Raw genomic sequence first — 57230 nt, forward strand, 5'->3', positions numbered from 1 at the left:
CTATATCGGGAGGGCCTGTTGAAGGCTGGTTTTTAACAATAGCTGAGGGGCATACCATGGCGAAAGCTGTCATTATAGGAATACCGGGCGAGGAAGGTCTTTGGCTAGCCGATCTCGACGCAGGCACCGTCAAGCCGCTCAATCCGACGGGGGAATTGGCGACTGCGAGCAGCCTGCGCAAAGCCGGCGGCATATTCGTGAAGGGCGTCGATTTAGCCGTCGCCGTTTCGTCGGCGCAGGTCGCGCTTTCCGGTCACGTCGACGGCTGAGCCGGCATTCTGACGGACCGGTCCATGTATTCCGACAGGATCCTATCGCCGCGGGAAACCCTTTCCCGCGTCGAGCCTTTTTTGGCTCGGTTCGGCATAACGAGGGTTGCGCGACATACCGGGCTTGATGACGTCGGAATTCCCGTCTGGTGCGCCTATACTCCGAATTCGCGATCAATCGTGATTGCTCAAGGAAAGGGCCTGACCGATCTCGATGCCAAGGTGTCCACTGTCATGGAGGCCATTGAACGGGCAGTTGCCGGCGAACCTTTCGTCGATCTTGTCCGCAGCACCTCGTTCGGTCTGCAGGCGATGGGGCACAAGATCGATACGCTGAACTGCCTGATCGCCATGCATAAACCCGATCTCGGGCCGGACGAGGAGACGGAATGGGTGGCCGGCATCAACATCCTCACCGGCGAAACGATTTATATCCCTTTTGAAGCAGTGCTGCTCGACCGCACGCGTGATGCGCGATACTGGATGTCATCTGACGGCCTGGCATCGGGAAACAATATCGAGGAGGCCGTTTTCCACGGGGTGCTCGAACGGATCGAGCGGGATGCGCATGTGCTGTGGCAGGTTGGCGCGGAAAGGGATCGTTATGCCGGCTGCGTCGACCCCCGCGGCTTCCGGGACGATGCACTGACCGGGTTGATCGACAAGATCGAAAAACCAGGATTGGCGCTCAGGCTCTTCGATATCACAAGCGACATCGCCATTCCCTGCTTCACCGCCATTCTGGGTCCCGGCGATTCCGCTCCAGGCCAGCGGGATTGCCGCGGCGGCAGCGACATTCGCCTTGTCGAGGTGACCGGTGGTACGGGAGCCCATCCGTCTCCCGTGCGCGCGGCCATCCGGGCGGTAACGGAAGCCGCGCAATCCAGACTTACTTATATCAGCGGAGCCAGGGACGATATTTCTCCCGCCACGTTCTCGAGATCCTTGCCGCCGCTGATGCGGCGAGCCTTCGACGCAGTTCCGGTCTCGCCGGCTGCCGGTCCTTTCCGCCACCGAACGCCGGAACAACGGGATCTGACGCATTTGCTGCAGCATGTGTTGGAGACATTGCGAAACAAGGGGATCAGTTCGGTCATTGCCGTACGCCTGAGCGACAACACGCTTCCCTTTGGCGTCGTCAAGGTCGTTATCCCCGAACTCGAAAATCCGGAGGGGCCGCGTGCTCGCCAGTTTGGAACAAGGGCGCTCGCTAGAGCGATAGGTTTTTGAAGGTCATTTTCGCGGGTCCCAGTCTTCCCGACGCAGCCTCACTTGCCGGCGAGGGGATACGCGTCCTGCCGCCCGCCACGCAGGGCGATGTTCTGGCTGTGGTGGAACAGGGTGCCAATGTCATCGGCCTGATCGATGGCGGTTTCGAATACGCCGCGCCGGTCTGGCACAAGGAAATTCTCCGTGCTCTTTCGCTTGGCGTGACGGTCTTTGGGGCGGCAAGCATGGGCGCGCTGCGCGCTGCGGAATGTCATTCATTCGGGATGATCGGGATCGGCCGCATTTTCGAAGACTACCGGACGGGTCGGCTGGTCGATGATGCCGCCGTCGCGCTCGTGCATGCGCCGAGCGCACTGGGCGGCAAGCCGCTGACGATACCGCTCGTAAATGTCAGCGCCACGCTCGATGCCATGGAAAGGAATGAGTTGCTCCCAGATCCGCGGCGCCAAGTCATCGAGGACGCCGCGAGCGCAATATTCTTCAAGAGACGGACGTGGCGGGCAATCGTCGAGCAATGCGCTGGCGTAGCTGAGCCGGATCGCCCGCAGCTTCTGACTGCCCTCGTGTCGCATTCCGTTGATCAAAAGCGCGTCGATGCACTGGAATTGCTAGAGGTGGTGCAGTCGACTGCCGATATTCGCGTGCATGCCGATTTGTCCTGGAAACTGCGCGAAACCTCGTTCTCCACACGGCCTGTATTGTGAAGTGAAGCCGACGACCGTCACCGAGAGTTGTGTCACGCTTTTTTCACGGGCCCGACCACGTCAGCCCGCGTATCATCCCTTCCATTCGTTGGAGAAATGGGCATGGGCGTGACATCGACTGTTAAAATAGATGGAGATTTAGGGGCGAAAGACGGTCTGGACGAACTGGTCGCACTGGCACGGATGATCGCCTATGCACGCCAGGTTGCTCAGGATGTCAAACTGCAATTCGCGGCGAATTGCCTCGACCTTGCTCTTGAGGCGGTGAAGCAGGAAGTCGGGGAGGGGCTGACCAGAGAGTTGGCCGAATTGAGCTCTCCGGTTCCCCTCGTGAGCATAAAAAGTCATTAGAGCCCCGTGCGTCCTATCGGACGCACAAAGGACGCTTTTAACACCCTGATCCAGGCATCGCGCTTTCCGAAAATCGATTGCGGTTCCCGGCGATGTGCCGGTCGGTGCCTTGCTGCTTCAGAACTTTGGATAAACCGTGAAAAATAGCGTGGGCTCCGAGGTCATGGGCGCCCGTGTACCGGTGATGGTCGCGAACAGCAGGGTCTCGATCGTTTCAAGAGACGGGTGCTGCCGGCTGAAATGCCAGCTGCTCTGCAGGCCCAGTGTATCGGCAATCCATCTGAATTATTAGCTTCGGAGAGGCCCGGCGCCTCGTGGGCTGTCGGATGATTGCCGCTTGGTCAGAATTTGTTCGATGCCCGGCAGAAAGATAGGTTCAAATGAATGGTAAGCGGTTTCTTTGACGTTGTCTCCGGGCAAGGAGACGGCGGCGATGCTCGTTTCAGGGGCGTCTGGCGCCGGCCGGCCTGGCCGATCCCTGATTTCAATGGGTCAAATTGCGCTTCTGTGCCAGCAGTAAAATGTAATCGTCGGCAATGTCGGCGATAGCCATTGCGACTTCCGCCGGATCGCACCCCTCGACCTTCGTGTTTGCAATGAACTGATAAACCGCCTTCTCAATCTGTTTCCGGCAGATCATCACGCGTTCATCATAACCAAATTCCGGAATCTGCGATGCCATATCACTCATCAGATCGGCTCCTCACTACTTGCAGTGACCATGACACAAATTACAAGTTGAGCAAGTAAATGCTTTATGAACGGTTAATTCGATGACGAGGTGCGACCATTTCGACACAGGTTTGGTCGTGAGCGGACATTCGGGGCTTGTTGCCTGCGGCGAGGCGTTGGGTGCTCCGGAGCCATCGTTCCATGCGGGGGCGCTTGAACAAGGGTGGACGTCTCTTAGGCTGCGGCTTGTCGTACCGAGGGTCTCGGCTCATCACGCGAATTGTCATGACCAGTCGAAAGCTGCTTCATGCCATCTGGTCGGTGGCGTGATGAACGGCGATAATTCCTTGATTCACCGCTGTTTCAAAGCGTCATTCGCCTCAAGATCATCATTCTTTGATATCGAATTGCGCCGCCACGTCTTCGGTGCCGGTCGATCCGAAGACTGCCGGGTCGCCGGTCGTTGTGCCCCTTCAAAAGTATTATTTGGTTGCTGCGCAGCCGACACGGCGATGGGCAAAATAACCGGAGCGGTTTTATGTTTTCTAACAAGAATTCATATCGGTTATCTACCGGTCAGAAATTAATAAGCCCCAAGGAGAGCATAATACAAATCAAATTATATCAAACCATGAAAACATTCATTTCAGACAAAAGTTGCATTTATATTTCTACCGAAAGATGAATGAGATTTTGCTGATGATATGTATAAGATGTGGTGACCAAATATAACCCACAGCAGGATGATCTTTGATCGACAATAATATCACCTGCGTAACTGCCCCGTCATTGCACCGGAGCTTCGGTCCTTGCTTGTGTTGTCGCTGATTTCGTCTTGTCCGACCCCGGAACCATCGCCGTTGGCTCAAACGGAGTCGGCCGGCGATCAGTCCGGCATCTCCAGCCGAAGGCGATCGGCTCGCACCTACCAGGGGTATGCCCGTCGCCAATCGCCTTTGCCCTGACGAAAACCTGGCCCGGCGGAATGCTTCAAGCTAACCCTGAAAGACTCTGGTCAGCAAAGCTGAGGACCCGCCGGGGTGGTGACGGGTCCTCGGGCAAGATTGCCTGCGCAGTACGAAGCTATGATTGCCATTAAATTCGATATTGTCACGGATTATTATTGTGGATTATGCTTTTCCCACAATTTATCGCCTTTTCAGTGTGCCTAATATTTGTGGTTTTCTCAATTGTACTTAAAAGGAGGGGTCTTGCTGATAGAGTGGAAGCGCCGGCGTTCCGAAGCATTTCGTTTTCTCTCGATTGGCGGAGATGCTCCATCTTCGAGGCGTCGCAACGGACTTTCCGCCGCACCGGCCGATCTTCGATAGGTGCCGGAACAAGGCCTTCGTCCTGAAGCGTCACCATCCGCCGACCAGCGGGATAGGGGGTCCAATTCCTCTGAGCGGCCGCACTTTGGCCAAAGCCCTGCGCGTCATCGATCTCGACGGGTGTGGGTTCCTTGTCGGGCTAAAGTTCGTTGTTGGGCATGAATGTCGGCATCGGCGAGTTTGAGCTCGGCATCCTGCGAACGCGCATGATTGGCGCGGCCCGCGCCAAAGCGCAGCGGGACCGGCAATCTATCGAATACCAACAGCTGCTGGCTAGAAATACCTTTGTCGAGTAACCACTATTCCATCTATTGACACTCAAGCCTGCATCTTGGTGTATCTTAATTGCGATCGTGGAGACTTCGGAGTTGAGAGCTTGAAGAAATCGGCAAGAAGTGATGTAACTGTTGCTGTTGTAATCCCGGCCTATAACGCGGAACGAACTCTGGCTGAAACAATCAGCAGCGTTCGTAATCAAACACATCAAGCGCTCGATATCGTCGTGGTGGACGACGGTTCTAAGGACCATACCCTGGCTATTGCGCAAGCAATCGCTGACATAGATCCGCGCGTGCGAGTATTAGAGCAAAGAAATTCCGGCGTCGCGGCTGCTCGAAATGCGGGTTGGCGCTCTACGTCTGCCGACCTAGTGGCATTCCTTGATGCGGATGACCTTTGGTCACCTGATAAAATTGAGCGACAATTGGCGGCATTGGAGAGAGGCGGTCCTAAAGTCGGGCTGGTCTACACTTGGTATGCGATGATTGACCACAAGAATTACATCATTTACCGCAGCAATGAAGTTTCCATCGAGGGAGATGTGCTCGACGAGGTACTTGCGGATAACTTCATTGGAAATGCAAGCTCGCCACTCGTACGGCGGAATATTCTTGACGCGACGGGAGGATTTGACGCCTCACTCCAACAGCGTGACGCGCAGGGATGTGAAGATCTCCTCTTCTACTGCTTGGCCGCTGAATTCTCATCTTTTGTGGTGGTGCCGGATCATCTTGTCGGCTATCGCCAAACCCCCGACAACATGTCATCCAACCTGACGCGAATGCTAAGGTCCTGGATTCTGGTCGCGGAGGAAATGCTCAAGAGACACCCGGAAAAGGATTTTGTAATCCGTGTCGGCCTACGCCGCTGTGGCCGGTGGCTCGTCCAGAAGGCGGTTGAACAGGGCCGATACCGCGCGCTCATCGAACTTGTGGCAACAATGTCGCGACATGACAAGCCAATTGCCGCCAAGATGCTTGCGGTCGACACGGGATCAAAGGCAATGAGGAGCCTCAAAAGAAAGGCCCGATCATGGCTGAAACGGGAATCTTGTTTCTCTCCAAACGCCAATCATCGCTTTGCTCTAGGAACAAAGTACGATGCGGGTTGGACGGTGGAACCCTCCGTTCTTGTCTCAGCCAAATAGCAGATTTGCGAACTCTGACTGGGTGATCCCGCGAAAAACCTCCTGTCTTTTCAATGCGAGCTTATCTGCATCCGCCCGCACCGTGCCACCGACGCAGCTTAGCCCGATCCGGTAGCCACACTGTTCGGCTATGTCCCGGATAGCGGGGTCGAAGTCGCCGTACGGATATGCGACCGCCAGCACTTCGCGACCTAGGCATTTCTCAAGCATAGCTTTGGAGCCAGCAAGCTCTCGCAACAGGCTCTCCGGTGCCAGGGCAGATAAACGCACGTGCCGGGCACCGTGGGCGCCCAGCGTCACGTCGCTGTTCGCGACCGCCGCAAGTTCCTCCCAAGTTAGCAGTGGAGCTGGCGGTCCATAGGCCGAATCCCATATTGCAGAGCCGCCGACCCTCTCGGTTGGGACAAAGAGTGAGGATGGGAAGCCGTATTGATGCAGCAGCGGAAGGGCATGCGTCATAAAATCGCGTGTAGCGTCGTCGAAGGTTAGAACTAATGTCTTTTCGGGCGGTTTGGCACCTTCGTCGAAACAGGCAAGCAGCCGATCCAATGTTATTCCGCGCCATCCGGCGTCGCGCAGGAAGGCCAGTTGAGATTCAAAAGCCTCCGGAGACTGGCGGTATCGAGAAAGCTGTTCCGGGCCGTCGTCGGAAACCTGATGATACATCAAGATCGGGACATCGTTCCAGTCGGCGGCCGCTTCCACAACCTGCCCGCCTCTCCAGCGCACTTGGCTGGCGACCTGAAGAGGCAAAGGCTGCGCCGTGTTTACTTCCACGCGTGTCGGCTCAAGGAAGCCCCCGTGCTCTACCTTCTCGAACCTTTGGATTCTATAAAGCGGACTCTTGGCTTCAACCGAGAGAGTTAAGTCCGGATGCTGGTCAAACATCTCACCTATGCCAATCGCGCCGAATTCATGCGGCCACCCAAATCCTGTCTCATTCGGCCTATCAACCAGGAGGTTGGCGTGGGCGGTAACGAACCAACCACCAGTGCGAAGACTGCCCGCAATCTTATCGACTATCTGCCGGAGCTTTTCTCTGTTCTCGAAATAGTACAGAACTTCACTGCAGACGATGAGATCGTAAGGCCCTTCCAGGTCGTCGCGCAAAAGATCCAACTGGCGATAGGCTACCGTGGAATCATGGTCCTGAAGCGAGGCCGCTCGAGCGACCGCCGACGCCGAAATGTCGGTTGCCAGCAGGTTGTCGACGCGGGCGGCCAACATCCGTGTAAAGGTTCCTTCCGCGCAGGCCAGCTCAAGGCCGTTTGAAAAGCGCCGATCGTCCAACAATGACAGTGTTTGGAAATATTTCACAGTCTCATAGTTGTTTCGGTAGTCCCAAGGATCGACCTGGGAAAAAAGCTCCTCCCAGTACGCTTCCGTATCGTACCTTGGCACCTCATCGCCCACCGGTCCGGTTTTTTTCGACGGCGTCTCCTTTAACATCCGGGTCGAGGCTGCAACCGCCCGCTGACGTTCCTCTTCGACGATTCGATCGAATTCAACGCGCCCAGCATGCGCGATGCCCGATATCGACTCGACGCGTGTCGGTGTCGGCTCCTCTCTGCTCCACCGACGCGCGACTCTCTTAGCTTTGGCCCAATATGATATTTTCGCCATGAGCTTCAGCACCCGTCGAGCTACTCCGCGGTGGCTTGGCGCTGCCCTGTTGGCGGAGGAGGCGCGCCGGTCATCCTGATCGAACTCCGGGCCGAACACCATCCTGAGTCGATTTCGTATCGTATCGGCTTCGATTGCTCCAAAGACAACAAACTCCACTTGCCCTAGCGGGGTCGGACCTCGCCAGATGCAACAGCGCAACCGCTCAATGCCGGGCAAGATGAGGTCGACGATAGGGCGATCCAAGTCAATTGGCTGTATCCTTGTTGTTCCGATCGTGGTGAGCACGTTGGTGGGTAGTTGGTCAGCGACCTTTCGCTCCATTGAACGAACCAACAGGGAACCAAAAGCTTCTTGGGGACCATGCCGATTAAACCAAGCCTCCAGTTCGGGAAGCTTGTCCTGGATCTTCGCCCAAAGTCCGGGCCAAATCGGCTCGTCCGCGAAGGCGCCGACCACAATGCCGTCTATCATTACCGCAATGAGCGCGTAGACATCGGCGTCAGGTGGAATAGGCTCTGCCACTCGGTCGAGCAGTTCGCCAGGATTGTCGCCTTGGCCTATTGAGGCGCCGACGAGCCAGATTGCGAGATACCAGCACGCTGTTCCCAACGCGGCCTGCGTTATTCCCTGGGCGAGCGCCGGCACCGGATCGGTGACGCGGGGATCGGAATGGTGGCCGCGCCGGATCACCTTAAGACCAAAATCGAGATGTTTGACCCTGTTTGACGACAGCGAGCCGGCCGTTACGCTAACATCAGCCATCAGGCCTTCGACAGGCGCAAACTCGGCGCCAGTCCGGGCGAGGCGCTGCCACAGGTCCCAGTCCTCGCACATTTTCATCTCTGGATCGAAGCCGCCGATTTCTGCAAGCCGGGACCGGCGAAGCAAGGCGGCGTGAATCGCGAAGGGGCAATAGCGCGCTGTTTCGGCAAACGGATTGTCCATTTTCACCGCGGGGTGAGGCTGCCACCAGGGAGCCCCATGTCTCAGGCGGCGCCAACCACAATGCAGAATGTCGGCCTGCGGCAAAGTTCGTGTGTGATGCAGCATGATCTCGAGATGGGACGGTGCCAACGCGTCGTCTGAGTCGAGAAAGACGACCCACTCGCCTTTCGCCTCTGCCAGCCCCGCATTGCGAGCAGCTGACACGCCGCTCTGCTCCTGCCGCAGCACGCGGAAGCGCGTATCCCGAGCTGCGAAACGGTCCGCGATCTCGGCGGTCTGATCGGTTGAGCCATCATCAATGATGATGCATTCCCAGTCAGAATGACTTTGCGCTATCAGGCTCTCCAACGTCGAGGAAAGTGTTGTTTCCGCTCCATGCGCCGGTGTAATGATGGAAACTATGGGCATAATTGTTGCTTCCTGCGATAAAGATCACGCTGGAGTTACCGTGTCAGTTCGCGAGTATGATGATCTTTACTACTTTGAGGCAAGGTGTATTTAACCGATGGCAAAAGTGAGCCGAAATGCCTGAGCATCTCAAGGATCATGCGCTGGATCGCGCGAAGCGAGGGGACCAATACTGGCGTCGTGATCGGTGGAAGGCGTTGATTCACATCTGTCTGCAATGGAACGATCTGCTGTTAGCACTTCTGGCACGCGATCTGAAGATGAGATATCAACGGTCTGCAATTGGCCTCGGCTGGTCCTTGATGCGGCCATTGAGCCAGCTGCTGATTTTTTCCCTGATCTTTCGTCACGTCCTTCCCCTAAATATTCCCCATTACACCACCTTCGTCTTTTCCGGTGTGTTGGCCTGGGGTTGGTTCAGCACTGCTGTACCCGCAGCGGCGACTTCCATAACCGGCAGCAGCGAATTGGTGCGCCGGCCAGGCTTTCCGATCGGGATACTCCCTGTTGTCGCAGTCATCACACAGGCAGTGCACCTTCTGCTCGCTCTGCCACTCCTCTTCATCATCTCGTTTATCGAGACCGGGGGCCTTACTTTAAGCATCGCGGCACTTCCACTCGTTTTCATTGCGCAGGCGCTGTTCACGATGGGTCTGTCCTATCTTGTTGCGATCGCGCATGTCCATTTCCGCGATACTCAACATTTGGTAGGTGTATTTTTGATGCTGGGTTTCTACCTGACGCCCGTGTTCTACAGCCCGCTTAAGGCGAGTGAGCCGATGGCGCTAATTCACACCTTGAACCCGATGGCCTGGATTCTCGAGGGCTACCGCGCCATTTTCGTCGAACACGCGTGGCCTCCCGTTGCTATCTATTGGAAGACTGCGCTGATTTCTTTGCCGATGCTCTTCGCCGGCATTTGGCTGGTCGAGCGTGGCAGCGCGCGCCTGGTGGACGAACTATGAGACAAGGCGCCATCACCGTCCACGACGTCGGCAAACGCTATCGTGCGCAAGGGGGGGGGCGCTCCACCACCTTGAAGGGTTACCTTCTGTCCAGGCGGTCCATGGTGCAGTCGAAAAGCTTTTGGGGCCTGCGCCATATCAGCTTTGCGGTTACGCCAGGGCAAGCTGTGGGCGTTGTCGGGCTGAACGGGGCCGGGAAGTCCACTTTGCTGCGTCTGATCGGCGGCGTTGGTCGTCCCGACGAAGGGCGGATCAAGGTGGTGGGTCGAATTGGCGCCTTGCTCGATATTGGGGCGGGGCTGACCGACGACTTGACGGGGCGCGAGAACATCTACTTGCTGGGCGTTATCGCGGGAATGCGGCGAACCGAGGTTGCCGAGCGGTTTGACGAGATTGTGGCCTTCGCCGAGTTGGAGGCGGCGGTTGAGAACCCGGTTCGCAGTTACAGCACCGGAATGCGCATGCGCCTAGCATTCGCCGTGGCAGTCCATGTGCGCCCGGACGTCTTGCTTATCGATGAGGCCCTCGCCGTGGGCGACCAAGCCTTCCAGCAGAAGTGCATTGCAAGGGTGAAGGAGATACTGAATGGCGGCGCCACTATTTTCTTCGTGTCACACGACGTCTCGCAGATAAGAGAAATCTGCGATCACGTGCTGTTCCTGAGAGCCGGCCGCGTCGTGGGCTACGGGCCAATCGACGAAATGCTGCCGCTATATACCTCGGCTGTCGAGGCGAAGGTCGCCAGCGTCCAGCACGAACAGTTCGCCGTTACAAAATTGCCCGTCGAACTGGTGCCGCAGGTCAGCCGGTTCGGCAATGGTGAACTCCAGATCACAGCCGTGGCGTTGCTGAATGAGCAAAGCACGCCGACAAGCACCATCGCTGCGGGCGACCGGCTGTCAATTTCATTGACCTATGTTGGTGCCACCAGAGATCGCAATGCCATTATCGTCATCGGCGTCTACGCTGCGGACGATACGTGCTGCTTCGAGATCGACAGCAAGTTGGCCGAATTCTCTCCTGTCGTAGACTCGGACACGGTGCGCATCGAAACAACACTCAATCGAATCGACCTGGCTCCGGGCGACTATCGCGTTACGGTGGGCCTTTTTTCGGCAGATTGGCAGCAGGTTTACGATTATCATGCCGAAGTCTATCCGCTCGCCGTGACCGGACCCGGCCCAAGAAAGGGTATGCTGAATCCTCCGACACTGTGGCAGCAGGTGCAGTCGCGCCCCGCCGCCTCGCCGGACCACGGCTCATTGGGTCAGCCCAGATTGGATCCGAACTCCTGATGCGCCTTGCGGTTCGAGACATCGACATTCTTGACCTTCCGCCGGATTTTGAACCGACGGGTGACTATCAGGGCGCGCTTGTGCTGATCCGGGTCGCCGGTCGTCCGTGCGGCCAAGCCGTGATCGCCTTCGACACCGAAGGCGGCAAGACGCCAATTAAGGAACGAATTCTGTCTGCGGCCGGTTCGTCGGTGTTCGAGGCCTGGTTGAGGCATCGGCTGGCCCTCCCTGACCCGTCACCGAGGCCAAGTCAGCTGCCGAAGGCTTCCGTCGTGATCTGCACGCGCGATCGTACCGAAGATCTGGAGCGCTGCCTCATCGGGCTATTGGCTATGCCCGATGAGGCCGATATCCTCGTCGTCGACAATGCCCCATCGAACGACGCCACGCGAGATTTAGTCAGCCGCTTCAACACTGTGAGATATCTGCGCGAACCGCGCCCTGGTCTCGACGTCGCGCGCAATACTGCCCTTCGCAACGCACGAGCAGACGTCGTTGCGTTCATCGACGACGATGCGGTCCCCGACCCGCTATGGCTTAGAACCTTGCTTCGCAATTTCGAGGACCCCCTGGTGCTGGCCGTAACCGGCCTCACCATGGCGGCAGAGCTGGAAACGGACTCGCAGATCGCCTTTCAACATTTTGGCGGTTTTTGCCGTGGCTTCAGGCGCCAGGTCTATGACGCCCACAACCTTGACCCGTTCACCGGATGGCATGCGGGTGCCGGCGTCAATATGGCATTGCGCCGAACCATCGTTGACGCGGTAGGATGGTTCGACGAGGCCCTCGACGCCGGAACGCTCAGCCTTGCGGGTGGCGACACGGACATGTTCCGGCGTGTGCTCGAAGCCGGTTATCGGATCATCTACGATCCCGAGGCTCTGAACTGGCACCGCCATCGTCGCTCAAGCAAGGAACTGCAGCAGCAGATGTATGGCTACGAGGCTGCATCGTTCGCCATCTTGACGAAGGCCCTCGTGTTCGAGGGAAACCCGCGTGCGCTACCTCGCATGGTTCGTTCCTACATCAGGCTTCTTCGGCGAGTTTTTCAACGTCGACAGACACACCAATTCAGCCTGCCTTACAACGACGCCTTAACCCAGTTCAGAGGGGCTGCGAGCGGCCCGGTCCGTTATCTGCGCGCGCGGGCGCGAGCAGCGAAGGCAGGGCATAAGGATGGTTGACATCAGCGTTATCATACCAACGCATAACCGTGCCGCCATGCTGAGGTCGCTTCTGGGCAAGCTCGACGCTCAGCGAGATGGGACCCCCGCATTCGAAATCCTGGTTGTGGCGGACGGCTGTGAGGACGACACGTCGACAATGCTCGCGTCGCTTCGTACCCGCGTTCCCCTTCGTACCCTGTCGTTGCCGGGCGTCGGTCCGGCACTCGCCCGTAATGCGGGGTCGCAGGTCGCGAGCGGCCGTTTATTGATCTTCCTTGACGACGACATTGAGCCCGGGGAAAACTTTGTTGGGGCGCATGTCGGTGAACATCAGCGCCACCCAGGGGGCGTAGTGATAGGCCCCTATCCGCCACTTCCGCACATTGCGACGGACCGCTTCCGCCTCAGCGCCCGCGAATGGTGGACGAGGCACTTCGAGCGCGTGTCCCTCCCTGGACATCGGTTCGCTTTTACCGATGTGCTGACAGGAAACCTGTCGCTGGATGCGGAACTATTTCAAGCTATGGGCGGGCTCGATCCTCAATTCGCCCGTGCACGAGAAGACTTCGAATTTGGTCTCCGTTTGATCAAAAAGGGAGTTCCAATTCGTTTTGCTCCTGACGCACTCGGCTATCATCTCGAACATCAGACGATGACACTCACCGGAAAGATGGTGCGCAGGCATCAGGAGGGACGCTCCGATGCCTTGATGGCTCGCAAGCACCCCGACATACAGCGGCTGCTCGAGATCCATCGGTTTGCCGGAAGAAAGGGGTGGAAGAAACGTTTGCGAAGGATCATCGCCACCCGAGCCGGTTTTGTCCTTGACCCCCTCGTCAAGGCTGGTCCACGCGTCCTCCAAATGTTGGAAAAGGCTGGCCTTCGCAGGCTCTATGAGAAGGTAGAGCGGCAGCTCAATGGATATCATTATCTTCGCGGCGCCGCCGAAGTGTTGGGTGAGGATTGGCGGCTTCCGCCGGATCCGACTGCTTCGGCCAACGAAATCGAGGTGCTCGAGATCAATCTGGACCAAGGCCTTGAGGCAGCCGAAGCCATGCTGGCGGAACGTCGCCCCCTCGCTGCTCGTATCGTGAATGGGACGGTACTCGTCGGCGACATGTGTCACCAGATCGGCGCCGAACCGTGGGACGCACGGCACCTCCGTCCGTGGCTGAACCGTCAGGCAATACGCGGATATCTTCCTGTGGCGCTTGCCGAATGGCAGGCTCTGCCGAACAACGTCCCTACGCGTTTGTCGGACTTCACATTGAACTTCCTCAATAACGCCAGTTTCCGCGCGCATGCATTCGAACAGCACCTCCAGTGGATGCAGGCGAAATTGCGTTCAGCACTCGATGAAAATACGAGTAAATCGTAGCGGCCGGACTGCTGCAGCCGAGGCTAGAGCTTTTCCGGGTTAGATTGAAGCATTCTGCCGGAGCAGGTTTTCGTCAGGGCAAAGGCGATTTGCGACGGGCATACCCAGGTACGTCCGAGCCGATCGCCTTTGATCCTGGCGGAAGCATGCCCGGCCCTTCGGGTTGGCTGAAACGGGCCGGCTGATCGACCGGCCGGCTTGGCCGTAGAGCTGGGCTACGGCGCGCGCCGGCCGGTCGACCATCCGACTCCGTTTGAGCCAACAGAATGATTCAATCTAACCCGGAAAAGCTCTAGATAGTAAAGGGGTACCGGAAAATTCATATCCTTGAGATCAGACGGGATTGGTACTCGCATCCATACACTCTCGATCGCACCCTTGAGCCGTGCGCATCGAGCCTGAATCGAGATCGATCTTCGGAAGGCACGATGCGTCAGTTCGGAAAATCGGAGTAGCCTTCGTGCGTCCGAAAGCTGCCCGATTAGCGCCGCGCCGTTCGCAATTGCGACGACTGTTGGTCCGTCTTCAGTTTTTCCCTGAACCAGTCGAGCGTCAGAGCCACACCCTGTTCATAAGTGATCTTGCACGACCACTCGGGCATGACGTAGTTCGCATTGCTGAGGTCCGGCCGCCGGTTGGTGGGATCCTGCGGGGGGGAGGGCTCGAAGACGATCGGCGCGCCGCCGACGAGGCGGGAAACATATTGCGCGACCTCCAGAACCGAGATCTCGCGATCGTTGCCGACATTCAGGGGCCCCTTATAGTCGGTTTGGTTTATCCAGAAATATCGGGCGAAACCGTCGACGATATCGTCGACATAACCCCAGCTGCGGGACTGCAGACCGTCGCCGAATACGGTGATCGGCCGGCCCAAGAGCGCCTGGGTGATGAAGTTGGAGACCGCGCGCCCATCGTCGGCGCGGGTGCGGGGGCCATAAATGTTGAAGGGGCGGACGACCTTGACGTCGAGCCCCTGGGTGCGCTGCATTTCGAACAGCAGCGATTCCGTGCAGCGCTTGCTCTCGTCGTAGGACGAGCGTGGCCCGGTACAGTCGACCTGGCCTTTGTAGGATTCCGGCTGCGGCGAGACCAGCGGATCGCCATAGACTTCGGAAGACGAAGTAAAGCCGAAGCGACCGCCCTTCTTCAGAAGATCGAGAAGCCGCATTGCCCCGAGAAGATTGGCGGAAATCGTCCGCTTCGGCTCCTTCATATACCAGGGCGGCGACGCGGGAGAGGCAAGGTGGTAGATTTCGTCGAATTTATCGGAGGTCTGCAGGGTTTCGACGTCCGATTTCACGAAGTGGAAACGCGGGTCCTTGATGTGCTCTATGTTTTCGAAAAGTCCGGTCCAAAGATTGTCGACAACGACGAGTTTCTGAACGTCAGTCCTGAGCAGAAGTCGGTCACACAGATGAGATCCGATGAAACCAGCTCCGCCCGAAATCAATACAGTTTTCATTTGCATTGCCCCTGATGACTTCAAAAAGGTAATTGTCTATTAGCATTCCCTATAAGAACTGGCAATTGCCTAGAGAAATTCTAAGAAATACTCGCGCGTTAATCTTAATTATTAATGTTCAGTACTTAAGGTAGCATCGACCTGTGTACTGCGGGGCGAAGTTGCGGACTGTTGGACATGCTATAGCCGGCTCGACTACAGCATGTCCGTCAGTCGCAAAGAGTTCTCTATCATAAGGGCGCAGTCGCGCATCGGGCTAAGGTCCGACTCGAGACGAGCACTTGATTCAGAGCATTGCCCTCGCTGTGCTTCGCGGACGACGCGTAAACAGTCCGCTCCGCGTCCGTCACGCAGACTGCACCCTTTGCGATCAGTCGGCCGCAAGCGCGGTCAATATCTGATAGGCGGCGGCCACCCGATCCTCATTGGGATAATTTTTATTGGCCAGGATGGCGATTCCGAGGCGTTCCTTGGGAATGAAGGCGACATAGGCGCCGAAGCCGTTAGTCGAGCCTGTCTTGTTGATCCAGACGTCGTCACGCGGTTTCATCGGTGGCCTGAACTCAGAGACCGGAATTGTCTTCAGCATCGCGGCCGAATTGCCCTCGAGCAGGCTCGCCAGGGTGGCGGGATAGGCATATTGCTCCCAGATCAGATCCTGGGTCATCGCCCCGACGCTGAAATATCCGGTATGGGTCCTGGCAATCGCCTGCTGCAGCGTTTGGTCGAGCTTGACCAGGCCCATATTGGCGCCGACGAAGCGGATCATGTCGCCGGCGGTCGATCTCACGCCATAGGCTTCGGAGGAGAGCAGGGCAGGGGTCAGCCGCGCCGGCTCGCCACTGCGCTTATAGCCTTGGGCATAATCGACCAGCCGCGACTTTGGCACCTTGATAAAGGTGTTCTTCAATCCGAGAGCGGCAAACAGTTTGCCCTCCATCAGGGCGGTGAAATCGCCGCCCATCGCCTTCGCCGTGATGTAGCCGAGCATGCCGATGCTTGGATTGGCGTAACTTCTCTGCGTCCCCGCCGCGTAAGAGGGCTCCCAGGCAGCGAAATAGGAAAGCAGCCGCTTTTCGGTGTTGACGTCGTCAGGCAGCTGCAGCGGAAATCCGCCAGCGGCATGGGTGGCGAGATTGATCAGCGCGACATCGCCGAACGGCTTGCCCTTCATCGCCGGCAGATATGTGCTCACCTTGCCGTCAAGCGAAAACCCGCCCTTCGCGTCAGCGTAAGATGCCAGCGTCGCAGTGAAAGTCTTGCTGATCGATCCGAGTTCGAACAGCGTCGTCGGCGCCACGGACCGGCCGGTCTCTTTCGACTCGACGCCATAGGTGAAGACATGCTGCTCTCCATCGATGGTGATGCCGACGGCAACGCCCGGGATGGCATTCTTCTCCATGACCGGCTTGATCGCGGCGTCGGCGATCGCCCTCACTTTCGCGGCATCGGCGGCAAAGCCGCTTGCGCAAGTGCATGTCGAGATCAAAGCGGCTGATAAAATTCTTACCCCAATAATATTCATATCGGTCATCCTCCAAAGGTCGGTCAACAGAGCGTGAAGCGCACTCAGGCCGCGTTTAAAGGCGCTGTTTTCCGATCACAAACGATGATATCTCGCGGGAGATAAAAGAAAATCTTGGGCTTACATGGTTCGTCCATTCCTTCCGCTGAACGGTCTCCGCGCCTTCGAAGCCTCCGCGCGACATCTGAGCTTCACCCGCGCCGCAATCGAGCTCTGCGTCACCCAGGCGGCCGTCAGCCAGCAGGTCAAGGGCCTGGAGAAGCGGTTGGGGGTGGCGCTGTTTCAGCGCCTTCCCCGCGGCTTGAAGATCACCGCGGAAGGCGAAGCGCTGCTGCCGACGGTCACCGCCTCCTTCGACCAGATGGCGACGACGCTCGGCAGGATCGAGGCAGGGCAGGTGCGCGAGCTGCTGTTCCTCGGCGTCGTCGGAACCTTCGCCGTCGGCTGGCTCCTGCCGCGGCTTGCGGATTTCCAGCGCCGGCATCCCTTCATCGATCTGCGCATTTCCACCAACAACAACCGCGTCGATCCGGCGGCGGAAGGGCTCGATTTCGCCATCCGCTTCGGCAGCGGCTCATGGCACGGCACGCAGGCTGAGCGCCTGTTCGAAGCGCCGTTTTCGCCTCTCTGCATCCCGAAACTGGCCGATGATCTCCAATCGCCGGCAGACCTTGCCGGAGTGACGCTGCTTCGCAGCTACCGCACGGATGAGTGGAGCACCTGGTTCCAGGCCGCGGGCGTGCCGCCGGCGGCCCAAGTCAATGCCGGCATCGTCTTCGATTCCTCCGTCGGCATGATGGAGGCGGCCCTGCAAGGGCTCGGCGTGGCGCTCGCCCCGCCCGCGATGTTTTCAAGGCACCTCTGCTCGGGCGCGATCGTTCAGCCTTTCGCCACCGCCATCTCGCTCGGAAACTATTGGCTGACGCGCCTGCAGTCGCGGCCGGTCACGCCGGCCATGCGCATTTTTTCCGACTGGATCTTTTCGGAAATCGAAGGGTAATGCAGGGGAGCGCCCACCGGAATGGGCGCTCCGATTAGGGCGTCATTTCTGGATGCAGGTGTCGACCGTATCCTTGGTGCACTCGTCAAGCCCGGTGAAGACCGGATCGTCGACCTTCTTGCCGGCGATGAGATCCATCATCACGGTCGGCGCCTTGTAGCCCATTTCGAAGGGCCGCTGGCCGACGAGCGCGGTCACGAGGCCCTCCTTGGCGATCGCCACTTCGTCGCCGATCGTGTCGGCGGCGCCGATGACGAATTCGTTCTTGCCGATCTTGTCGGCCATCGGCTTGAACAGGTCGCGATAGGGCTGCGGTGCGCCGAACAGCGGCCAACCGCCCATGATGCCGAAGGCATCGAGGTCGGGATTGGCGGCAAGGATGTCGGTCATCGCCTGCACGCCCTTGGCGCCGTCGTCATTGGTAAAGACCGGGCAGCCCGCCACCTCGGTCCAGCCGCCTTCGCCCTTCAGGGCGTCGAGCCCCTTCTTGCCGCTCAGCGTGTCACGCATGCCCTGGGCGCGGCGCAGGATGTTGTCGGCGCCGGGATTGCCCTCGATGGTGCAGATCTTGCCGCCCTTCGGCTTGGCCTTCTTGATATACTCGCCGATCTTGGCGCCCATCAGGTAGTTGTCGGTGCCGAGATAGGTCTTGCGCAGAGCCGAATCTTCGGCCGCCAGATCGGCGTCGAGCGTCATGACGGGCACGCTCGGATTGGCCGTCTTCAGCGTCTGGGCGATCAGCTTGGCGTTGGAGGGCGAGATGGCGATTGCCGCCGTATCGGCCTTGCCGAGCATATCCTGGACGATCTGCGCTTCGCCGGCCTCGTCCGAGGTCGATGCCGGGCCGGTATAGAAGCATTCATATTCGGCCGAGGCGTTTTCCTTGTTCCACTTCTGGCAACCCTGGTTGATCGCCTCGAAGAACGGATTGTCGAGGCCCTTGACGACGATGACCAGCTGCTTCTTGGCGGCCATGGCCTCACCGGCCGTGAACGCCAGGACTGCAGCAGCAGCCAGCAATAATGCCTTCCTCATAGCTTCCTCCCTTTTGAAATGGCGGACGCCTTCGCCCGCCCTGTTATCAACCGGGATACCAGACGATACGAGGCTCCTCCCTTGAACGCCGGTATTCCCAGGCTGAATCGATGAGCTTTTCCAGATCGTAGACGGGGCGCCAGTCCAAGAGGAACTTCGCCTTGCTGTTATCCATCCAGTTCGAGTGATATTCGCTCGGGATGTCGACCGAGCCGAGCCCGCGCGTGCGGGCGAGATAAGCGGCGACCTCGCCGTAATCGACCGGCCGGTCCATCGCGATGTTGAAAAGCTGCCCCACGGCGCGCGGATTGTCGATCGCCGCCAGGATCGCCGTGACAAGATCGTCGACATGGACGAAATTGCGCTTCAGCGGCCGCCCGTCGGCATCGCGCAGCAGCGGCACCGTGCCGGCGCGCGCATAACGTTCCGCATCGGCCGGCGGCACCAGGCTCTTCCAGTCCGGCCCGCCGAAGACATCGTCACCAAAAGAGAGGGTAAACTTGAAATCGTCCTTCTCCATGATCCAGGGAGCGCGCAGGCAGCAGCTGTTGATGCCGTATTGGATGGCGAACTGCTCGAGCATCACCTCTTCCAGCACCTTGGAGAGCGCGTAGCAGCCGGGATAGGCGCTATGCGGCGTCTTTTCGGTCACCGGTCCGTCATGGCGATAGAAGAAATGCCCGATGCCGGCATCGCCGCCGATCAGGATGAACTGCTTTGCCGTGGGGCTGGCGCGGAACGCCTCGAGCAGCCAGAACAGCCCCTTGACGGTGATGTCCATCACATCCGCGGGGATCTCCTTGCAGGTGGCGAGGTGCACGACATGGGTGACACCGTCCATCGCCGCTGCGACGACGTCGCTGTCGGCGATCGAACCCTTCACGACACTGACGCGGTCGGTTTCATCAAGCACGCGATTATGGCAAAGCGCGCGAATGCGTGCTTTGGAAAATCGCGGCTCGTCAAGCAGCCCAGTAATGAAGCGCCGCCCGACCTTGCCCGTAGCCCCGGTGACAAGGATCAGCATACCTCTCTCCCCAGCAACAGCTAATATGCGCGCGTTTCCCGCGTCAATCTGTATTTGTCGTACTAAATAGATTTTTGTGATGAGGGGCCGTTTTAGCGGACATTCGATTGACGATTCCTGGCGCTTTTGCATTAATGAACTCAATCGCTCTTCCGGGAGGAGATCGGCAAAAGCGATATCGCAGGCGTCTGACCGGCAACTGGCGGCGAAGGCAGACCTGCAGGTTCCGGGGAGGGTGGTCGGCTGGTTGCGGTTCTCGAACTCACCAATATTTCTAAGCACTTCGGCGCCATCCAGGCTGTCAATGACGTGTCGTTTACGCTCGAAGCCGGCCAGGTCGTCGGCCTGATGGGCGATAACGGCGCCGGAAAGAGCACGTTGGTCAAGATGATCGCCGGCAACTTCCGGCCGAGCGAGGGCACGATGCGCCTCGACGGCAAGGAGATCGTCATGCACCGGCCGGTCGAGGCGCGCCAGCACGGCATCGAGATCGTCCATCAGGATCTGGCGCTCTGCAACAATCTGACGGCCGCCGCCAACGTCTTCCTCGGCCGCGAGCTCAGCCGCGGCGTCGGCCCGTTCCGCATTCTCGATTACAAGACGATGTATCGGCGCGCCGGCGAGATCTTCAAGGAGCTGAAATCGGAAACCCGCCCGCGCGATCTCGTCAAACAGATGTCGGGCGGTCAGCGGCAGGCGGTGGCGATCGCCCGCACCATGCTGTCGGAGGCGAAGATCGTGCTGATGGACGAGCCGACGGCCGCCATCTCGGTTCGCCAGGTGGCCGAGGTCTTGAACCTGATCCGCGAGCTGCGCGATCGCGGCATTGCAGTCGTGCTGATCAGCCATCGCATGCCCGACGTGTTCACCGTCGCCGATCGGGTCATCGTCATGCGCCGCGGCCGGAAAGTCGCCGACAAACCGATTGCGGCGAGTTCGCCGGAGGAAGTGACGGGTCTCATAACAGGCGCCATCGAACAGGTTTGAGCGGCGCGGCACGGCAGAAAAGAAGGTCAGCAATGGCAGTTACCCTTGACCAGACGATTGCGCAGAGAGAGCGAAGCCGGCTTTCGGAGTTCGTCGGCAGCCAGACCTTCTGGGTGCTGATCGCCGTCATTCTCGCCTGCCTCTTCCTGTCCTTCGCCACCGATTCCTTCGCGACGGCGAAGAACCTCTACAACATCACCCGCAACGTCACCTTTGTCGCCATCATCGCGCTCGGCATGACGCTCGTCATCATCACCGGCGGCATCGACCTCTCCGTGGGCTCGGTGCTCTGCCTCTGCAGCATGGTGCTGGCGGTCACCATGCATGCCGGCTACGGCATCGAAATCGGCATCGCGGCCGCGATCGGCACGGCGCTTGTCGTCGGCGCCTTCAACGGCGTGATGATCGCCTATCTCGATTTCCCGCCCTTCGTGGTGACGCTCGGCATGCTGTCAGTGGCGCGCAGCCTCGCCATGGTCGCCTCCAACAACACCGTGGTTTTCCAGTTCGGTCCCGATCACGACAAGCTGCTGGCGCTCGGCGGCGGCGCCTGGTTCCTCGGCATTGCCAATCCCGTCCTTTACATGATCATCCTGGCGCTGCTCACCGGCTTCGTGCTGCGCTGGACGCGCTTCGGCCGCTATATCTTTGCCATTGGCGGCAATGAACACGCCGCAACGCTGACCGGGGTTCCCGTGCGCCGCATCAAGGTCGCCGTCTACATGATCTCGGCGCTGTCTGCCGGCATTGCCGGCATCGTCCAGACCGGCTGGCTCGGCGCCGTCACCACCAATATCGGCGCCGGCATGGAGCTGCAGGTCATCGCCGCCGCCGTCATCGGCGGCGCCAATCTCGCCGGCGGCGTCGGCACTGCCTTCGGCGCCCTGGTCGGCGCGGCGCTGATCGAAGTGATCCGCAACAGCCTCGGCCTGCTCGGCATCAACGCCTTCTGGCAGGGGACCTTTATCGGCGGCGCGATCGTGCTGGCGGTGCTGTTCGATCGCATCCGGAATTTCAGGCAGAGCGAGTAGGCTGCGATTCTTCGACAGCCGCCTGCGTAAACCATGAGCTGAAGCGCGAGCGGATCCGAAAGGTCTCGGCGCGCTTTGATGCTACCGCAACCTAGGCTGCCGGCGGGCGGTATCGGATCGACTTCGCTCTTTCCAGGGCCAGGATCGTATCCTCGACTTCGAGCAGCACGGTGGTCTCGATCGAGCTGAGCGCGCCGCCGGCGCCGATCGCAAGCGTGACGGCCGCCATCGATACGTTGTCAGGCGCCTCCCACAAATTCCATCCGTCATGCTCGCCAAAGGCGTACCAGAACCCATGGAGTTTGCCGCCCACGGATTCGATGTAGCTGCGTGCCGCCTCGCGGCGATCCTCAGGCTTTTCGATCATGCGCGCCCAGGTCTCGGGCGTGTAGCTGAAGCGTGTGAGATACATGGCCATGGTCTGCTTCCTCCGCCAGACCGACTGAGTAAACGCTTAAGCCAAGAGGAAGGCGAGTCACTCAATGTGCGTATCCAATGGAGGGTGCCGGGGGACGGCCCGGCGGCGAAGAGGGCGCCGCCGGGACCAGCTGTCAGGCCTCGATGATGTAGACAACCGTCAGAGCATTCGGATCGACGATAACGATCCGGCCATCCGCAAGGATGAAGAAGCGATAGCCTACATACTGCGGAACGATCTTGACGATGCGTGGGGGCAGTGGTTCAAGCCGGACTTTCTTCGGGATTTTCACCCCGACGGAGACCGTGAAGTCCACTTCCTTCACCGGCTTGACATGGACCTCCTTTACGACCGTTCGAATTTCGGTCTGCTGCTCGACCGAGATGTTGACGTTGGTTTTGGTGTTCGTCTGGTTGTTGGTCGTCGTGTTGTTGTTGACGTTGGTTTCGGACGAGCTCTTGTTTGTCATCGTCGCGTTCTGATCGCTCGGCTGCTTCGACGTATCGCCGCTCTGCGTGGTGGTGGTGCCGGATTTGGCGGCGGGCTTCTGTTCGGTCGTGGTGGCGCCGCTGGCGTCCGGCGATGCGGGCTTGGTTTCCGTCGAAGCCTTGCCCGAGGGGCTTCCACTCGTCGAACCGTTGTCGTTCGAAGGCTGTTCAGCGCTCTTTTTCATGTCGGAGCCCTGGCCGGATTTCTGTTGCGTCGTCTGGCCCTTGCCCTGCGGGCAGGCTCCGGAAGCATCGGGGGTGCAGTCGGTCTTGCCGGAGCCGGCCTGCGAACCGGAATCCGTGCTTTGAGAACCGGACTGGGTCTGGCCGCTGCTCTTGGTGGCGTCCTGCTGGGCCGCGGCCGGCAGTGTGGCAAGCGGCGACACGCTAAGCGACAGCACTGCCAGAAGCATGGTGAGATGGTTGCTTTTCATGATCAATCTCCGAAGTTCGAACGCGCGATGCCGCCTGCACCCTCATGTGTGACATGCGCGCCCTGATTGGAATGGCGGCTTTGCCGCCCAGGGGTCATTCGATGACCTGGATGACCGTCCGCGAGGAAGGTTCGACGATCACACGCTGATCGTTGACGATCGCGTATGCATATTTCGGATCATCGGGAATTGGCGTCACGACGACGGTCTCCGGCAGGGGTTGCCCGACGACAACCTTCTCCTTCGCCACGACGCGCTCAGCCGGGGCGGGAGCCTGCTCGACATAGGTCACCACCTTTGACGGCGGCGGATCGATGACGCTGCCTGCGACGCCGCCGACAATGCCCCCGACGGCGGCACCCACCGGGCCGCCGACGATGGCACCCGTCGCGGCGCCACCGACCGCACCTGTGACCGTCGACTGCTGCGCAAAGGCAGACGCCGATGCCAGCAGGATGCCAGCGGCAGTTGTTACTGCTTTGATATTCATTTATTGCTCCATTGATGCGGTTGGTTCCGCTGGAGTGCCAACCGGCTAATGGAGGAACGGTTCCGGAGTTAGGTCTTCAGGCCGGGGCTTTAGCCGACCTTGGTCCCAGCCGCCGACTCCTCGCTACTGCGTCGGGAAACGGCTCAGCATCCGGTCGTGGACATTCTCCTGGCCGACGATCATCGCCGCCAGCGAGATGGCTTTCTCGCGGTCGGCGGGCTTTGTAATATAGCCTTCCAGCAGCACGACGGGACCGAGCATCCTGACCTCGATAGCGCTGCTGTCGATGTCGGGATCAGCGGAAAGGGCTGCTTCGATTGTGGCGATGGTCGCTGCCGAACTGTGGCCTTGCGGACAGCGCTCTTCGTGGTTGTTGTTGTCAGGGCCGAACTTCATCTCCTCCTCCCGTTCCGCCCCTCCACGGACCTGCAGGTTACATGACTCTGTTATATGAACAGCAGGTGCCGCCCTTCCAGTCCGACTTAGGTCCGGCTTTTCCCCGGCATCACCTGCCTTAGATGCTTCCCGTCCGATTCAAGGGACATCTCAGGACGGTTTTGGTCTGTCGCGAAACACCGCCGAGACCTCCTGGCGAAGCGCCAACCTGCCGATCCAGGCCCCGCGTTTCAGGGGATAGGGAAGGCTTCTTGTGAGGGTAAAGCAACGAATGGCAATACAGACGGTCGGTATCGTGGACTGGCACACAAGCGAAGACTTCGCGCCTCTGATGCTTGTAATGGACGGTCAGGAAAAACACAGGCTGGTCCGGTCGCTCGGCGAGGTCGCCGGCGCGCTTATCGCCGCCTGGCCGACGGATGACGGCCGGGAATATATAGCGGCTGTAAAGACCTGCCTGGACGCGATCCAGGGCAATATTTCGCCCCATGTAGCGCGCGCCGCACTCATTCGCGCCGCGGAGGAAGCCGGAATACGGGTGATCGCGGTTGTTCACTGAGCCAGTGAGATGTTGCCTGAGGCGGCGGCATTTGTACGGCGGCATGAAATGGTGGGTCGGTGTCTTGAGGTATTGTGGATCGCACAGAGCATAGGGGTGCGCGCGGAGACAGGAGAGGCTCCCTCTGCGCGATCCGAAGCAAGAAACGCCCGCGGGCCGCAAGAGTTTCCGTACGGTGCCGTACGGAGCAAAGTACTTCTGCAAAATAAAGCCCCGCTGACTTGCGGGGCTGCAAAGAGTTGGAAAGGACAAATGCGAGGTCGACCGAGCGACGATCACATTCGCACTCCTAACGCACCGGTACTGAAGAAGTTCCTGCGACGCATGATCTATCAATACGGATCTTGAGCACTGGGCGATTGATGATATAGTTCAAACTTTGCGTTGAAACTTTTTGATCGCTCTGATCTGATCGCGAAGAGAGAGAAGAGCATCTCTGTTATTGCCGCGTCGCCATCAGCTCTCCGCCATTGTCCCTACAGCAACTGAGCAATTCTCTGACGCAAGCCTAGAAACGCCTTCTATCGTTTTCCAGTGGTCAACCCTCCGGGAGCGACGAAAACCGGCTGGCGTCGAACGGACCTGTGGCGGCGACCGGAACGGGATTCTCGTCTGAAGCCGCGACATGCGCTTCGCGATGAACCGTGCGGGGAGAAAGGCGAGGCGCGCTCAAGCCAAACGCCGCCCCGGGAGAATGCAGCGCCCATTGCATCAGCGCCGCTTCGGACGTCGATCCAAGGAAATCTGCTTCTTCCCAAGACGCGATCATCGGCAGGGAGGCGATCATGTCAGCGTCCTGCCTGGAGGTCTGCTGTGCGCCGACGACGGGATGGAAGCGCGCGTGAGCCGGCGATGCGGGCGGCCGTTTCTCCGGAAGGGCTGCAATCGGGCCGATCGAGGCAGTTTCCAGCCTGTCGTCCGCGCCCGCGTCCTGCGCAACGGCTGACGGGCGCATCGCCGGTATCGGAATCGGGAGAGATGAAAGATCCGAAGCAGAGCCTTTGTCATCCCGCTCGACCGCGCCGGTCTGCTGCGCGAGCGCATTCAAGGCCCGGCTCTTCGGCGCCGGCAGCAGCGCCGTCACCAGCTTGCCGTCCTTGGTGTCGCCGCTCGGCGTGCTCGACGCCGCCACGTCTTCGTCTTCTCCGGCGGTGCTGGCGATCTCGATCGCGGTGGCACTGACGCGCTTCCTGTAGTTTGCAACCGCCTGGTTATATCCCGGCAGCGGGCGGCCATCGGCCGGAAGATGCATCGTCTTCCCATTCGGGAATATGCGCGCGAGTTCCTGCCGGGACATGCGGGGCCAGGCCCGGACATTGCCGACGTCGAGATGCACGAAGGGCGATCCCGAGGTCGGATAATACCCGACACCGCCGACCTGCATCTGCATGGCAATGGCACGCAGCGTTGAAAGCTTCACGCCGGGAACGTAGAAATCCATCGCCTTGCCCAGCATGTGCTGGCTCTTCTTGGCGACTCCAGTGCTGCGCGAGCGATTGCGCAGCATGTTGTTGGTGGCAGGGGACCGATAGGCGGAGACGACGTGGATATAATCCTTGCCGCCGCTCTTCTTGTACACCTCCCAGACCAGGTCCAGCAGCCGCGGATCCATCCGCGTCGGCTCGTTCCTTCGCCAGTCGCGCAGAAACCGGTTGATCTGAGACAGGCCCTTGGGATCGAACTTTCCATCCCGCTTGTAGGTAATCGTGGCCCTTTCGCCCGTATGGGTAAAGAACAGCTTCAGCGCCCGATCTTCCGCTGAGGCGAGGGACGCAGAACCGATAAGTGCCGGCAGCGCAAATAGAGCCGGCAGAATGGTCTGCGATGCGAAGCGTTTGGCACGCGACAGGAGCGCGGCAATTCCGCCCAAGGCTTCACCCGATAAACCCTGTGAATACTTCAACACGAACAAACCCGTCCCACACCAAACACTCGGACGACGCGCGGGAACGCCGCATCCATCAGGCTCAGTAAAGCCAGTTTATGGTCAACAAATTCCTAACGATCAGTTGCGCAAGCTTGGCGTCTCACCGCTTAATTCGATGGAGAAGCGGAAGAGGTGGCGTTCGGCTGAGAACTTGCCGTTCGTTCGGCTTGGCTGGCGTGCGGCGGTACCAGGAAATCGAGCAGGCCGTCGCTGCGTAGATCGGCGGTTCTCTTTTCCAGAATGTCACCAATCAAGGTTGTCAGAAATTCTGCTGTCATATGGTTCCAGTCTGTGATGAACGGAACACCCTTGCTGCTGGTGAGGCATTTCTCCTTGTCGTAATCGCAGTGAAGCTTGACGATATCGACATAGGTGAACGCAAGATCGGAAGGGAACAACGGCAATTGCGCCAAAGGCTGGTTGGCCGGCGGATAGCTCGCTTCCCGCAGGCATATGGAGGCATCGGATTTTCTCTGAAACATCAGCCCCAGGCACGAGTGCGATTCGTCGAGCTGGAAATAGTTTCCGAAAACGAAAACGCGCGCGTTATCCGAGTGGCTTTTCATCCAGGAAATAAGCTCGAACCTGAACGCGTTGGCGGTGTACTCGAAAGGCCGAAGGCTCGTGAGGAAGATCGCTTTCGTTCGGCTGAGCAATGATTTGTCGTTGATATATTGTTCAAAGGGAATGCAGTATTTGTCGTAAATGCTGGCGCGAGAGGGGGCTTTGACATTATCGTTCTCGATCTCGACCATGCAGTTCAAATAGCTGAGGGCCACGACTTGATACCGGTCGGTATCGATGTAATTTTTCAGCGCAATCGACCAGTTTCTGGCGTGCGAGTCCCCAATGATGAAGATCACGGGTTTCTCAGCTTGAATGTTGTCGTTCAAGCTTAAAAACGTGCTTTCGAGCCGTGCTTCGTTCGCCTGCGCGAGAGGTGAATAGACGTCATCCAATCTGTGAGGAAAACCGGCCATCATGATTGCTGAAAGGACAGCAGCCGCGATGGTTGCAACGGATGAGCTTAAGGTGACCCAGAGAGCGCGGCTTCTCCTGCTGTGGCGAAGGGGCTTTTCGACGACGACAAAGCTGACGACTGAGACCAGGACCGTCACCGTGATGGCGAGAAACTTGTCGCTGTTGCCGAAATCCAAGCTCGTCAGCCGCCAGAAGGCGAAGACCGGATAATGCCACAAATATAAGGAGTAGGACACCAATCCGGTGAGCGCCGCAGGCCGAGAAGCCAACAGGCGCCCGATTGCGTTCTCGCGGCTGGCGAATGCGAGCACCAGACAGGTCCCGAGAACTGGAATCACAGTGACCCGGCCAGGATGAACCGTACCCTTTTCAAACAAGATGAGTGAACCAACAACGAGGATAAGCCCGGCCGCCGCGAGCAACGGCTGGGGGCGAGGCCGTCCACGCCGCACCTCGTAATAGGCGAGCAGTGTTCCGGCCAGCAGTTCCCAGGCCCGGGTGAGCGGCGAGTAGAAGGCCTGTTGCGGATCGTGCCGTACCGTGACGAAACAGAATACAAAGCTCAGGGCTGCCGCGACCAACACGCACGGCAAAAACCTGGATTTCAGGTATCGGCGCACGATCAGCAACAAGACCGGAAACCCAATATAAAATTGCTCTTCGACGCTCAACGACCAGGTGTGAAGAAAAGGCTTGAGAAGGGTATTGGGCTCCCCGTACTGCGCGGCGGTAAAATAAAAATAGATGTTCGATCCAAACAGGAGCGAAGAGCCTATGGAGTTCGCGTAGTCAGTGAGTTCCAACGGCAACAAAAAATAATAGGCGAAGGGCATCGTCGCGAAAATGACTGCGAACAATGCAGGCAGAATTCTTCGGGCACGCCGGGCATAGAATTTGAGGAAATCGATACGTCCCGTCGCTTCGATTTCTGTCAGCAAAATCCGGGAAATCAGGAAGCCGCTGATCACAAAAAACACATCGACGCCGATGTATCCACCCTGAAGCAACGTGTGGCCGGCAACCGTGAACTCGGCGTGATAGAGAATAACCGCTATCACCGATATGGCCCTTAGGCCGTCAATCTCTGGTCGGTAAACCTTCAAGCGTACTGCCTTCGATATCGAGAGGGTAACTCTGGTCGCGCGCATCAGTGGCGCTTTCGGGGCTGCCTAGCACAGAGATCTTGGCGGGAGAACAGTAGGGCCTGCTAAAAGGTTTGGGGGCGGGGTCGATTCCGACCTTAATTTTCTGCGCTGTTGTAGTTCAGCATTCCGGAACCCTCCTCAACGGACAATCAGAAGAAGCGACGCAACTGCTATCATCTTCGCACCAGACAGGATTGATTTCTGACGCGCCACTGAGGGCGCTCAGCCTTGCTGAGGAGGGTCGCGCGGAGCGTCGCTTGGGAGTGGACCGGAAAATTGCCTCCGCACGACCCAACTCTGGGTGGATCGCCGAGAGGAAGGCATTATGCGATCTGAAGTACTGGCTTTCTCCCGCGATCCGGTGAGTTAACCTGTATTGTCCAATGCGGTTCCGGTACGATGCTGGACAAACAGCGCCCCGCAGCTTAGCGGGGGTTGGCACAGTGGGGTTCTTTTGAAGGAATCGCGCACCTGGGCGCTGCAAATTACTTTGCACGAGCTCAGAAATTTTTCAAAAATATTACTTTTAACGGTTCTGCGTTCACAAATGAATTTTCAACCAGTGGGAATATTTTTCGATTTCGCACGAAAACACAAATTGACTTCTACTTGCAGTAATATCTCGTAACATTGAGGTGGGTGGGCTGCTCAGCGATCACTTTGCTATACCCCGAGCATTGTATCTCCTGTGCGTTGGGCGGCCATCCCCTATTCCACCTCAATCACACCAATCGTTGCGTCGCCTCGGGCTCCAGCTGCGAGCGAAGCCTTCCACAAGGAGCTTCTTCCCGATCTCTTCCCCATTCGTTCGATAGATGTTTACGAGGGAGCGGGGAGGGGATCATCGCCAAGGATCGGAACAGCACCTATCGGAGCGGCCGAGGCGGCGAGTGACTGAAGATCAAATGCATCCAGAGCGACAGCTTCGCGATCATTGGATATGAGAAGTCGACAGCCTCGTTCGGCGGCATCGGCAGGCTTCTGCTCGCCGCGCGCAAAGGAGGGCAGCTCGTCTATGTCCAGGCAATGAGAAATGGAACATGAACTGCCGCCACACATTATGTGCTTGCAGCTTGGCTCATTTCATCTTGAAGGAGATTTCACATGAATAACCTAATCTGGCTCGTCGGCGCCGTAGTCATCGTACTCGCTATCCTGAGCTTCTTCGGCTTCCGTTGAGAAAGAAGTGCGGCGGCTCAACTGCACCATCCATGAACGCAGGAGCACGCCGCTACGCCGGACGAAGAACCCGACCGGCGCAGCATCTTATATGGGGAGCATTAGCAGTGACTTAAATGCCTGCTGTCCGACTCTCTGTGGGATCGAGGCTGTTCCGTCGAACTCGGGAGCCTCAAATGTCCACGGTTGGCGGCGCGCTCAAACAGAAATGGCGCTAGAAGGCATGATGACTAAGCTCGCTAGGCCGCTCCCGTACGGCTCGATGAAGGTAGAGGTGTAAGTAGACTGCTTAGCTGTCATCATTTCGCACGTAGGTGCTCGCCATAATACGGTTTAGGCACTTCCATCAACATCGCATGATCGGCAAATCAGCTCGCGAACTATCTGCGATCCGGCTGGCGGCGTCTTCAGGGAGGGTGACGGTGTCGCGCGTGGTCATGGCCGGCCGTAACCGTTATTCCGACGGGTTGGAGAAGCCGCGGTAGAAGCGTGTCGGCTTCAGCAGCGAACTGGTGATGTTGGCGACGATCGCCCCATCCGCCTCGCTCTTCGCCTTCGCTTCCTGCCACTCACGATCAGCGATGAATTCGGCCCATTTCTGCTCGCGCTCCGCCAGCGACCGCCATTCGAGCAGATAGGTCAGATCGTTGCTGGAAGAACCGATCATCGTCGTCCAGAAGCCGAGTGAGCGGATGCCGAGGCGTTCCCAGATCGCCAGCGTCGCGGTCTCGAAACGCTGCTGTAGTGCCGGCAGCCTCTCCGGCAAACATGTATAGATGCGCAATTCGTGGATCATTGTATGCTCCTCATGCGGGATGCCCTTTGGAGCGTCCTCAAACCGCTCTCGGAAATGAAGGGTAGTTTACGAAATTCCGTAAGGCAATCAATGGTTCCGCGGTGCCCCTCAGATCCGCGATTTAAGAGATTTGGCTGAACCGCTCAGATCGTAAGTGTCGTCATCTTCCATGTCAGCGATGTCGTCAGCCAACACTTCAGCTGCTCGGATAGAATGGCAGCCAGATTGTCGAGAGGCATGGCAAGGTCAGGGTCGCTGCCATTGGCATCAAGGCAAATCCGCCGCAAGGAGCAGTTAAATGCACATAACTCGCATCGAAAGAACAACTGCCGGGCCGGACGATTTTGGCGGCGACGTTATCTTTTGTTTTCGTGTGACAACCTCGTGCCAGGTTGCGCCAAAGATCTCGCCCCGCCACAGCTAAACGGCGAAGTGAGGCATGAGAGATGTGGACAAGGCTATTGGAGCTTGATTCCTATATGCTTCCTGCAGCTTTTCGCCGCTGATGCAAATCCCGAAAATGCCTGAAAAAATTGGCGCACCCGACAGGATTCGAACCTGTGACCTTTGGAATCGGAATCCAACACTCTATCCAGCTGAGCTACGGGTGCATGCCGAAGGCGGTTTGAATCGCCTGTCCGATGGGTGGTTCTTAGCCTAGCTTGCGGCCGGCTTCAATCGCGAAATTCTCGGAAATACCGATGCTTGCAATTTGGCGGGCGTTTTTATCCGTCAGCCTGCGGAATGCCACATAAAAACTCCGCCGGCCTTGTGGGCGGCGGAGCTTGGTTGTCTAGGGCGGGGCGCCGGCGGTCAGATCTGCATGGCGCCGGGGCCGGGGATGGCTTTCGGCGGCACCTTGCCGAGGATGATCATGCCGAGCACCTCGTCCTTGGTCACGTCCTCGGTGCGGGCGTGGCCCACCACCTGGCCGTTCTTCATCACCGAAACGCGGTCGGCGAGGTCGAAGACATCGTGGATGTCGTGGCTGATGAGGAAGATGCCGATGCCTTCCTTCTTCAGCTGCTTGATCAGCTCGCCCACCTGCGCCGTCTCCTGCGGGCCGAGGGCCGCCGTCGGCTCGTCCATGATCAGGATGCGGGCGTTGAAGAGGATGGCGCGGGCGATCGCCACCGATTGCCGCTGGCCGCCCGAAAGCGCCTTCACCGGCTCCTTGAAGCGCTTGAAGTTGGGGTTCAAGCGCCCCATCACCTCGCGCGCCGAGGCTTCCATCGCCACGTCGTCGAGCGTGCCCCAGCGGGTCTTCAGTTCACGGCCGAGATAGAGGTTGGCGGCGGCGTCGACATTGTCTGCCACAGCAAGCGTCTGGTAGATCGTCTCGATGCCGTATTTCTTGGCATCGCGCGGGTTGCGGATCTCGGCCGGCTCGCCATTGATCAGAATCTCGCCGCCATCGCGCTTGTAGGCGCCGGAGAGGATCTTGATCAGCGTCGATTTGCCGGCGCCGTTATGGCCGAGCAGGGCCACCACTTCGCCGGGGTAGAGATCGACCGAGGCGTTGTCCACGGCGTGGATGCCGCCGAAGGAGATCGAGATGTTTTTCAGTTCCACGAGGGGAGTGCGTTGATCAGCCATATCTGGAGCTCCTCTCACTTGGCACGGGCGCGGTAGACGGTGTCGAGCCAGACCGCCACGACAAGGACGGTGCCGACGACGACGCTCTGCAGCGGTGTGTCGACATGCGCCAGCACCATGCCGGATTGCAGAGACTGCATGACGAGCGCGCCGAGCATGGCGCCGGCGATGGTGCCGGTGCCGCCTGCGAGCGACGTCCCGCCGATAACGGCGGCGGCGATGGTGTAGAGCTCGTCGAGCGTGCCCTGCGAGTTGGTCGCGGCGTTGAGGCGGGCGGTGGAAATCGCCGCCGCAATGGCTGCGAGTACGCCCATCAGCGCGAAGATGCGCACCGTTACCCAGCGGGTCTTGATGCCGGCAAGTTCGGCCGCCTCGGGGTTGCCGCCAATCGCGAAGACATAGCGCCCGAAGCGCAGGCGGGTGGCGATGAAGGTCATGATGATGCCGACGACGATGGCGATCAGCACCGGCACGGCGATGCCGTAGGGAATATCGAGGCCGGTTTCCGGCCAGGGGATATTGTTGGTCTCGGCATATTTCTTGGCGATATTGATCGGCCAGTAATAGCTGTTGGCGATCGAGACGGCGCCGAGGATCAGCACGCAGCTCAAGGTCGCGAGAAAATATTCCGCCCAGATCGGCCGGCGCGGAAAGCCGAAGCGGCGGCGCTGATGGCGCGAGCCGATGATGCTGGCGATGACGAAGAGGCAGGCGGCGATGCCGACGACCCAGCTCCAGGTCGCGCCGATCGAGCCCTCGGCGCCGCCGCCCATGATGCGGAAGGTCTGGTCCATGGGGGCAACCGTCTGGCCGCTGGTGACGAGCCAGGTCGCGCCGCGCCAGACGAGCAGGCCGCCGAGGGTGACGATGAAGGAGGGAACGTTGAGGAAGGCGATGATCATGCCCTGGAAGGTGCCGATCAGGCCGCCGGCAATGATGCCGATGAGCAGCGTGACCACCCAGGTGAAAGGGCTGTCGAAGCCAATATATTCGGGCAGGATCTTCGCCTGCGTCACACCCATGATCATGCCGCAGAGGCCGAGCACGGAGCCGACCGAAAGGTCGATGTTGCGGGTGACGATGATCAGCACCATGCCCGTCGTCATGATCGCGATGTCGGTCGTCTGGACCGAGAGGTTCCAGAGATTGCGCGGGGTCAGGAACAGGCCGCCGGTGATGATGTGGAAACCGATCCAGATGATCACGAGCGCGCCGATCATGCCGAGCAGGCGCGTGTCGATCTCGGTGGCGCGGAAGAAGCGGCTTACCGGATTGGCTTCCGCCGTTCGCGGCCCGCTTGAGGTCGTTGATTTTACCATTTCGGCCATGGGTTTGCCGTTCCCCCATTCTTGTTTGGACGGCTGCGCCAGCATGCGAGAGGCTGCGAAAGGCGTCATTCGTCTGTCTTCAACTGACCATCGCGATGCTTCCGGAAGCCGGTCGCGTGGCGTCGCGACGCTCTTCCGCCAGGGAATGCAAGTCTGCGATGGTGCGGCGAGGCGGAGAAAACTTCGTCGTTGGAATTCCCGTCCGCATCCGGCGCCGCAACGGTATCCGCTGCGGCGCCGGTTATTCTAATTCAAAGCTGGCCTATTTGCAGGCAGCAACCGTGCCGGCTTTGACGCCCTGGCAGGCTTCAGCCTTGGAAATCCAGCCGGCGTCGATGACGACGTTCAGATTGTCCTTGGTGATGGCAAGCGGCTTCAGGAAGACAGACTGCATTTCCACGCCCTTCGGCCCGCCCTTGAAGGCCTGGGCGCCGTCGATCTTGCTCATATCCTTGCCGCCCGCGAGGTCGAGAGCGATTTCAGCGGCGCGCTTGCCGAGTTCGCGGCTGTCCTTCCAGACGGAAACCGTCTGCGTGCCGAGCGCGATGCGGTTCAGCGCCGCCTTGTCGCCGTCCTGGCCGGACACCGGAACGGAGCCGGCGAGGCCCTGGGCGTCGAGCGCTGCGATCGCGCCGCCGGCCGTGCCGTCATTGGAGGCGACGACAGCGTCAACCTTGTTGTTGTTGGCGGTCAGGAACTGCTCCATGTTGCGCTGAGCATTCTCCGGCAGCCAGCCGTCGGTATAGGCTTCGCCGACATTCTTGATCTTGCCGGCGTCGATCGCAGCCTTCAGCACTTCCTGCTGGCCCGAGAACAGGAAGTCGGCGTTCGGGTCGGAAGAAGAGCCCTTGATGAAGACGTAGTTGCCTTCCGGCTTGGCTTTGAAGACGCCCTCGGCCTGCAGGCGGCCGACTTCCTTGTTGTCGAAGGTGATGTAGAAGGCAGCCGGGTTTTCGATCAGCCGGTCGTAGCCGACGACCGGGATGCCTTCGGCCGCGGCCTTTTCGATCGCCGGGCCGATGGCGTCGGAATCCTGGGCAAGGATGATCAGCGCATTGGCGCCCTGCGAGATCAGCGATTCGACGTCGGTGAGCTGCTTGGCGGCCGAGGACTGCGCGTCAGCGGAAATATATTTGGCGCCCTTGGCTTCGAGAGCCTTCTTGATGGCGGCTTCGTCGGTCTTCCAGCGCTCTTCCTGGAAATTCGACCAGGAAACGCCGACGACGAGATCGGCAGCCATGGCGGCAGTATGCACGGAAACGAGAATGGCAGCGCCTGCCATCAGTTTCATAATAGACTTCATAAGTGTCCTCCCGAGTGAGTTGCGACCGGCCCAGCCCATGCTTCCTCCGGCCACCGCGAAAGCTGTCGAGATTTTTTTCTCGACAGTCGAGAAATTAACTGTCAGAGATTTTTTCAACTGTCAACTCTGCATCGCCGGCTTAATTCGCTTGCGCAAAAGCGACCGGAGATGCAGGGGAAGGTGAGGGCGGATGAAGAGCATGATGCCGAAAACCGTAAGCGGTTTTCAGGCGGCGTCATGGTCTCACGAAAGCAGGAGGAGAGGGCGGCATCCATGCTGACCAAGTCGAGCACGGAGCTGGTCCGGCAGAGAAACAGCGTGCTCGTGCTGTCCGTGCTGCGGCGCCACGGCGCGCTCGCCCATACCGAAATATCCGATTTCACCGGCCTTTCCTCGGCCACCATCTCGGCGATAACAGCCGATCTGGAACGCGCCCAGATCATCGAAAAGTCCGAGCAGCAGGCGGCAAGCGGCCGCGGCCGGCCGCGCGTGCTGTTGCGCCAGCGGCGCGATTGCGGCTATCTGATCGTCGTCATCATCTCCTCGGATGCCGTGCAATATTCGCTGGTGGATTATGCAGGCAAGCTGATCGACCGCTTCAGCGAGGAGCGTTCGCATGATCCGGCGGGTGCCGTCCGCTTCGTCGCCCGGGTGCAGGCCGGGCTTTCGCGCATTCTCGATCGCTCCCGGATCTCCCAGGACAAGGTGCTGTTGATCTCGATCAGTTCCAAGGGCCTCGTCCATTCCGCCGAGCCGGTTCTTCTGTGGTCGCCGATCTTCGGCAGTGACCAGATCGATTTCGCATCGGCGCTGCGACCGGACTGGCAGGCCAAGGTCATCCTCGACAACGAGACGCTGCTCGTCGCCGCCGCGCTCGGCGCCCGCGAGGAGATCGCCAAGGGCACCGATTTCCGTTCGCTCGCGGCACTCTCGCTCGGCCACAGCATCGGACTCGGAATCGTCCGGCGCGGCGGCCAGACCGGCCAGGAGATCTCCGCTCCCAATTTTGGCCACATGCTGCACATGGCGGGTGGCGGTCTCTGCCGCTGCGGCACCCGCGGCTGCATCGAAGCCTATGCCGGTTTCTACGCCATCCTGCGCAGCGCCTTCGAAGTGCCGCTCGATACGATCCCGGCCAAATTCGTGCCCGTCGCCGAACTCGACAAGATCGCCGCCCGCGCCCGCCAGGGCCACCGAACCTCGGCGTTCGCTTTCCGCCAGGCCGGGCTGGCGCTCGGCAACGGTCTGTCGCGCATGCTGAGCCTCACCGAACGCATGCCGATCGCCATCACCGGCCCCGGCACCCGCTACTATGACCTGCTGCGCCAGGGCATCGAAGAGGGCCTCGGCCAGTCGCATATCGTGCGCATGGAAGGCATGCCGGAGATCCGCGTCGTCGCCGACGAACCCATCCTCGTCTTCGAGGGCCACCTCAACCGGGCGCTCTCGGTGATCGACCAGGATATTGTGCTGTCGGGGGGGCAGGGGGCGGATTAGGGAGAGATCCTGGCGGCGCTTCGGCGTTGATGGCTGCCCCTCACCCTAACCTTCTCCCCGTAATAACGGGGCGAGGGGACTTGCCCTGCGAGAGGTAGCGAGGGACGGAGAGGCCGCGGCATATTCCCTTCGCCCCGTTATGGCAGCAGCCGGATGAGGGGCAGCCCCGTCACAAGTCGGCCAGCCCTGACACAAGGCCGAGCACAGCCAAACGCAAAACGGCCGGGCAGAGCCCGGCCATCTCATGCACGACTTCCGGTCGGGAGAGGACCGTCAGCCGATCTTGATCAGCTTGCCTTCCTTGACCGACTGGACGGCGGCGTCTGCGAGCGCCAGCGCTGCCAGGCCATCGTCGCCGGAGGGGGCAAACTTCGTGCCCTTCTCGATCGCCGCGATGAAGGCGGCGATCTCGTTGGCATAGGCTTCGGTGTAGCGGGTCATGAAGAAATCATGCAGCGGCGGGCGGGTGTAACCGTCGCCGTTTGCCACCTCGATCGAGACCGGGCGCTGGTTTTCGGCTGCCGCCATGCCCTTGGAACCGTGCACTTCGATGCGCTGGTCATAGCCATAGGTGGCGCGGCGGGAGTTGGAGATGATGGCCTGCTTGCCCGAAGCGGTCTGCAGGATCACCGAGACGCTGTCATAATCGCCGGCTTCGCCGATCGCCTTGTCGACGAGCACGGCGGCGGTCGCCAGCACCGAGACCGGCTCTTCGCCGAGCAGGAAGCGGGCCATATCGAAATCGTGGATCGTCATGTCACGGAAGATGCCGCCCGAGCGCTTGATATAGTCGACCGGCGGGGCGCCGGGATCACGCGAGGTGATCGTCACCATCTCGACATCACCGATCTTGCCGTCGTCGATGACCTTGCGCACCGCCATGAAATGCGGGTCGAAGCGGCGGTTGAAGCCGACCATCAGCTTGGCGCCGGTCGCTTCCACCACCTTGATGCAGGCCTTGACGCGGGCGACGTCGAGATCAATGGGCTTTTCGCAGAAGATCGCCTTGCCGGCGCGGGCGAAGCGCTCGATCAGGTCGGCATGGGTGTCGGTCGGCGTGCAGATGACGACGGCGTCGATATCCTTTGCCGCCTCGATTGCCCCGATGGTGCGGACTTCGCAGCCATAGGCAGAAGCGATTGCTTCCGCCGCCTGCGGAAAGGCGTCCGCGACCGCAACCAGCGTCGCATTGGCATCGCCGCTGACGGCCTTGGCGTGGACCTTGCCGATGCGGCCGGCGCCGAGAAGACCAAATCTTACAGTCATTTCAATCTCCCTTGAATTCGGAACAAATAAACCGAATTGCCATAAATCTGGAATTTTCATTCCATCATCTGCGCGTCGCGTCAAGCCCGCGACTCTTTCACATTTGCAAGATTCCAACTAAAGGACAGTGCGACAAAATGCGACCGCGGGGACAGACATGCAACTGATCGATCCGAATCATCCGGCATACCAGCGCCTCTGGGTGCGTGTCGGCATCGTTGCCGTCTGCTTCGGCTGGGCCGCGGTCGAGATTTTTGGCGGTGATCCCTTCTGGGCGGTGATCTCCGCGGCGGCCGGCGCCTATGCCTTCTATATGCTGTTCTGGACCTTCAAGCCGCAACAGCAGTCGGCAGAGCCGGCTGCGCAGCCTGGCGCCGAGGGAGAGGACGAGGCCGATGAGACATCCGCCAAAAAGCCCTCGAAAGATGGGCAGGCGGAATAGTAGCGGGCGATTCGCCGATCAAGAGATCGGCGAGCTCATCGGCTTCGTCGCAGCCGAAGCGCGCCGCGCTCTTTCCGATGCGCGCCGCGCTTGACATCTTTGTTCGATATTGTCGCAAAGCCGGCGCACGGCTTCGGGTGAAGCGAGCGCGGTCTATGCGCATTCCCGTCCTGTCAGAGTGACAATTCCCTGGCTTGCGCGTCGATCTTTTCGCAAGCATCCCCGAAGGGATCGCGTATCGGTACAAGTGGCGAGACGCCGAGCAGAAGAAGCGCTTTCAAATGCGACCAGCCGCCTCCCAACAAAGGCGCAAAAGATGTCATCACGATGTGTTCCTCGCCATAGAGACGCTGGTATTCTGCAAAATTGCAGAAGTTCTCGTGATTGCTGTTTTTCAGATGGAAGGACTCAGCCGCAGCACCTTCGGCAAGGATAGCTTCGTGCGTATCGAGCATGACGGCATAGTAGTCGATCGATCGGTCGGGGGCGGGAGCGACCGGTGCAATCGTCGTGCCGTTCACGAGCTCCTTCACCTGGATCAAAACGCCGTTCAGGTACAGCGCGTGGCCAGGCGACAGATAAAGATCCGAATGGGGTGTGTGCCCGTCCAGTGCGCGGCGGCAAACTCGGATCGGCACGACGTCTTTTTGCCAGCGTCCGCCGCTCGTCTTGAAGCTTTGGCGGCCGACCCACTTTACCGCACGGGTGCTGCCATCAGGAAGGGCAACGCGATCACCGATGCTGAGATCCTCGACGGGCTTCTCACCGCCATCGGTGAGGATCGCCGTTCCCCGCAGGAAGCAATTTGCGCCGCTGCCGCCATGGCCACCGCTCCCGCCGGAACCTCCGTGTCCACCGGAGCCGCCCCGTCCCCAACGCCGACCCATCGCTTTGGCCGGAGAGATGGAAATTGCCGTGGCCATGGCTGCCAGGCCGGCAAGGCGAGCACCGGCGGCTGCCGCTACACCTAGAAAATGTCTGCGCGCCGTGTTGCGCGGTTGCTTCGGATCTTCCGTAGATGACATGTGGGCGGTCTCCTGAAAACATTTAAACCGCTCGATGCTACAACGTGTTGTATCGCATTCAATTTCGCCAGTTAGCGCTGTGCCCTACTGAAAAGGGCGTAGGCATGGCTGTAGGATCCTGAAAATACGCTATGTCCGATACCAAAAAGCAGGAGGTTTATCCGCTACCTCAGCGCGAAATAATCGAACTGAGTACGATGATGATCGGTTGAATCGCGGGAAAACAGCACATATAGCGTGCTCGAATTGAGCCGGATGGCGGCTCTCTTCCATAGCGTCGGGAGTTTGCCGGCGTTCGAGATAGCGTCAGCTTTGCGGCAGGCGGCGCATCGCCTCGTCGATCAGCAGATTGGCGATCATCATGCGCCTGTTGGCATTGTCGCGGAAAGGCTCTGCGACGCCGTCAGGATGATTGGCCCTGGCAAAGGCGCGCCGCTTCTCGTTCAGCGTCTGTTGGGTATCGGCGGCAGCGATCGCCAGTTCGGCGGCGATCTCTTCCGGGGCGATGCGGGCGAGGTGGTCCGGCATGACCGGTTCCGGCGCCGGCGGGGGAGCCTCCTCGGCCGCAGGCTCGCTGCCCAGATTATCGAAATATGCTTCGCCGATCCGCTGCGATGCGACCGAAATGCCTTCCATGACATCGAATGCGAGGCCGGTGGCAAGCCCGGATACGCGGTGGGCAGCCGGCCCCTGCGTCTCTTCGACCGGTTCTTCCTCCGCCTTCAGCCGCTCGAGCACCGATTCAAATACTGATTGTCCGAACAGCATGCGCCTTCCTCTCGAAGACGTTAGATCCTGGCAAGATGGTGCAGGGCTTGCGGTCAAATCGGTGGAGCATGATGTCGCCCGGAAAGCTCACATCTAGCCGCCCTGCTTGCGGCTCTCCTCGAGGATGATGTCGTAGAGCAGCTTGGCGCTCGGCGGCAGCGCCCGTTCTCTCGCCGTGATCAGGCTGTATGGCTTGACGTTGATGTCGAAATCGATCGGCAGCATGCGCACGTCGGACGCCTTGGCGCCTTGGCTGGCGAGGAAATGGGCGACATCGACGGCGACGGGGGCGATCGCATCGGTTTCGCAGACGATGGCGCAGGTGAGCAATAGCGAAGAGGTGTTGACGATGTTCCCCGGCAGCGCCACGCCGCGCGACAGGAAAATGTCTTCGATCGTGCGGCGCAGCAGCGTGCCCGGCGGCTGGAACACCCAGTCGTAATCCCTGACGTCGGAAAGACTGCTTGTCTTCTTTTTTTTGAGGAGCGGATGGCGGTTGCGCACAATCAGGCAGGCGCGTTCGATGCCAATCTCTTTCACTTCGAACAGGCGCGGGTTGAGGTCGTCGGGAATGCGGCCGATGATGAAGTCGTGGCGGGCCGCAAGCAGCTCGCGCGCCAGCACATTGCTCGTCTCCACCTGGATGTTGATCTCGATGCCGGGATAGGCCTTGCGCACCCTGTTGATCGCCGGCACGACGAGGCTCATGGCCGGCGCCGTCACCGCGCCGATGAACACCGGGCCGCCCTTGCCGCTCTTCAATTCGCCGATCTCGCGGCTCGCCTCGCGCAGCTCCAGCAGGATCTTGCGGGCGCGTCTGGCAAGGGCCGCGCCGAAGGTTGTCAGCACCACGCCTCGGGCGACGCGTTCATAGAGCGATGTCTTGGTGATCGCCTCCATTTCCGACAGCATGCGCGATGCAGCGGGCTGCGAGATGTTGAGCACATCAGCGGCTGCGGAAATTTGTCCGCTATCTTCGATTGCGACGATGATGCGCAGGTGATTTAGCTTAAGTCCCGAACGGAGAAAGCTGTCGTCGCCAAAATTGTCGCTGTGGATATCGACGTGATCCATCGAAACGGGCTCTGAAACGATCGTCATGGTTGCAGCCTCCCCACTGCGCTCCATCAAAAGTAATACTTTTTAACGATATACCAAAATTGTTATGCACATTACCACTTATTCTATTTGACAGTTATAGGAATCCATACCAGTTTGCCGCCGTGTGCTGGTTGGCACTCAACACGTGTGAGATCGTGGAGGAGACCTACTTCGTTTCTCACCATCTGAAGTAACTATCCAATACGGAACCTGCCACAGTTTCGGGGCGGGCGATTTTTCGTCCGCTGCTCTATTAACAAGGGAGAGAGAAATGAAATCCATTATCTCATTGATGGCCGCGGCTGCCTTCGGCGTCGCTTCGTTCGTTGCACCGGCGATGGCCGCCGACAAGGGCACCGTCGGCATTGCCATGCCGACCAAGGCTTCGGCCCGCTGGATCGATGACGGCAACAACATCGTCAAGCAGCTGCAGGCTGCCGGTTACGGCACTGACCTGCAGTATGGCGACGACGACATTCCGAACCAGCTGTCGCAGATCGAAAACATGGTGACCAAGGGCGTCAAGGTCCTCGTCATCGCTTCGATCGACGGCACCACGCTGTCCGACGTTCTGCAGAAGGCACACGACGCCGGCATCAAGGTCATCGCTTATGACCGTCTGATCCGCGATTCGGGCAACGTCGACTACTACGCCACCTTCGACAACTTCCAGGTCGGCGTTCTTCAGGCCAACTCCATCGTTGACGGCCTCGGCCTCAAGGACGGCAAGGGCCCGTTCAACATCGAACTCTTCGGCGGCTCGCCGGACGACAACAACGCCTTCTTCTTCTATGATGGCGCAATGTCCGTCCTGCAGCCCTACATCGACTCGGGCAAGCTCGTCGTGAAGTCCGGCCAGACCGGCATGGACAAGGTCGGCACGCTGCGTTGGGATCCGGCAACGGCCCAGGCCCGCATGGACAACCTGCTCTCGGCAAACTACACCGACGCCAAGGTCGATGCCGTCCTGTCTCCCTATGACGGCCTCTCGATCGGCATCATCTCCTCGCTGAAGGGCGTTGGTTACGGTACGGCTGCTCAGCCGCTGCCGATCGTCACCGGCCAGGACGCTGAAATCCCGTCGGTCAAGTCGATCATTGCTGGCGAACAGCACTCAACGATCTTCAAGGACACCCGCGAACTCGCCAAGGTCACGGTTGCCATGGTCGATGCCGTCATGTCCGGCAAGGAGCCTGAGGTCAACGACACGAAGACCTACGACAACGGCGTCAAGGTCGTTCCGTCCTATCTGCTGAAGCCGGTTGCCGTCGACAAGACCAACTACAAGCAGATCCTCGTCGACAGCGGTTACTACACCGAAGACAAGCTGAAGTAAGTTAAGCTGGAGGCCGGAGCTCGCGCTTGCGGGTTCCGGCCTTCGATTTTATGATTACCCATCCATTGACGGGCTGGGGGCGCTGGAACTTTGACTATGGACAATACCATCCTCGAAATGCGGAGCATCACCAAGACGTTCCCGGGCGTCAAGGCGCTGGAGAACGTGAACCTCAAGGTTCGCAAGGGTGAAATTCACGCATTGGTAGGCGAAAACGGGGCCGGCAAATCGACCCTGATGAAAGTGCTATCGGGCGTCTATCCCACCGGAAGTTATGACGGCGACATCGTCTATGAAGGCGAGACGCGCAACTTCAAGGCGCTGAGGGACTCCGAAGAAATCGGCATCGTCATCATCCACCAGGAACTGGCGCTGGTGCCGTTGCTGTCGATCGGCGAAAACATTTTCCTCGGCAACGAGAATGCCAAGAGCGGCGTCATCAGCTGGGACGAGACCTTCAACCGCACGAAGCAGCTGCTCAAGAAAGTCGGCCTGTCCGAATCTCCGAACACGCTGGTGACCGACATCGGTGTCGGCAAGCAGCAGCTCGTCGAGATCGCCAAGGCGCTGTCGAAGAGCGTCAAGCTGCTCATCCTCGACGAGCCGACGGCGTCGCTCAACGAAAGCGACTCCGATGCGCTGCTCACCCTGCTGGTGGAGTTCCGCAAGCAGGGCATCACCTCCATCATCATTTCCCACAAACTGAACGAGATCCGCAAGGTCGCCGACCAGATCACCGTCCTGCGCGACGGCATGACCGTCAAGACGCTCGACTGTCACGCCGACGAGATCAGCGAAGACATTATCATCCGCAACATGGTCGGCCGCGATCTCGAAGACCGCTATCCCCCGCGTTCGGTGCCGATCGGCGAAACCATTCTCGAAGTGAAGAATTGGAACGCCTATCACCAGCAGCACCGCGACCGCCAGGTCCTGCACAATATCAACGTTACCGTTCGCAAGGGCGAAGTTGTCGGTATCGCCGGGCTGATGGGGGCAGGGCGCACCGAATTCGCCATGAGCCTGTTCGGCAAGTCCTATGGCCACAAGGTCTCGGGCGAGGCGCTGATGCACGGCAAGCCGGTCGACGTCAGCACCGTGCGCAAGGCGATCGACGCCGGCCTCGCCTACGTCACCGAAGACCGCAAGCAGCTCGGCCTGGTGCTCAATGACACGATCCTGCACAACACGACGCTCGTCAATCTGAAGGCGGTGTCGAATGCCTCGGTGATCGACAGCGTCAAGGAATCGCGGGTTGCCACCGACTATCGGTCGAAGCTGCGTATCCGTTCCTCGAGCATCTTCCAGGAGACGGTCAATCTCTCCGGCGGCAACCAGCAGAAGGTGGTTCTGTCGAAGTGGCTGTTTTCCGGTCCCGATGTCCTGATCCTGGACGAGCCGACGCGCGGCATCGATGTCGGCGCGAAATACGAAATCTACACTATCATCAACCAGCTTGCCGCCGATGGGAAAGGCGTTCTGATGATCTCATCGGAAATGCCGGAACTGCTTGGCACTTGTGACCGCATCTACGTGATGAACGAAGGACGCATCGTCGCTGAACTGCCGAAGGGAGAAGCAAGCCAGGAAACCATCATGCGCGCTATCATGCGCTCAGGGGAGAAGAAACAATGACGCCGATCAATCAACCCATCGCTGAGCAGGGGCGTGTCGTCTCGATCGGAGACTATATCCGCGGCAACATCCGCGAATACGGCATGTTCATCGCACTCATCGCGATCATGGTGTTCTTCCAGTTCTCGACCGGTGGCGTTCTCTTCAGGCCGCTCAATCTGACCAACATCATTCTGCAGAACTCCTTCATCGTCATCATGGCGCTCGGCATGCTGCTGGTCATCGTCGCCGGCCATATCGACCTTTCCGTCGGGTCGGTCGTCGGCTTCATCGGCGCCATCGCCGGGGTGATGACGGTGCAGTGGCACGTCAATTATGTCCTGGCGGGTGTCGTCTGCCTGGCGCTCGGCGCGCTGGTCGGCGGCCTGCAGGGCTATTTCGTCGCCTATCACAAGATCCCGTCCTTCATCGTCACGCTCGCTGGCATGCTGGTTTTCCGTGGCCTGACGCTGTTCGTGATGACGGCATCGGGCACCGGCACCAGCATCGGTCCGTTCCCGCCGGAGTTCCAGCTGATCAGCATCGGCTTTCTGCCCAACCTCATCGACATGGGCGGCATCAACTCGACCTCGATCATCCTGACCGTCGTCGGCGCCGTCACTCTCTTCTACCTGGCCTGGCGCAAGCGCCTGTCGAACGAGAAGCATGGCAATGACGTCGAACCGATGGGCTTCTTCCTGGCCCAGAACATCATAGTCTCGCTTGCCATCCTGGGGCTCGGCTACCAGCTGTCAATCTATCGCGGCTTCCCGAACGTGCTTGTCGTCATGCTCGTCCTCGTCGCTGCCTATGCCTTCATTACCCGCCGTACCACGATCGGCCGGCGCATCTACGCCATGGGCGGCAACGAGAAGGCGACCAAGCTTTCCGGTATCAATACCGAGCGGCTGACCTTCCTGACCTTCGCCAATATGGGCCTGCTTGCCGGTCTGGCCGGCCTGATCGTGGCGCTGCGCCTCAACTCGGCGACGGCCAAGGGCGGTTTCGGTCTCGAGCTCGACGTCATCGCCGCCTGCTTCATCGGCGGCGCGTCGGCCCAGGGCGGCGTCGGCAAGGTGACGGGTGCGGTGATCGGCGCGCTTATCATGGGCATCATGAACAACGGCATGTCGATCCACGGTCTCGGCACCGACTCGCAGCAGATGGTCAAGGGTGCGGTGCTTCTCGCCGCCGTGTTCTTCGACGTCTACAACAAGAACAAGGGCTGAGCGCCTAAGCGCAGCCCAGGCATTCGCAGTCATATGAATGATGGATTCCGGCTCCCGTGGGAGCCGGACGGGCGGAGCTTTTTCTAAAACTCGCCGAAACGAGAAGGATTGAAGTCGTGCTTATTTCCCAGATCAAGGGTGCCAACGGAGAGATCGTCGTCGCCGTGCGCGAGCAGGGCGGCGCGGCCAGGTCGGTCAACAACGCCGGCAGCGTCTATGCGCTGGCGATGGAAGCCGCCGACGGCGGCAAGTCGCTTGCCGCTGTTATCGAGGCCCATGGTTACGGCGAGACCGTCGACCTTGAGAAGGCTTATGCTGAAGGCCGCTTCCTGCCGCCGATCACCCATCCCGACGCCGCCCACCTGCATCTGACCGGCACCGGCCTCACCCATCTCGGCTCTGCCGCCACTCGTGATTCCATGCACAAGAAGACCACCGAGGCGGCCGAGGAAACGCTGACCGACTCGATGAAGATGTTCAAGATGGGGCTGGAGAACGGCAAGCCGAAGGCTGGCAAAAAGGGCGTGCAGCCCGAATGGTTCTACAAGGGCAACGGCTATGGCACGGCTGCCCCCGGTGCTCCGCTCGTCTCGCCCTCCTTCGCGCTTGACGGCGGCGAAGAGCCTGAGATGGCGGGCATCTATGTCATCGCCAAGGACGGCTCGCCGTTCCGCATCGGTTTTGCCCTGTCGAACGAGTTTTCGGACCACGTCACCGAACGGATCAACTATCTCTATCTGGCCCACTCGAAACTGCGCCCGGCGGCCTATGGTCCGGAAATCCGCATCGGCGCCGCGCCCGACGATATCCGCGGCACTTCGCGCATCAAGCGCGGCGACAAGGTGATCTTCGAAAAGCCCTTCCTGTCGGGTGAGGCGAACATGTCGCACACCTTTGCGAACCTCGAATATCACCATTTCAAATATGGCCTCTTCCGTGTTCCGGGCGATGTCCATGTCCATATGTTCGGCACGGCGACGCTGTCCTTTGCCGACGGCATCAAGACGGAAGAGGGGGACCTCTTCGAGATCGAAGTCGCCGAATTCGGCCTGCCGCTGCGCAATCCGCTGAAGGTGGCGGCCGAAGAAGAGATTGTTGTCAAGCAACTCTGATTTTCGAGGCCTGGCCGCGTCGGCGGCCGGCCGTGTTTGTAAACGGTAAAGGAGGCTTGTTGGGCCCATGACCATTTATCAAAACCTGATCGCCGGCGAATGGGTCGGCACGGACGCGACGAAGAACATCAACCCGTCCGATACGAACGAGGTCGTCGGCCTCTACGCCAACGGCAGCGCGGAAGACACGAGAAACGCTATCGCCGCCGCCAAGGCCGCCTTTCCGGCCTGGTCGCGCTCGGGCATTTGGGAACGCCACGTCATCCTGAAGAAGACCGGCGACGAGATCATGACCCGCAAGGACGAACTCGGCGCGCTGCTCGCCCGCGAAGAGGGCAAGACGCTGCCTGAGGCGACCGGCGAAGTCATCCGCGCCTCGCAGATCTTCGAATTCTTCGCTGGCGAGGCCCTGCGGCTCGCAGGCGAGGTCATCCCGTCAGTTCGCCCGAATATCGGTGTCGAGATCACCCGCGAAGCGCTCGGTGTCATCGGCATCATCACGCCGTGGAACTTCCCGATCGCCATCCCCGCCTGGAAGATCGCGCCGGCGCTCTGCTACGGCAACACGATCGTCTTCAAGCCGGCCGAACTGGTGCCGGCCTGCTCCTGGGCGATCGTCGACATCCTCAATAGGGCAGGGCTGCCGAAGGGCGTCCTGAACCTCGTCATGGGCAAGGGCTCGGTCGTAGGCCAGGCCATGCTCGAAAGCCCCGATGTTCACGGCATCACCTTCACCGGCTCCACCGGCACCGGCCGACGTGTCGCCGCCGCGTCCATCGAGCATAACCGCAAGTTCCAGCTGGAAATGGGCGGCAAGAACCCGATGGTGGTGCTCGACGACGCCGACCTCAACGTCGCCGTCGAGGCTGCCGCCAATTCCGGCTTCTTCTCCACGGGCCAGCGCTGCACTGCTTCCTCGCGTCTGATCGTCACCGAAGGCATCCACGACAAGTTCGTCGCGGCGCTCACCGACAAGCTGAAGACGCTCGTCGTTGACAATGCGCTCAAGGCCGGCACCCATATCGGTCCGGTCGTCGACGAACGGCAGCTGAAGACCGATACCGACTATATCGAGATCGGCAAAAAGGAAGGGGCCAAGCTCGCCTTCGGCGGCGAGGTCATCTCGCGCGAAACGCCCGGTTTCTATCTGCAGCCGACGCTGTTTACCGAAGCGACCAACCAGATGCGCATTTCGCGCGAGGAAATCTTCGGACCCGTCGTCTCGGTGATCCGGGCGAAGGATTACGACGAGGCGCTTGCCCTCGCCAACGACACGCCGTTCGGGCTCTCGGCCGGCATTGCCACGACCAGCCTGAAGCATGCGACGCATTTCAAGCGCAATTCGGAAGCCGGCATGGTCATGGTCAACCTGCCGACGGCGGGAGTCGATTTCCACGTTCCGTTCGGCGGCCGCAAGGGGTCGTCCTACGGCCCGCGTGAGCAGGGCAAGTATGCGAGCGAATTCTTTACCGTGGTCAAGACGGCCTACACGTTGGCTTGAGACATATCCGATGACCCGGGCCGTACGAGGCGGCCCGGCAATCACCTGAAGGACAGAGATTATGAAGAAGAAAGCGGAATGGCCGCGCAGGCTGAGGTCGCAGGAATGGTACGGCGGCACGAGCCGCGACGTGATTTATCATCGCGGCTGGCTTAAAAACCAAGGTTATCCGCACGACCTGTTCGACGGACGGCCTGTCATCGGCATCCTTAACACCTGGTCGGATATGACCCCCTGCAACGGTCATCTCAGAGAGCTCGCCGAGAAGGTGAAGGCGGGCGTCTGGGAGGCCGGCGGCTTCCCGCTCGAAGTGCCGGTGTTCTCGGCATCGGAAAACACCTTCCGCCCGACCGCGATGATGTACCGCAACCTTGCGGCACTGGCCGTTGAAGAAGCGATCCGTGGCCAGCCGATGGATGGCTGTGTGCTGCTCGTCGGCTGCGACAAGACCACGCCGTCGCTCTTGATGGGGGCGGCCTCCTGCGACCTGCCGTCGATCGTCGTCACCGGCGGGCCGATGCTGAACGGCTATTTCCGCGGCGAGCGCGTCGGCTCCGGCACGCATCTGTGGAAGTTCTCCGAAATGGTGAAGGCCGGCGAGATGACGCAGGCCGAATTCCTCGAAGCGGAAGCTTCGATGAGCCGCTCGTCGGGCACCTGCAATACGATGGGCACGGCGTCAACGATGGCGTCCATGGCCGAAGCGCTGGGCATGGCGCTCTCGGGCAATGCCGCAATCCCGGGCGTCGATTCCCGCCGCAAGGTCATGGCGCAACTGACCGGCCGCCGTATCGTGCAGATGGTCAAGGACGATCTGAAGCCCTCGGAGATCATGACAAAGCAGGCCTTCGAAAACGCCATCCGCACCAATGCGGCGATCGGCGGATCGACCAATGCCGTCATCCATCTGCTGGCGATCGCCGGCCGCGTCGGCATCGATCTGACGCTCGACGATTGGGACCGTTGCGGCCGCGACGTTCCGACGATCGTCAACCTGATGCCGTCGGGCAAATACCTGATGGAAGAGTTCTTCTATGCCGGCGGCCTGCCCGTCGTGCTGAGGCGCCTCGGCGAGGCGGGCCTCCTGCACAAGGATGCGTTGACGGTCTCCGGCGAAACCGTCTGGGACGAGGTCAAGGACGTCATCAACTGGAACGAGGACGTCATCCTGCCTGCTGAAAAGGCGCTGACCTCTTCGGGCGGCATCGTCGTGCTGCGCGGCAACCTGGCGCCGAAGGGCGCGGTGCTGAAGCCTTCGGCAGCCTCGCCGCATCTCCTGGTGCACCGGGGCAGGGCCGTCGTGTTCGAGGATATCGACGACTACAAGGCGAAGATCAACGACGACAATCTCGACATCGACGAGAATTGCGTCATGGTCATGAAGAACTGCGGCCCGAAGGGTTATCCCGGCATGGCCGAGGTCGGCAACATGGGCCTGCCGCCGAAGGTGCTGAAGAAGGGCATCCTCGACATGGTGCGGATATCAGACGCCCGCATGTCGGGAACGGCCTATGGTACCGTCGTGCTGCACACCTCGCCGGAAGCGGCGGTCGGTGGACCGCTGGCGGTCGTCAAGAACGGCGACATGATCGAACTCGACGTGCCGAACCGTCGCCTGCATCTCGACATATCAGACGAGGAACTGGCGCGCCGTCTCGCCGAATGGCAGCCGAACCATGACTTGCCGACATCGGGCTATGCCTTCCTGCATCAGCAGCATGTCGAAGGAGCCGATACTGGCGCCGATCTCGACTTCCTCAAGGGATGTCGCGGAAATGCGGTCGGCAAGGACAGCCACTGAGCAGGGCTTGCCGATCTGGAATCGCGAAGAGGCGGGGCTTTTTGCCCCGCCTTTTTGCTGAAGATTTCTTTCGAACCGTTCGCGCTCGAACTTGTTGAATGCGGATATAGTGCTATATGCTGTACAAGTGTACAGGAGATATGGTCATGTCAAAGGTAATCGGTGCTGCGGAATTCAAGGCGAAATGCCTGAATCTGATCGATCAGATGCGCAGCGACGATGAATCCATCGTTATCACCAAGCGCGGCAAGCCGGTTGCCGTGCTTTCCCCGGCGCGCGACACAGGCGAACGCAAGAGCATCATCGGCGCGATGAAGGGCAGCGTATTGCGCTATGACGATCCTCTGTCTCCGGCCCTCGAGCCGGAGGATTGGGACGCCCTCCGTTGATCGTCATCGATACGCACATCCTCGTCTGGGCAATGCAGGACGATGCGCGTCTGGGTTCACACGCCCGGGGCATCATTGACGAGATGACCGGCAAAAGCCGGATTCTGATTTCGGCGATCACACCCTGGGAAATCGCCATGCTCGTGCAGAAGGGGCGCTTGGCGCTCGGCGACGATGTCGGGCGATGGATCGACAGCGCTCTGTCGCTCCCCGGGATTCAGCTCGCGCCGATCGAGCCTTCCATCGCGATAGACAGCGTCCGGCTGCCCGGCGAGTTTCATGCTGACCCCGCGGACCGCATCATCGCGGCTACAGCCCGATTTCATCGCGTGCCGTTGCTGACGGCGGATCAGGCAATCCTCAGCTACGGAGCGCGCGGCCACCTCCAGGTCGTCGCGGCTGGATAGATACGCCGTTACCGCCCTCGCTCAGCTCTGGCTCTGGCTTTGCATCTGCCCGTTGTCTTCCACCTTCACGGTGACGGACAGCGTTTCCCCCGGAGTGCCGATACGCATGCCCGAGATCGGGGCCGCGTCGCGGTAGCAGAGGCCGGAGGCGATGCGGACATAGCGTTCATCCGGGCAGATTTCGTTGGCCGGATCGAAGCCGACCCAGCCGAGCCCGGAGATATGGGCCTCGGCCCAGGCATGGGTCGCCGACTGTTCGATCTTTTCTTCCATCATCAAATAGCCGGAGACATAACGCGCCGGCACCTGCAGGGCGCGGGCGGCGGCGACGAAGATGTGCGCATGGTCCTGGCAGACGCCGCTTTTCTTCTCCAGCGCCTGTTCCGCCGTCGTCGCCGTGTCGCTGGTGCCGGGGCGGTAGTCGACCGTTTCGTGGATGGCGGCCATCAACGCATGCAGACGGGCGAGCTCGTTATCGCCGCTGACGCTTTTAACCAGTTCCTTGACCAGCTTGCCGCTTTTGGTGAGCGGCGTCTCGCGCAGGAAGAGCCAGAGCGGGCAGAAACCGGTATGTGGGCCGGTGACGCCGTTATTGTCCGCGGTCTCGACCTCGCCCTCGGCGAGGATTCGCGTCACGTGCTGCGTGCCTTCCAGCGAGACCAGGTTGACGTGGTTGCCGTACTGGTCGTCGTATTCCACCTCCGGGGTGGCGCCCTCGACTTTCAGGGACCAGCCGAGCACGTTCTGGGCTGCCGTTGTCGGCGGTGTCAGTCTCAGCCGTTGCAGCGAGAACTGCGCCGGTTCGTCGTAGCGGTATTCGGTGAGATGGCTGATTTTCAGTCTCATGTGCTGATCCGCTTAAACGTAGAACCGGTAGCCGTCGGAAATCTCGGCACCGAGCTGGTTGTTGCGTGAGACGAAGTCCTCGAGGAACTCGTGCAGGCCCTGATCCATGATGTCGCGGATCGCCCGCGTCTGCAGCGTGGTGCGGATCGCGTCGGCAGTATCGTGGGCGGGAAGCCGCTCCTCGTAATCCTGGGCGAGATAGCCGAGATTGCTGACGATCTTCTCGTAGCAATAGGCAAGCGAGCGCGGCATCTGGACATTGAGGGTAAGGAAGTCGGCAATGTTCATCGCCCGGTACTCGCCGTCGTAGGCCCAGCTATAGGCGCGGTGTGCGGACACCGAGCGCAGGATCGACTCCCACTGCACGTTATCGAGAGACGAACCGACTGACGAGACCGAGGGCAGCAGGACGTAATATTTCACGTCGAGGATACGGCTGGTATTGTCGGCGCGCTCGATGAAGGTGCCGATGCGGGCGAAATTATAGAGCTCGTTTCTGAGCGTCGAGCCATGAAAGGCGCCGCGGATGAGGCCGGCGCGGCGCTTGATGACGTCGATCACCTCAGGCAGGTCGGCGGCTTTCACGCGCTTTTCGAGCAGGGATTTCAGATCGATCCAGCATTCGTTGGTCGCTTCCCAGGTCTCCCGCGTCAGCGCGGTGCGCACCATGCGGGCATTGTTGCGGCCGAAGTCGATGCAGGACATGACGCTCGACGGGTTGGAGCGATCGCGCAGGAGATAATCGATCGCGTCGGCATTGGTCAGCTTGGCGTGGCCCTCGTCATAGGCCTCGCGTACGCCGGCACTTTGCAGCACGCCGTCCCAGTTGTCGTCGCCGGCGCTGCTGCGGGTGAGCGACATGCGCAGCCCGGCATCGACAAGACGGGCAATATTTTCGGCGCGCTCGATGTAACGAAACATCCAGTAGAGGCCGTTTGCGGTTCTTCCGAGCATCAGTCCTCCAGTACCCAGGTGTCTTTGGTGCCGCCGCCCTGGCTGGAATTGACGACCAGCGAGCCTTGCTTCAGCGCCACGCGGGTAAGCCCGCCCGGAATAATCTGGACCTTGTCGGAAACGAGCACATAGGGGCGAAGGTCGACATGGCGGGGCGCGATGCCCTTGTTGACGAGGATCGGCACGGTGGAGAGCGACAGCGTCGGCTGGGCGATGTAATTGTTCGGCTTGGCCTTCAGCTTCTCAGCGAAATCGGCGCGCTCCTTTTTCGATGCCGTCGGTCCCACAAGCATGCCGTAGCCGCCGGAGCCGTGCACTTCCTTGACGACCAGCTCTTCCAGGTGCTCCAGCACGTATTTCAGGCTCGATGCTTCCGAGCAGCGCCAAGTCGGGACGTTTTCGAGCAGCGCCTTGCGGCCGGTATAGAATTCGACGATCTCCGGCATGTAGGAATAAATCGCCTTATCATCCGATATGCCGGTGCCCGGCGCATTAGCAATGGTGATGTTGCCGGAGCGGTAGACATCCATGATGCCGGGAATGCCGAGGGCGGAATCGGCCCGGAATGTCAGCGGATCGAGGAAGTCGTCGTCGACGCGGCGGTAGAGCACGTCGATCGCCTCGTAGCCGCGGGTCGTGCGCATCTTCACCTTGCCGTCGATGACGCGCAGATCCGAGCCCTCGACCAGTTCGACGCCCATCATGTCGGCCAGGAAGGAATGTTCGTAGTACGCAGAATTGTAGATGCCCGGAGTCAGTACCGCGACGCGTGGCTTGCCGGTGCAGCCGGGAGGAGCCAGCGAGGCGAGGCTTTGGCGTAAGAGGTAGGGATAATCCTCGACGCGCTGCACCTTGTTCTCATGGAAGAGCTCCGGGAACATCTGCATCATGGTTTCCCGGTTTTCCAGCATGTAGCTGACCCCGGAAGGGGTGCGGGCATTATCCTCCAGCACGTAAAACTGGTCTTCGCCTGTTCGTACGATATCGGTGCCGACGATATGGGTGTAGACGCCGCCAGGCGGGCGGAAGCCGATCATCTCGGACAGGAAGGCGACATTGTTTTCGATCAGTTCGCGCGGGATGCGGCCGGCGCGGATGATCTCCTGCTTGTGATAGATATCATCCAGAAAGGCGTTGAGCGCGATTACCCGTTGCTCGATACCCTGGGCGAGCTTGCGCCATTCGCGGGCGGAGATGATGCGGGGGATGATATCGAAGGGGATGAGCTTTTCGGAACTGTCGGCATGGCCGTAAACGGCGAAGGTGATGCCGGTCTTCCGGAAGATATTTTCCGCGTCGCGGGACTTGGCAATCAGATGCGACCGGTCTTGGCTGTTGTACCACTCGAAATATTTTTCATAAGGCGGGCGGGGGCTCTCGTCCCCGGTAATCATTTCATCAAATGCCAAAGGTGCGGCTCCCCTTTTTTGTTCATTTGAATACAACGCAAATTGCAATGCAAGAACCATGCGCAGTTCGGAGAAAAGATTTTGCGGTGCGGGAAAGAGTGAAAATTCGGGCGTTTGGAGCAGCGTCGCGCGGTATGGCGGATGACTGCTCGCCCGGGATTGCGCAAAATGTGAGCATTTGATTGGTTTTCGGTCGATCGCAATGCGTTGGTGGTGCAGGCGCAAATTCGAACGTCTTATTCCTGTGACGAGGAGAAGGCATGCCGTGCGGCACCCCCTCTGGCCTGCCGGCCCCAGGGTCGAGCCACCGGTCTCGACCCGTCCTTCGGACCCCCCATAGGTGGGGAGATTGGCTGGGCGCACTGGCTTCCCCAAACAACGACGGCAGAGCTATTCGATCCAGCAGAGAGGGACGGATGATCCAACCGCTTGTCGATCTCCACCCTTGTGGGGGAGATGGCCGGCAGGCCAGAGGGGGTGCCATACGGGATGTCTATTCTGTAACTCTCCACCCACCCATCAGCGAAATTTCAAATAAGCATCAACGCTTCGCCTTTGACTGCGGCCTTCGGTTGCCGCTATCAGCACGGTAACTCTTTACCCGAGATGTCCCGATGCCCCTCGACCGCTTTGCCCCCGCTCTCTTCGTTTTCCTCTGGTCCACGGGCTGGGTGGTGGCGAAATTTGCGGCGCTGCATTCCGAGCCCTTTACCTTTCTTTCGATACGTTATGCGCTGTCGGCCTTGGCCTTCCTGGCCTTTTGCCTAGTGACCAAGGCCCAATGGCCGAAGAGTCGGGCGACGGTGCTGCGGGCCATTTATTCCGGCTTTTTCCTGCACGGCTTCTATCTCGCCGGTCTCTGGTGGGCGATCGCCAACGGCGTGCCGGCCGGCATATCTGGGATCATCGCGGCGCTGCAGCCGTTGCTGACGGCGACGGCGGCTCCCTTTCTCGTCGGCGAGCGGTTGCAGAAGACCCAACAGGTCGGCCTCGCTCTCGGCTTCATCGGTATTGCCATCGCGATTTCGCCGAAGCTGTTCGATCCGGCGACGGCCGATCTCAGCCATGCCGCCCTGCCGCTGGCGATCAACCTCATCGCCATGGGCTCCGTCACCTACGGTACGCTTTATCAGAAGAAACATCTGCAATCCGGCGACCTCAGGACCATCGCGACGCTGCAATATGTCGGCGCTCTCATCCTCACCCTGCCGCTGTCGCTGATTTTCGAACACCAGCATTTCGACGGCACCCCGCAGGCCTATGGCGCGCTTCTCTGGTCGGTCTTCGGCCTGTCGATGGGCGGTGTCGGGCTGCTGCTTTACCTCATCCGCCGCGGGCAGGTCTCGCGCGCCGCTTCGCTGATCTACCTGATGCCGCCGGCCGTCGCGATCGAAGCCTTCATCGCGTTCGGGGAGCGGCTGACGCTGCCGTTGATTCTGGGCACGGTGATCGTCGTGACGGGCGTATATATGACAAACCGCAGGGTCCTTCAGCAGGCCCAGGCGAGCGTATAGGCTGATCGCTGCGCCAATGTCGAACAAGCGGATGGCCTGAACCTCAACTGACCGAGGTCGCCGGCGATTGCCGACGACCTCACATCCAAAGCGCCGTAGAGCGCTACTCGGCACATCAAGCAGCAAGCAACGATCAGTTGCGGGGCTGCAGCAGCGCCAAGGCAACCGTTGACGCAGCCAGCACAGCGGTGAGAGTCAAGGGTCCCACAGCGCCGTAGTGGTCGACGATATAGCCGCCAAAAACCGCGCCGATACTGATGGCCACCTGGAAAGAGACGACCATCAGGCTACCCGCCGCCTCCAGAGCGTCGGCGGCCGCGCGGGAAAGATTGGTCGGCAGCACTACCGGCGCCATGCCGAAGGCAAACCCCCAAAGCGTGACGAGTGCAAACGCAACGCCGGCATGAGCGCCCCAAAGCACCAGAGCGAGTGCGGCAAACGCCATCAATACAGCCGTGACAGCCAGTGCCATGCGGATGCTCGCGTCGGCCATCCGGCCACCGGCAACATTGCCGATCACGGAGGCGATGCCGAACCCGAGCAGCGCCAGGGCGATCGATTTGGTTTCAAGGAGCGTCACTTGTTCTAGGAAGGGACGCACATACACCGATCCGGCAAAATGCCCGGTCATCAGCAAAAGGATGGCAAGCATTCCCAGTTGAATGCCGCCCCGTCGCGTTAGCCGGAAAACGTCGGCGAGGCTGTTGCTTGTGCTTGTAGGGAGCGTCGGCAGGCTGAGCAGCTGCAGCAGCATGGCAAGCGCGGCAAGCCCGGCTGTCATTGCCATGGCGCTGCGCCATCCCAGCCAATCGCTGATCAAAGCACCCATTGATGGGGCAGCGATCGTGGCGAGCGAAACGCCGAGGGTGACGATAGCCATGCCCCGACCTGTCGCATTTGCGCCGACCAGCCTCGCAACGACGGCCACTGAAAGCGCCCAGAAACCGCTCAGCGCGATGCCCAACCCAGCCCGGCCCAGCAACAACAGCCAAAAATCGGTCGCTAACGATGCAAGTATGTTAGAGCCGACAGCCAACGCACTGAGACCGACCAAGACCGCCTTGCGGTTCAGTCTGCCGATCAGAACATTGCTCAACAGGGCGGCCACGGCGCCGACGGAAGCGGTGGCGGTGACGACTTGTCCGGCCGTCCCTTCGGAAATGCCGAGGTCGCGCGCCATTGGCGTCAGCAGGCCCGCCGGCAGGAACTCAGCAGATACCAGTGCAAAGCTGGTGGCCGCCATCGAAAGAACGGCAAACCAGGTTGCCGCGCTCCACGCCGATGGTTCAGGCGTTTCCAGGCCAATTGCGGCCCCGTCAAATCGTGATGTTGTGTCCGTCATTGATGGATCTCCTGTGTTCGGAGATCTTCATAGACGAAGTTGTCAGGATGATATGTGTCTCAAAATCCGAAATCCATATCCATTCGTCCGGAACTTGTGCGACGCACAATCCCAGGTGAAACGTTTGTGACGCGCTTGAAGGCACGCGCGAAAGACGCCTCGGACTCATAGCCCAACCGGGAGGCAACCTCGGCAACCGACATGCCGTTTTGCGCCAGCAAGTCGCGGGCAAGCTGCATGCGCAGACGGGCGAGATAATGTGCCGCGCCTTCTCCCAAGATAGCGCTGAAGCGCTCGGCGAAGATCGAGCGCGACTGGCCTGCCACACCAGCGAGGCTTTCGAGGGTCCAGTTATGGCCAGGATCCCTATGCATGGCCGCCAACACACGACCGATATTGGGATCGCGGATGGCGGCGAGCCAGCCGGTGGTGGAGGCTCCACTGCAGTTGACCCAGCAGCGGATAAGCCGGGCTGCGAGCAAGTCCGCCATACGCGACAAGACCGTCGCGCTTCCCATCTGGGGCTGTGCCGCCTCCGCCGACATAGCGGCCAGCAGGGGGCCTACGATCGTGTCATTACCGGCCACGTCGCAGCCCTTGATGATCGGCGGCATCAGGGCGATCAAGGGGTTAAGCGCATGGGCGCCCAAAGTCATGGAGCCGCAGAAGAGGGTGCTAGTGGCGCCCGTTCCTTCCCGCAAGACGTCGCAGACGTTGCTGCCCAAATTTGTAATCTGACAGCTTTTAAGCGAGTCGCCCTCAACGTCCGGCGCGCTCGCCAATCGATGTGCGATGCCTTGCGGC

51 protein-coding genes, 1 tRNA gene and 2 pseudogenes (2 of these 54 only partly in view) are annotated in these 57230 nt (G+C 59.9%); 27 read left to right on the forward strand and 27 right to left on the reverse strand.

The features are described from left to right. The 5 genes from HJC04_RS19875 to HJC04_RS19895 all read left to right on the forward strand — a co-directional run. On the forward strand, positions 1–36 hold the 3' end of the coding sequence (locus HJC04_RS19875; protein ID WP_221146910.1) for a peptide antibiotic resistance protein. Its footprint begins 1809 nt before the window's first position; only the last 36 of its 1845 coding nucleotides appear in the window; the start codon falls outside the window, past its left edge; the stop codon is at positions 34–36. A gap of 20 nt (positions 37–56) precedes the next feature. After that, positions 57–269 (forward strand): hypothetical protein, encoded by a 213-nt coding sequence (locus tag HJC04_RS19880; protein ID WP_085779099.1) that lies wholly within the window; start codon positions 57–59, stop codon positions 267–269. 24 nt (positions 270–293) lie between these two features. After that, positions 294–1499: a YcaO-like family protein gene (locus tag HJC04_RS19885; protein WP_221146911.1), complete on the forward strand. Its 1206-nt coding sequence runs from the start codon at positions 294–296 to the stop codon at positions 1497–1499. Next, a complete protein-coding gene (locus tag HJC04_RS19890; protein WP_221146912.1) occupies positions 1496–2203 on the forward strand; it encodes a TfuA-like protein in 708 nt (235 codons plus the stop codon). Before HJC04_RS19885 ends, HJC04_RS19890 begins: the two co-directional genes overlap by 4 nt. 102 nt (positions 2204–2305) lie before the next feature. Beyond that, a complete protein-coding gene (locus HJC04_RS19895) occupies positions 2306–2554 on the forward strand; it encodes a hypothetical protein (protein ID WP_210630270.1) in 249 nt (82 codons plus the stop codon). A 484-nt stretch (positions 2555–3038) separates the two neighbouring features. Here the strand turns inward: HJC04_RS19895 and HJC04_RS19900 are convergent, their stop codons facing one another. Continuing rightward, entirely contained in the window at positions 3039–3245 is a 207-nt protein-coding gene (locus tag HJC04_RS19900) for a hypothetical protein (protein WP_004676311.1), read from the reverse strand. A gap of 1464 nt (positions 3246–4709) precedes the next feature. Here HJC04_RS19900 and HJC04_RS19905 point away from each other — a divergent pair. Beyond that, positions 4710–4853: a hypothetical protein gene (locus HJC04_RS19905; RefSeq protein ID WP_210630272.1), complete on the forward strand. Its 144-nt coding sequence runs from the start codon at positions 4710–4712 to the stop codon at positions 4851–4853. Between the two features lie 80 nt (positions 4854–4933). After that, entirely contained in the window at positions 4934–5983 is a 1050-nt protein-coding gene (locus tag HJC04_RS19910; RefSeq protein ID WP_221146913.1) for a glycosyltransferase family 2 protein, read from the forward strand. On the opposite strand, the gene HJC04_RS19915 is transcribed toward HJC04_RS19910, so the two are convergent. Then, entirely contained in the window at positions 5972–8962 is a 2991-nt protein-coding gene (locus HJC04_RS19915) for a trifunctional glycosyltransferase/class I SAM-dependent methyltransferase/polysaccharide deacetylase (protein ID WP_221146914.1), read from the reverse strand. The two genes, HJC04_RS19910 and HJC04_RS19915, sit on opposite strands and share 12 nt — an antisense overlap. A gap of 116 nt (positions 8963–9078) precedes the next feature. Between HJC04_RS19915 and HJC04_RS19920 the strand changes: the two genes are divergently transcribed. The 4 genes from HJC04_RS19920 to HJC04_RS19935 all read left to right on the forward strand — a co-directional run bounded on the left by HJC04_RS19920 (position 9079) and on the right by HJC04_RS19935 (position 13766). Continuing rightward, positions 9079–9927, forward strand: coding sequence for an ABC transporter permease (locus HJC04_RS19920; RefSeq protein WP_210630277.1), 849 nt, complete (start codon positions 9079–9081; stop codon positions 9925–9927). Between the two features lie 101 nt (positions 9928–10028). Beyond that, positions 10029–11222, forward strand: a complete 1194-nt coding sequence (locus HJC04_RS19925; protein WP_259668905.1) for an ABC transporter ATP-binding protein — start codon at positions 10029–10031, stop codon at positions 11220–11222. Next, positions 11222–12406: a glycosyltransferase family 2 protein gene (locus tag HJC04_RS19930; RefSeq protein WP_221146916.1), complete on the forward strand. Its 1185-nt coding sequence runs from the start codon at positions 11222–11224 to the stop codon at positions 12404–12406. Before HJC04_RS19925 ends, HJC04_RS19930 begins: the two co-directional genes overlap by 1 nt. Further along, positions 12399–13766 carry a glycosyltransferase family 2 protein gene (locus HJC04_RS19935; protein ID WP_221146917.1) on the forward strand — a complete coding sequence of 456 codons (1368 nt, stop codon included), beginning with the start codon at positions 12399–12401 and terminating at the stop codon, positions 13764–13766. The genes HJC04_RS19930 and HJC04_RS19935 overlap by 8 nt, the downstream gene beginning before the upstream one ends. A gap of 481 nt (positions 13767–14247) precedes the next feature. Here HJC04_RS19935 and HJC04_RS19940 read toward each other — a convergent pair whose 3' ends face one another. Together HJC04_RS19940 and ampC are read right to left on the reverse strand one after the other, a co-directional pair. Then, the gene (locus tag HJC04_RS19940; RefSeq protein ID WP_210630284.1) at positions 14248–15228 is read right to left on the reverse strand and encodes an NAD-dependent epimerase/dehydratase family protein; all 981 of its coding nucleotides are present in this window, start codon (positions 15226–15228) and stop codon (positions 14248–14250) included. 370 nt (positions 15229–15598) lie between these two features. Further along, the gene (gene ampC, locus HJC04_RS19945) at positions 15599–16753 is read right to left on the reverse strand and encodes a class C beta-lactamase (RefSeq protein ID WP_221146918.1); all 1155 of its coding nucleotides are present in this window, start codon (positions 16751–16753) and stop codon (positions 15599–15601) included. Positions 16754–16877: 124 nt separating this feature from the next. Here ampC and HJC04_RS19950 point away from each other — a divergent pair, with 124 nt between their 5' ends. Beyond that, positions 16878–17753, forward strand: coding sequence for a LysR family transcriptional regulator (locus tag HJC04_RS19950; RefSeq protein ID WP_221146919.1), 876 nt, complete (start codon positions 16878–16880; stop codon positions 17751–17753). Positions 17754–17795: 42 nt separating this feature from the next. On the opposite strand, the gene HJC04_RS19955 is transcribed toward HJC04_RS19950, so the two are convergent. Together HJC04_RS19955 and HJC04_RS19960 are read right to left on the reverse strand one after the other, a co-directional pair. Then, positions 17796–18788: a sugar-binding protein gene (locus tag HJC04_RS19955; RefSeq protein WP_221146920.1), complete on the reverse strand. Its 993-nt coding sequence runs from the start codon at positions 18786–18788 to the stop codon at positions 17796–17798. Between the two features lie 46 nt (positions 18789–18834). Beyond that, positions 18835–19815, reverse strand: coding sequence for an NAD(P)-dependent oxidoreductase (locus tag HJC04_RS19960; protein ID WP_210630291.1), 981 nt, complete (start codon positions 19813–19815; stop codon positions 18835–18837). 243 nt (positions 19816–20058) lie between these two features. Between HJC04_RS19960 and HJC04_RS19965 the strand changes: the two genes are divergently transcribed. Both HJC04_RS19965 and HJC04_RS19970 read left to right on the forward strand, forming a co-directional pair. Next, positions 20059–20802: an ATP-binding cassette domain-containing protein gene (locus HJC04_RS19965; RefSeq protein ID WP_210631578.1), complete on the forward strand. Its 744-nt coding sequence runs from the start codon at positions 20059–20061 to the stop codon at positions 20800–20802. A gap of 32 nt (positions 20803–20834) precedes the next feature. Then, positions 20835–21833, forward strand: coding sequence for an ABC transporter permease (locus HJC04_RS19970; RefSeq protein WP_085779084.1), 999 nt, complete (start codon positions 20835–20837; stop codon positions 21831–21833). 91 nt (positions 21834–21924) lie between these two features. Here HJC04_RS19970 and HJC04_RS19975 read toward each other — a convergent pair whose 3' ends face one another. The 4 genes from HJC04_RS19975 to HJC04_RS19990 form a co-directional block, all read right to left on the reverse strand. Continuing rightward, positions 21925–22251, reverse strand: a complete 327-nt coding sequence (locus tag HJC04_RS19975) for a GYD domain-containing protein (RefSeq protein WP_210630292.1) — start codon at positions 22249–22251, stop codon at positions 21925–21927. A gap of 133 nt (positions 22252–22384) precedes the next feature. Next, complete coding sequence (locus HJC04_RS19980) at positions 22385–23173, reverse strand: DUF1236 domain-containing protein (protein WP_210630294.1); 789 nt, start codon at positions 23171–23173, stop codon at positions 22385–22387. Positions 23174–23267: 94 nt separating this feature from the next. After that, positions 23268–23663: a DUF1236 domain-containing protein gene (locus tag HJC04_RS19985; RefSeq protein WP_210630296.1), complete on the reverse strand. Its 396-nt coding sequence runs from the start codon at positions 23661–23663 to the stop codon at positions 23268–23270. Between the two features lie 123 nt (positions 23664–23786). Continuing rightward, on the reverse strand, positions 23787–24059 hold the full coding sequence (locus HJC04_RS19990; protein WP_210630298.1) for a BON domain-containing protein: 273 nt from the start codon (positions 24057–24059) through the stop codon (positions 23787–23789). 271 nt (positions 24060–24330) lie between these two features. Between HJC04_RS19990 and HJC04_RS19995 the strand changes: the two genes are divergently transcribed. Beyond that, on the forward strand, positions 24331–24618 hold the full coding sequence (locus HJC04_RS19995) for a DUF982 domain-containing protein (protein WP_259665254.1): 288 nt from the start codon (positions 24331–24333) through the stop codon (positions 24616–24618). 538 nt (positions 24619–25156) lie between these two features. Here the strand turns inward: HJC04_RS19995 and HJC04_RS20000 are convergent. The 3 genes and pseudogenes from HJC04_RS20000 to HJC04_RS31835 all read right to left on the reverse strand — a co-directional run. Next, on the reverse strand, positions 25157–26524 hold the full coding sequence (locus HJC04_RS20000; RefSeq protein WP_221146921.1) for a DUF882 domain-containing protein: 1368 nt from the start codon (positions 26522–26524) through the stop codon (positions 25157–25159). A 128-nt stretch (positions 26525–26652) separates the two neighbouring features. Next, complete coding sequence (locus HJC04_RS20005) at positions 26653–28629, reverse strand: acyltransferase family protein (RefSeq protein WP_221146922.1); 1977 nt, start codon at positions 28627–28629, stop codon at positions 26653–26655. A 760-nt stretch (positions 28630–29389) separates the two neighbouring features. Next, a pseudogene (locus tag HJC04_RS31835) lies at positions 29390–29503 on the reverse strand (thermonuclease family protein); the annotation flags it as partial. Between the two features lie 2 nt (positions 29504–29505). Between HJC04_RS31835 and HJC04_RS31840 the strand changes: the two are divergent. Continuing rightward, a pseudogene (locus HJC04_RS31840) lies at positions 29506–29709 on the forward strand (ATP-dependent DNA ligase); the annotation flags it as partial. Between the two features lie 595 nt (positions 29710–30304). Here HJC04_RS31840 and HJC04_RS20010 read toward each other — a convergent pair. The 5 genes from HJC04_RS20010 to xylF all read right to left on the reverse strand — a co-directional run bounded on the left by HJC04_RS20010 (position 30305) and on the right by xylF (position 34873). After that, positions 30305–30646, reverse strand: coding sequence for an NIPSNAP family protein (locus HJC04_RS20010; protein WP_138393473.1), 342 nt, complete (start codon positions 30644–30646; stop codon positions 30305–30307). Positions 30647–31180: 534 nt separating this feature from the next. After that, positions 31181–31257: transfer RNA gene (locus tag HJC04_RS20015), tRNA-Arg, on the reverse strand. A gap of 202 nt (positions 31258–31459) precedes the next feature. Then, positions 31460–32242 (reverse strand): ATP-binding cassette domain-containing protein, encoded by a 783-nt coding sequence (locus HJC04_RS20020; RefSeq protein ID WP_085738045.1) that lies wholly within the window; start codon positions 32240–32242, stop codon positions 31460–31462. A 14-nt stretch (positions 32243–32256) separates the two neighbouring features. Further along, positions 32257–33570, reverse strand: a complete 1314-nt coding sequence (locus HJC04_RS20025) for a sugar ABC transporter permease (RefSeq protein WP_210630304.1) — start codon at positions 33568–33570, stop codon at positions 32257–32259. A 262-nt stretch (positions 33571–33832) separates the two neighbouring features. Then, entirely contained in the window at positions 33833–34873 is a 1041-nt protein-coding gene (xylF, locus tag HJC04_RS20030; RefSeq protein WP_085860222.1) for a D-xylose ABC transporter substrate-binding protein, read from the reverse strand. A gap of 273 nt (positions 34874–35146) precedes the next feature. Here xylF and HJC04_RS20035 point away from each other — a divergent pair, with 273 nt between their 5' ends. Continuing rightward, the gene (locus HJC04_RS20035) at positions 35147–36370 is read left to right on the forward strand and encodes an ROK family protein (protein ID WP_210630306.1); all 1224 of its coding nucleotides are present in this window, start codon (positions 35147–35149) and stop codon (positions 36368–36370) included. A 273-nt stretch (positions 36371–36643) separates the two neighbouring features. On the opposite strand, the gene iolG is transcribed toward HJC04_RS20035, so the two are convergent. Further along, on the reverse strand, positions 36644–37636 hold the full coding sequence (iolG, locus tag HJC04_RS20040; RefSeq protein WP_221146923.1) for an inositol 2-dehydrogenase: 993 nt from the start codon (positions 37634–37636) through the stop codon (positions 36644–36646). 157 nt (positions 37637–37793) lie between these two features. On the opposite strand from iolG, the gene HJC04_RS20045 reads away from it, so the two are divergent. Beyond that, complete coding sequence (locus HJC04_RS20045; RefSeq protein WP_221146924.1) at positions 37794–38078, forward strand: hypothetical protein; 285 nt, start codon at positions 37794–37796, stop codon at positions 38076–38078. A 173-nt stretch (positions 38079–38251) separates the two neighbouring features. On the opposite strand, the gene HJC04_RS20050 is transcribed toward HJC04_RS20045, so the two are convergent. The 3 genes from HJC04_RS20050 to HJC04_RS20060 all read right to left on the reverse strand — a co-directional run bounded on the left by HJC04_RS20050 (position 38252) and on the right by HJC04_RS20060 (position 40972). After that, entirely contained in the window at positions 38252–39103 is an 852-nt protein-coding gene (locus tag HJC04_RS20050; RefSeq protein ID WP_210630312.1) for a Hint domain-containing protein, read from the reverse strand. A gap of 306 nt (positions 39104–39409) precedes the next feature. Beyond that, positions 39410–39871 (reverse strand): hypothetical protein, encoded by a 462-nt coding sequence (locus HJC04_RS20055; RefSeq protein ID WP_210630314.1) that lies wholly within the window; start codon positions 39869–39871, stop codon positions 39410–39412. Positions 39872–39964: 93 nt separating this feature from the next. Next, positions 39965–40972, reverse strand: a complete 1008-nt coding sequence (locus tag HJC04_RS20060) for a LysR family transcriptional regulator (RefSeq protein WP_210630316.1) — start codon at positions 40970–40972, stop codon at positions 39965–39967. 271 nt (positions 40973–41243) lie between these two features. Here HJC04_RS20060 and chvE point away from each other — a divergent pair, with 271 nt between their 5' ends. From chvE to HJC04_RS20100, 8 genes are all read left to right on the forward strand, one after another. Further along, on the forward strand, positions 41244–42308 hold the full coding sequence (gene chvE / locus HJC04_RS20065) for a multiple monosaccharide ABC transporter substrate-binding protein (protein WP_004668889.1): 1065 nt from the start codon (positions 41244–41246) through the stop codon (positions 42306–42308). Between the two features lie 96 nt (positions 42309–42404). After that, entirely contained in the window at positions 42405–43943 is a 1539-nt protein-coding gene (gene mmsA / locus HJC04_RS20070; RefSeq protein WP_221146925.1) for a multiple monosaccharide ABC transporter ATP-binding protein, read from the forward strand. After that, positions 43940–45151 (forward strand): multiple monosaccharide ABC transporter permease, encoded by a 1212-nt coding sequence (gene mmsB, locus HJC04_RS20075; protein WP_210630318.1) that lies wholly within the window; start codon positions 43940–43942, stop codon positions 45149–45151. The genes mmsA and mmsB overlap by 4 nt, the downstream gene beginning before the upstream one ends. A gap of 116 nt (positions 45152–45267) precedes the next feature. Beyond that, a complete protein-coding gene (gene araD1, locus HJC04_RS20080) occupies positions 45268–46263 on the forward strand; it encodes an AraD1 family protein (RefSeq protein WP_210630320.1) in 996 nt (331 codons plus the stop codon). Positions 46264–46330: 67 nt separating this feature from the next. Beyond that, positions 46331–47764, forward strand: a complete 1434-nt coding sequence (locus HJC04_RS20085; RefSeq protein ID WP_210630322.1) for an aldehyde dehydrogenase family protein — start codon at positions 46331–46333, stop codon at positions 47762–47764. 61 nt (positions 47765–47825) lie between these two features. Further along, positions 47826–49565: an L-arabinonate dehydratase gene (gene araD, locus HJC04_RS20090; protein WP_221146926.1), complete on the forward strand. Its 1740-nt coding sequence runs from the start codon at positions 47826–47828 to the stop codon at positions 49563–49565. 146 nt (positions 49566–49711) lie between these two features. Then, entirely contained in the window at positions 49712–49954 is a 243-nt protein-coding gene (locus tag HJC04_RS20095; RefSeq protein WP_210630325.1) for a type II toxin-antitoxin system Phd/YefM family antitoxin, read from the forward strand. After that, complete coding sequence (locus tag HJC04_RS20100; protein ID WP_221146927.1) at positions 49951–50361, forward strand: type II toxin-antitoxin system VapC family toxin; 411 nt, start codon at positions 49951–49953, stop codon at positions 50359–50361. Before HJC04_RS20095 ends, HJC04_RS20100 begins: the two co-directional genes overlap by 4 nt. Positions 50362–50382: 21 nt before the next feature. Here the strand turns inward: HJC04_RS20100 and HJC04_RS20105 are convergent, their stop codons facing one another. The 3 genes from HJC04_RS20105 to HJC04_RS20115 are packed head-to-tail and all read right to left on the reverse strand — an operon-like array spanning position 50383 to position 53570. Beyond that, positions 50383–51207 (reverse strand): transglutaminase family protein, encoded by an 825-nt coding sequence (locus tag HJC04_RS20105; protein WP_210630329.1) that lies wholly within the window; start codon positions 51205–51207, stop codon positions 50383–50385. Between the two features lie 12 nt (positions 51208–51219). After that, positions 51220–52161, reverse strand: a complete 942-nt coding sequence (locus HJC04_RS20110) for an alpha-E domain-containing protein (protein ID WP_210630331.1) — start codon at positions 52159–52161, stop codon at positions 51220–51222. After that, positions 52161–53570: a circularly permuted type 2 ATP-grasp protein gene (locus HJC04_RS20115; protein WP_041678724.1), complete on the reverse strand. Its 1410-nt coding sequence runs from the start codon at positions 53568–53570 to the stop codon at positions 52161–52163. Before HJC04_RS20115 ends, HJC04_RS20110 begins: the two co-directional genes overlap by 1 nt. A gap of 614 nt (positions 53571–54184) precedes the next feature. Between HJC04_RS20115 and HJC04_RS20120 the strand changes: the two genes are divergently transcribed. Then, entirely contained in the window at positions 54185–55084 is a 900-nt protein-coding gene (locus HJC04_RS20120) for a DMT family transporter (RefSeq protein ID WP_210630333.1), read from the forward strand. A 133-nt stretch (positions 55085–55217) separates the two neighbouring features. Here the strand turns inward: HJC04_RS20120 and HJC04_RS20125 are convergent, their stop codons facing one another. Together HJC04_RS20125 and HJC04_RS20130 are read right to left on the reverse strand one after the other, a co-directional pair. Next, positions 55218–56426 carry an MFS transporter gene (locus tag HJC04_RS20125; RefSeq protein WP_221146928.1) on the reverse strand — a complete coding sequence of 403 codons (1209 nt, stop codon included), beginning with the start codon at positions 56424–56426 and terminating at the stop codon, positions 55218–55220. A gap of 59 nt (positions 56427–56485) precedes the next feature. After that, on the reverse strand, positions 56486–57230 hold the 3' portion of the coding sequence (locus HJC04_RS20130) for an AraC family transcriptional regulator (protein ID WP_221123060.1). 245 nt of this gene lie beyond the right edge of the window; the window shows 745 of its 990 coding nt (coding positions 246–990); the start codon falls outside the window, past its right edge; the stop codon is at positions 56486–56488.

This window comes from Rhizobium sp. NLR8a, from assembly GCF_019685235.1.
Classification (GTDB): Bacteria; Pseudomonadota; Alphaproteobacteria; order Rhizobiales; family Rhizobiaceae; genus Rhizobium.

Bases quoted from the DNA above. Each gene is read 5' to 3' on its own strand.
- HJC04_RS19960 (WP_210630291.1), bottom strand. From the start codon at position 19,815: ATGCTGATCCTTGTCACCGGGGCTACGGGCAAGGTCGGGCGGCGCTTC.
- HJC04_RS20125 (WP_221146928.1), bottom strand. From the start codon at position 56,426: ATGACGGACACAACATCACGATTTGACGGGGCCGCAATTGGCCTGGAA.
- HJC04_RS19900 (WP_004676311.1), bottom strand. From the start codon at position 3,245: ATGAGTGATATGGCATCGCAGATTCCGGAATTTGGTTATGATGAACGC.
- HJC04_RS19955 (WP_221146920.1), bottom strand. From the start codon at position 18,788: ATGAGGAAGGCATTATTGCTGGCTGCTGCTGCAGTCCTGGCGTTCACG.
- HJC04_RS20105 (WP_210630329.1), bottom strand. From the start codon at position 51,207: ATGAGACTGAAAATCAGCCATCTCACCGAATACCGCTACGACGAACCG.
- HJC04_RS20085 (WP_210630322.1), top strand. From the start codon at position 46,331: ATGACCATTTATCAAAACCTGATCGCCGGCGAATGGGTCGGCACGGAC.
- HJC04_RS20055 (WP_210630314.1), bottom strand. From the start codon at position 39,871: ATGCTGTTCGGACAATCAGTATTTGAATCGGTGCTCGAGCGGCTGAAG.
- HJC04_RS19935 (WP_221146917.1), top strand. From the start codon at position 12,399: ATGGTTGACATCAGCGTTATCATACCAACGCATAACCGTGCCGCCATG.
- HJC04_RS19970 (WP_085779084.1), top strand. From the start codon at position 20,835: ATGGCAGTTACCCTTGACCAGACGATTGCGCAGAGAGAGCGAAGCCGG.
- HJC04_RS19895 (WP_210630270.1), top strand. From the start codon at position 2,306: ATGGGCGTGACATCGACTGTTAAAATAGATGGAGATTTAGGGGCGAAA.
- mmsB (WP_210630318.1), top strand. From the start codon at position 43,940: ATGACGCCGATCAATCAACCCATCGCTGAGCAGGGGCGTGTCGTCTCG.
- HJC04_RS20060 (WP_210630316.1), bottom strand. From the start codon at position 40,972: ATGACGATCGTTTCAGAGCCCGTTTCGATGGATCACGTCGATATCCAC.
- HJC04_RS19885 (WP_221146911.1), top strand. From the start codon at position 294: ATGTATTCCGACAGGATCCTATCGCCGCGGGAAACCCTTTCCCGCGTC.
- HJC04_RS20050 (WP_210630312.1), bottom strand. From the start codon at position 39,103: ATGTCATCTACGGAAGATCCGAAGCAACCGCGCAACACGGCGCGCAGA.
- HJC04_RS20095 (WP_210630325.1), top strand. From the start codon at position 49,712: ATGTCAAAGGTAATCGGTGCTGCGGAATTCAAGGCGAAATGCCTGAAT.
- chvE (WP_004668889.1), top strand. From the start codon at position 41,244: ATGAAATCCATTATCTCATTGATGGCCGCGGCTGCCTTCGGCGTCGCT.
- HJC04_RS19940 (WP_210630284.1), bottom strand. From the start codon at position 15,228: ATGAAAACTGTATTGATTTCGGGCGGAGCTGGTTTCATCGGATCTCAT.
- HJC04_RS20025 (WP_210630304.1), bottom strand. From the start codon at position 33,570: ATGGCCGAAATGGTAAAATCAACGACCTCAAGCGGGCCGCGAACGGCG.
- mmsA (WP_221146925.1), top strand. From the start codon at position 42,405: ATGGACAATACCATCCTCGAAATGCGGAGCATCACCAAGACGTTCCCG.
- HJC04_RS19990 (WP_210630298.1), bottom strand. From the start codon at position 24,059: ATGAAGTTCGGCCCTGACAACAACAACCACGAAGAGCGCTGTCCGCAA.
- iolG (WP_221146923.1), bottom strand. From the start codon at position 37,636: ATGACTGTAAGATTTGGTCTTCTCGGCGCCGGCCGCATCGGCAAGGTC.
- HJC04_RS20020 (WP_085738045.1), bottom strand. From the start codon at position 32,242: ATGGCTGATCAACGCACTCCCCTCGTGGAACTGAAAAACATCTCGATC.
- HJC04_RS19995 (WP_259665254.1), top strand. From the start codon at position 24,331: ATGGCAATACAGACGGTCGGTATCGTGGACTGGCACACAAGCGAAGAC.
- HJC04_RS20045 (WP_221146924.1), top strand. From the start codon at position 37,794: ATGCAACTGATCGATCCGAATCATCCGGCATACCAGCGCCTCTGGGTG.
- HJC04_RS19925 (WP_259668905.1), top strand. From the start codon at position 10,029: ATGGTGCAGTCGAAAAGCTTTTGGGGCCTGCGCCATATCAGCTTTGCG.
- HJC04_RS19920 (WP_210630277.1), top strand. From the start codon at position 9,079: ATGCCTGAGCATCTCAAGGATCATGCGCTGGATCGCGCGAAGCGAGGG.
- HJC04_RS19880 (WP_085779099.1), top strand. From the start codon at position 57: ATGGCGAAAGCTGTCATTATAGGAATACCGGGCGAGGAAGGTCTTTGG.
- HJC04_RS19980 (WP_210630294.1), bottom strand. From the start codon at position 23,173: ATGAAAAGCAACCATCTCACCATGCTTCTGGCAGTGCTGTCGCTTAGC.
- HJC04_RS20035 (WP_210630306.1), top strand. From the start codon at position 35,147: ATGCTGACCAAGTCGAGCACGGAGCTGGTCCGGCAGAGAAACAGCGTG.
- HJC04_RS19985 (WP_210630296.1), bottom strand. From the start codon at position 23,663: ATGAATATCAAAGCAGTAACAACTGCCGCTGGCATCCTGCTGGCATCG.
- araD (WP_221146926.1), top strand. From the start codon at position 47,826: ATGAAGAAGAAAGCGGAATGGCCGCGCAGGCTGAGGTCGCAGGAATGG.
- HJC04_RS20120 (WP_210630333.1), top strand. From the start codon at position 54,185: ATGCCCCTCGACCGCTTTGCCCCCGCTCTCTTCGTTTTCCTCTGGTCC.
- HJC04_RS20110 (WP_210630331.1), bottom strand. From the start codon at position 52,161: ATGCTCGGAAGAACCGCAAACGGCCTCTACTGGATGTTTCGTTACATC.
- HJC04_RS19950 (WP_221146919.1), top strand. From the start codon at position 16,878: ATGGTTCGTCCATTCCTTCCGCTGAACGGTCTCCGCGCCTTCGAAGCC.
- HJC04_RS19915 (WP_221146914.1), bottom strand. From the start codon at position 8,962: ATGCCCATAGTTTCCATCATTACACCGGCGCATGGAGCGGAAACAACA.
- ampC (WP_221146918.1), bottom strand. From the start codon at position 16,753: ATGAATATTATTGGGGTAAGAATTTTATCAGCCGCTTTGATCTCGACA.
- HJC04_RS19930 (WP_221146916.1), top strand. From the start codon at position 11,222: ATGCGCCTTGCGGTTCGAGACATCGACATTCTTGACCTTCCGCCGGAT.
- HJC04_RS20010 (WP_138393473.1), bottom strand. From the start codon at position 30,646: ATGATCCACGAATTGCGCATCTATACATGTTTGCCGGAGAGGCTGCCG.
- xylF (WP_085860222.1), bottom strand. From the start codon at position 34,873: ATGAAGTCTATTATGAAACTGATGGCAGGCGCTGCCATTCTCGTTTCC.
- HJC04_RS19975 (WP_210630292.1), bottom strand. From the start codon at position 22,251: ATGGCCATGTATCTCACACGCTTCAGCTACACGCCCGAGACCTGGGCG.